This is a genomic window from Paenibacillus sp. FSL H7-0326, from assembly GCF_001955535.1.
Lineage (GTDB): Bacteria > Bacillota > Bacilli > Paenibacillales > Paenibacillaceae > Paenibacillus > Paenibacillus shunpengii.
On record NZ_MPVN01000001.1, the window covers coordinates 1,612,873 to 1,670,543 of the forward strand.

The 57,671-nt window shown below is 47.0% G+C and carries 53 protein-coding genes and 1 riboswitch (2 of these 54 only partly in view); of the genes, 22 read left to right on the forward strand and 31 right to left on the reverse strand.

The window, feature by feature from the left end; all coding sequences use genetic code 11:
* The 3 genes from gltB to BK126_RS07950 form a co-directional block, all read right to left on the reverse strand.
* On the reverse strand, positions 1-133 hold the beginning of the coding sequence (gene gltB / locus BK126_RS07940) for a glutamate synthase large subunit (RefSeq protein WP_076312037.1). 4,463 nt of this gene lie to the left of the window's left edge; the window shows 133 of its 4,596 coding nt (coding positions 1-133); the start codon lies at positions 131-133; the stop codon falls past the left edge of the window.
* Between the two features lie 586 nt (positions 134-719).
* Entirely contained in the window at positions 720-3,011 is a 2,292-nt protein-coding gene (locus BK126_RS07945; RefSeq protein WP_076312038.1) for a YhgE/Pip domain-containing protein, read from the reverse strand.
* Between the two features lie 170 nt (positions 3,012-3,181).
* On the reverse strand, positions 3,182-3,772 hold the full coding sequence (locus tag BK126_RS07950; protein ID WP_076312039.1) for a TetR/AcrR family transcriptional regulator: 591 nt from the start codon (positions 3,770-3,772) through the stop codon (positions 3,182-3,184).
* A 239-nt stretch (positions 3,773-4,011) separates the two neighbouring features.
* On the opposite strand from BK126_RS07950, the gene BK126_RS07955 reads away from it, so the two are divergent.
* Positions 4,012-5,169, forward strand: coding sequence for an MGDG synthase family glycosyltransferase (locus BK126_RS07955; RefSeq protein ID WP_076312040.1), 1,158 nt, complete (start codon positions 4,012-4,014; stop codon positions 5,167-5,169).
* Between the two features lie 123 nt (positions 5,170-5,292).
* On the opposite strand, the gene BK126_RS07960 is transcribed toward BK126_RS07955, so the two are convergent.
* The 3 genes from BK126_RS07960 to thpR form a co-directional block, all read right to left on the reverse strand.
* Positions 5,293-5,985 carry a metal-dependent hydrolase gene (locus BK126_RS07960; protein ID WP_076312041.1) on the reverse strand — a complete coding sequence of 231 codons (693 nt, stop codon included), beginning with the start codon at positions 5,983-5,985 and terminating at the stop codon, positions 5,293-5,295.
* Between the two features lie 120 nt (positions 5,986-6,105).
* Complete coding sequence (locus tag BK126_RS07965) at positions 6,106-6,999, reverse strand: cell wall hydrolase (protein ID WP_076312042.1); 894 nt, start codon at positions 6,997-6,999, stop codon at positions 6,106-6,108.
* A gap of 314 nt (positions 7,000-7,313) precedes the next feature.
* Entirely contained in the window at positions 7,314-7,868 is a 555-nt protein-coding gene (thpR, locus tag BK126_RS07970) for an RNA 2',3'-cyclic phosphodiesterase (protein ID WP_076312043.1), read from the reverse strand.
* Between the two features lie 612 nt (positions 7,869-8,480).
* Between thpR and BK126_RS07975 the strand changes: the two genes are divergently transcribed.
* A complete protein-coding gene (locus BK126_RS07975; protein WP_076312044.1) occupies positions 8,481-9,437 on the forward strand; it encodes a D-2-hydroxyacid dehydrogenase in 957 nt (318 codons plus the stop codon).
* 151 nt (positions 9,438-9,588) lie between these two features.
* Here BK126_RS07975 and BK126_RS07980 read toward each other — a convergent pair whose 3' ends face one another.
* Positions 9,589-10,623: a TRM11 family SAM-dependent methyltransferase gene (locus tag BK126_RS07980; RefSeq protein WP_256702740.1), complete on the reverse strand. Its 1,035-nt coding sequence runs from the start codon at positions 10,621-10,623 to the stop codon at positions 9,589-9,591.
* A 21-nt stretch (positions 10,624-10,644) separates the two neighbouring features.
* On the reverse strand, positions 10,645-12,357 hold the full coding sequence (locus BK126_RS07985) for a methyl-accepting chemotaxis protein (protein ID WP_076312045.1): 1,713 nt from the start codon (positions 12,355-12,357) through the stop codon (positions 10,645-10,647).
* A 258-nt stretch (positions 12,358-12,615) separates the two neighbouring features.
* Here BK126_RS07985 and BK126_RS07990 point away from each other — a divergent pair, with 258 nt between their 5' ends.
* Together BK126_RS07990 and BK126_RS07995 are read left to right on the forward strand one after the other, a co-directional pair.
* Entirely contained in the window at positions 12,616-13,881 is a 1,266-nt protein-coding gene (locus BK126_RS07990; RefSeq protein WP_083655770.1) for a glycosyltransferase family protein, read from the forward strand.
* Positions 13,882-13,947: 66 nt separating this feature from the next.
* Positions 13,948-15,003: a glycosyltransferase WbsX family protein gene (locus BK126_RS07995; RefSeq protein ID WP_076312047.1), complete on the forward strand. Its 1,056-nt coding sequence runs from the start codon at positions 13,948-13,950 to the stop codon at positions 15,001-15,003.
* On the opposite strand, the gene BK126_RS08000 is transcribed toward BK126_RS07995, so the two are convergent.
* The 9 genes from BK126_RS08000 to BK126_RS29340 all read right to left on the reverse strand — a co-directional run bounded on the left by BK126_RS08000 (position 14,991) and on the right by BK126_RS29340 (position 24,562).
* Positions 14,991-15,389, reverse strand: a complete 399-nt coding sequence (locus BK126_RS08000; RefSeq protein WP_076312048.1) for a hypothetical protein — start codon at positions 15,387-15,389, stop codon at positions 14,991-14,993. The genes BK126_RS07995 and BK126_RS08000 overlap by 13 nt on opposite strands.
* 113 nt (positions 15,390-15,502) lie before the next feature.
* Positions 15,503-16,447: an MsnO8 family LLM class oxidoreductase gene (locus BK126_RS08005; RefSeq protein WP_076312049.1), complete on the reverse strand. Its 945-nt coding sequence runs from the start codon at positions 16,445-16,447 to the stop codon at positions 15,503-15,505.
* Between the two features lie 20 nt (positions 16,448-16,467).
* Positions 16,468-17,880 carry a deoxyguanosinetriphosphate triphosphohydrolase family protein gene (locus tag BK126_RS08010; protein WP_047912221.1) on the reverse strand — a complete coding sequence of 471 codons (1,413 nt, stop codon included), beginning with the start codon at positions 17,878-17,880 and terminating at the stop codon, positions 16,468-16,470.
* A 325-nt stretch (positions 17,881-18,205) separates the two neighbouring features.
* Entirely contained in the window at positions 18,206-19,102 is an 897-nt protein-coding gene (gene nikC / locus BK126_RS08015; RefSeq protein WP_076312050.1) for a nickel transporter permease, read from the reverse strand.
* An 11-nt stretch (positions 19,103-19,113) separates the two neighbouring features.
* On the reverse strand, positions 19,114-20,118 hold the full coding sequence (locus BK126_RS08020) for an ABC transporter permease (RefSeq protein WP_090726386.1): 1,005 nt from the start codon (positions 20,116-20,118) through the stop codon (positions 19,114-19,116).
* A 137-nt stretch (positions 20,119-20,255) separates the two neighbouring features.
* Positions 20,256-21,911, reverse strand: coding sequence for an ABC transporter substrate-binding protein (locus BK126_RS08025; RefSeq protein ID WP_076312051.1), 1,656 nt, complete (start codon positions 21,909-21,911; stop codon positions 20,256-20,258).
* 13 nt (positions 21,912-21,924) lie between these two features.
* On the reverse strand, positions 21,925-22,923 hold the full coding sequence (locus tag BK126_RS08030; RefSeq protein WP_076312052.1) for an ABC transporter ATP-binding protein: 999 nt from the start codon (positions 22,921-22,923) through the stop codon (positions 21,925-21,927).
* On the reverse strand, positions 22,920-23,909 hold the full coding sequence (locus BK126_RS08035; protein ID WP_076312053.1) for an ABC transporter ATP-binding protein: 990 nt from the start codon (positions 23,907-23,909) through the stop codon (positions 22,920-22,922). The genes BK126_RS08030 and BK126_RS08035 overlap by 4 nt, the downstream gene beginning before the upstream one ends.
* A gap of 479 nt (positions 23,910-24,388) precedes the next feature.
* Entirely contained in the window at positions 24,389-24,562 is a 174-nt protein-coding gene (locus BK126_RS29340; protein WP_179085524.1) for a hypothetical protein, read from the reverse strand.
* A 360-nt stretch (positions 24,563-24,922) separates the two neighbouring features.
* Between BK126_RS29340 and BK126_RS08040 the strand changes: the two genes are divergently transcribed.
* Entirely contained in the window at positions 24,923-26,752 is a 1,830-nt protein-coding gene (locus tag BK126_RS08040) for a 5'-nucleotidase C-terminal domain-containing protein (protein ID WP_076312054.1), read from the forward strand.
* A 441-nt stretch (positions 26,753-27,193) separates the two neighbouring features.
* Here the strand turns inward: BK126_RS08040 and BK126_RS08045 are convergent, their stop codons facing one another.
* Positions 27,194-28,945: a proline--tRNA ligase gene (locus tag BK126_RS08045; RefSeq protein ID WP_076312055.1), complete on the reverse strand. Its 1,752-nt coding sequence runs from the start codon at positions 28,943-28,945 to the stop codon at positions 27,194-27,196.
* Positions 28,946-29,430: 485 nt separating this feature from the next.
* Between BK126_RS08045 and BK126_RS08055 the strand changes: the two genes are divergently transcribed.
* Positions 29,431-30,105, forward strand: a complete 675-nt coding sequence (locus tag BK126_RS08055) for a 3'-5' exonuclease (RefSeq protein ID WP_076312057.1) — start codon at positions 29,431-29,433, stop codon at positions 30,103-30,105.
* 11 nt (positions 30,106-30,116) lie between these two features.
* Here the strand turns inward: BK126_RS08055 and BK126_RS08060 are convergent, their stop codons facing one another.
* From BK126_RS08060 to BK126_RS29345, 3 genes are all read right to left on the reverse strand, one after another.
* Entirely contained in the window at positions 30,117-31,121 is a 1,005-nt protein-coding gene (locus tag BK126_RS08060; RefSeq protein ID WP_076312058.1) for a helix-turn-helix transcriptional regulator, read from the reverse strand.
* A gap of 231 nt (positions 31,122-31,352) precedes the next feature.
* The gene (locus BK126_RS08065) at positions 31,353-32,117 is read right to left on the reverse strand and encodes a hypothetical protein (protein WP_143757693.1); all 765 of its coding nucleotides are present in this window, start codon (positions 32,115-32,117) and stop codon (positions 31,353-31,355) included.
* A gap of 198 nt (positions 32,118-32,315) precedes the next feature.
* Positions 32,316-32,471 (reverse strand): hypothetical protein, encoded by a 156-nt coding sequence (locus tag BK126_RS29345; protein ID WP_177178792.1) that lies wholly within the window; start codon positions 32,469-32,471, stop codon positions 32,316-32,318.
* A 297-nt stretch (positions 32,472-32,768) separates the two neighbouring features.
* Between BK126_RS29345 and BK126_RS08070 the strand changes: the two genes are divergently transcribed.
* From BK126_RS08070 to BK126_RS08100, 7 genes are all read left to right on the forward strand, one after another.
* Positions 32,769-33,209, forward strand: coding sequence for an MreC domain-containing protein (locus BK126_RS08070; RefSeq protein ID WP_076312060.1), 441 nt, complete (start codon positions 32,769-32,771; stop codon positions 33,207-33,209).
* Positions 33,210-33,272: 63 nt separating this feature from the next.
* Entirely contained in the window at positions 33,273-33,977 is a 705-nt protein-coding gene (locus BK126_RS08075) for an AIM24 family protein (protein WP_047912227.1), read from the forward strand.
* Between the two features lie 118 nt (positions 33,978-34,095).
* A riboswitch (PreQ1 riboswitch) is annotated at positions 34,096-34,139 on the forward strand.
* Between the two features lie 250 nt (positions 34,140-34,389).
* Positions 34,390-35,052 (forward strand): 7-cyano-7-deazaguanine synthase QueC, encoded by a 663-nt coding sequence (gene queC / locus BK126_RS08080; RefSeq protein WP_076312061.1) that lies wholly within the window; start codon positions 34,390-34,392, stop codon positions 35,050-35,052.
* The gene (queD, locus tag BK126_RS08085; RefSeq protein WP_047912229.1) at positions 35,052-35,546 is read left to right on the forward strand and encodes a 6-carboxytetrahydropterin synthase QueD; all 495 of its coding nucleotides are present in this window, start codon (positions 35,052-35,054) and stop codon (positions 35,544-35,546) included. Before queC ends, queD begins: the two co-directional genes overlap by 1 nt.
* Positions 35,539-36,318 carry a 7-carboxy-7-deazaguanine synthase QueE gene (queE, locus tag BK126_RS08090; RefSeq protein ID WP_076312062.1) on the forward strand — a complete coding sequence of 260 codons (780 nt, stop codon included), beginning with the start codon at positions 35,539-35,541 and terminating at the stop codon, positions 36,316-36,318. Before queD ends, queE begins: the two co-directional genes overlap by 8 nt.
* Positions 36,319-36,605: 287 nt before the next feature.
* On the forward strand, positions 36,606-37,103 hold the full coding sequence (gene queF, locus BK126_RS08095; protein WP_047912231.1) for a preQ(1) synthase: 498 nt from the start codon (positions 36,606-36,608) through the stop codon (positions 37,101-37,103).
* A gap of 219 nt (positions 37,104-37,322) precedes the next feature.
* Positions 37,323-38,591 (forward strand): MFS transporter, encoded by a 1,269-nt coding sequence (locus tag BK126_RS08100; RefSeq protein WP_047912232.1) that lies wholly within the window; start codon positions 37,323-37,325, stop codon positions 38,589-38,591.
* A 361-nt stretch (positions 38,592-38,952) separates the two neighbouring features.
* On the opposite strand, the gene BK126_RS08105 is transcribed toward BK126_RS08100, so the two are convergent.
* A complete protein-coding gene (locus tag BK126_RS08105; protein ID WP_083655771.1) occupies positions 38,953-40,020 on the reverse strand; it encodes an AraC family transcriptional regulator in 1,068 nt (355 codons plus the stop codon).
* Positions 40,021-40,096: 76 nt separating this feature from the next.
* On the opposite strand from BK126_RS08105, the gene BK126_RS08110 reads away from it, so the two are divergent.
* Positions 40,097-40,690 (forward strand): NAD(P)H-dependent oxidoreductase, encoded by a 594-nt coding sequence (locus BK126_RS08110; protein ID WP_076312063.1) that lies wholly within the window; start codon positions 40,097-40,099, stop codon positions 40,688-40,690.
* A 112-nt stretch (positions 40,691-40,802) separates the two neighbouring features.
* Here BK126_RS08110 and BK126_RS08115 read toward each other — a convergent pair whose 3' ends face one another.
* Positions 40,803-41,762, reverse strand: a complete 960-nt coding sequence (locus BK126_RS08115) for an EcsC family protein (protein WP_090726388.1) — start codon at positions 41,760-41,762, stop codon at positions 40,803-40,805.
* 187 nt (positions 41,763-41,949) lie between these two features.
* Here BK126_RS08115 and hmpA point away from each other — a divergent pair, with 187 nt between their 5' ends.
* On the forward strand, positions 41,950-43,155 hold the full coding sequence (gene hmpA / locus BK126_RS08120) for an NO-inducible flavohemoprotein (protein WP_076312065.1): 1,206 nt from the start codon (positions 41,950-41,952) through the stop codon (positions 43,153-43,155).
* Here the strand turns inward: hmpA and BK126_RS08125 are convergent.
* Both BK126_RS08125 and BK126_RS08130 read right to left on the reverse strand, forming a co-directional pair.
* Positions 43,150-43,671: a Crp/Fnr family transcriptional regulator gene (locus BK126_RS08125; protein ID WP_076312066.1), complete on the reverse strand. Its 522-nt coding sequence runs from the start codon at positions 43,669-43,671 to the stop codon at positions 43,150-43,152. The genes hmpA and BK126_RS08125 overlap by 6 nt on opposite strands.
* A 112-nt stretch (positions 43,672-43,783) precedes the next feature.
* On the reverse strand, positions 43,784-44,686 hold the full coding sequence (locus BK126_RS08130; protein ID WP_076312067.1) for an S-layer homology domain-containing protein: 903 nt from the start codon (positions 44,684-44,686) through the stop codon (positions 43,784-43,786).
* Positions 44,687-45,062: 376 nt separating this feature from the next.
* Between BK126_RS08130 and BK126_RS08135 the strand changes: the two genes are divergently transcribed.
* The 7 genes from BK126_RS08135 (at position 45,063) to BK126_RS29055 (ending at position 52,276) form a co-directional block, all read left to right on the forward strand.
* Positions 45,063-46,808 carry an ABC transporter ATP-binding protein gene (locus BK126_RS08135; RefSeq protein ID WP_076312068.1) on the forward strand — a complete coding sequence of 582 codons (1,746 nt, stop codon included), beginning with the start codon at positions 45,063-45,065 and terminating at the stop codon, positions 46,806-46,808.
* The gene (locus BK126_RS08140; RefSeq protein WP_076312069.1) at positions 46,798-48,594 is read left to right on the forward strand and encodes an ABC transporter ATP-binding protein; all 1,797 of its coding nucleotides are present in this window, start codon (positions 46,798-46,800) and stop codon (positions 48,592-48,594) included. The genes BK126_RS08135 and BK126_RS08140 overlap by 11 nt, the downstream gene beginning before the upstream one ends.
* A gap of 242 nt (positions 48,595-48,836) precedes the next feature.
* Positions 48,837-49,904: a WXG100 family type VII secretion target gene (locus tag BK126_RS08145; RefSeq protein WP_076312070.1), complete on the forward strand. Its 1,068-nt coding sequence runs from the start codon at positions 48,837-48,839 to the stop codon at positions 49,902-49,904.
* Between the two features lie 15 nt (positions 49,905-49,919).
* A complete protein-coding gene (locus tag BK126_RS08150) occupies positions 49,920-50,387 on the forward strand; it encodes a DUF5381 family protein (RefSeq protein ID WP_076312071.1) in 468 nt (155 codons plus the stop codon).
* A 123-nt stretch (positions 50,388-50,510) separates the two neighbouring features.
* On the forward strand, positions 50,511-50,975 hold the full coding sequence (locus BK126_RS08155; RefSeq protein WP_076312072.1) for a DUF5381 family protein: 465 nt from the start codon (positions 50,511-50,513) through the stop codon (positions 50,973-50,975).
* A gap of 192 nt (positions 50,976-51,167) precedes the next feature.
* A complete protein-coding gene (locus BK126_RS08160) occupies positions 51,168-51,995 on the forward strand; it encodes a hypothetical protein (RefSeq protein ID WP_076312073.1) in 828 nt (275 codons plus the stop codon).
* A gap of 107 nt (positions 51,996-52,102) precedes the next feature.
* Entirely contained in the window at positions 52,103-52,276 is a 174-nt protein-coding gene (locus BK126_RS29055) for a hypothetical protein (protein WP_170862328.1), read from the forward strand.
* A gap of 75 nt (positions 52,277-52,351) precedes the next feature.
* Here BK126_RS29055 and BK126_RS08170 read toward each other — a convergent pair whose 3' ends face one another.
* The 6 genes from BK126_RS08170 to BK126_RS08195 all read right to left on the reverse strand — a co-directional run.
* Positions 52,352-53,125 (reverse strand): ABC transporter permease, encoded by a 774-nt coding sequence (locus BK126_RS08170; RefSeq protein ID WP_076312075.1) that lies wholly within the window; start codon positions 53,123-53,125, stop codon positions 52,352-52,354.
* Between the two features lie 27 nt (positions 53,126-53,152).
* On the reverse strand, positions 53,153-53,929 hold the full coding sequence (locus BK126_RS08175; protein ID WP_047912244.1) for an ABC transporter ATP-binding protein: 777 nt from the start codon (positions 53,927-53,929) through the stop codon (positions 53,153-53,155).
* A gap of 13 nt (positions 53,930-53,942) precedes the next feature.
* Positions 53,943-54,950: an ABC transporter substrate-binding protein gene (locus tag BK126_RS08180; RefSeq protein ID WP_083655772.1), complete on the reverse strand. Its 1,008-nt coding sequence runs from the start codon at positions 54,948-54,950 to the stop codon at positions 53,943-53,945.
* Positions 54,943-56,400, reverse strand: a complete 1,458-nt coding sequence (locus tag BK126_RS08185; RefSeq protein ID WP_076312077.1) for an aryl-sulfate sulfotransferase — start codon at positions 56,398-56,400, stop codon at positions 54,943-54,945. The genes BK126_RS08180 and BK126_RS08185 overlap by 8 nt, the downstream gene beginning before the upstream one ends.
* Before the next feature lie 71 nt (positions 56,401-56,471).
* Positions 56,472-57,029: a MarR family winged helix-turn-helix transcriptional regulator gene (locus BK126_RS08190; RefSeq protein WP_076312078.1), complete on the reverse strand. Its 558-nt coding sequence runs from the start codon at positions 57,027-57,029 to the stop codon at positions 56,472-56,474.
* Between the two features lie 468 nt (positions 57,030-57,497).
* Positions 57,498-57,671, reverse strand: the 3' portion of a protein-coding gene (locus tag BK126_RS08195; protein ID WP_076312079.1) for a hypothetical protein. Its footprint extends 75 nt past the window's final position; 174 of the gene's 249 nt are visible here — the last part of the coding sequence; its start codon lies off the right edge, out of view; it ends in the stop codon at positions 57,498-57,500.

A 57,671-nucleotide genomic window follows, 5' to 3' on the forward strand; every position in this document is an offset into this window, starting at 1 on the left:
TCGTTAGGGATTGACTAACAATATCATGGGAAGGTACGCCTTTGATGTTAGCTACAAAGCCCATACCGCAAGCGTCTTTTTCGAACTGAGGGTCGTATAGACCCTGTTTAGGAGGTAATCCAGTCTGTCTCATGGAACGCAACCTTTCTATTACGAAAAATTTGGTGAACATCCGTGACAAAAGTGACCAACGAAGGGACAAGCAACACATGGATGACAGCGCCGTAACAAACTTGTTTAAGATCCGCTCAGGCTCTCGCTGCCAGCTGATTCTGCATAAATAAAACACAGGGTAGAACCGATTTATAAGTATAGTTCTATCATTTTAACATCGACCTTACATCAGCGCAATTCAAAATTTCTATAGGTTCGATAATTTATCTTTTGCATTACAGCTTTAGTGCATCAACGTTTATTTCCGGCATTTTTTTGGATATTTATTCATACCCGAGTCCACTTCAGAACACTCATTAGGCCCCTCATGTTTTTGATTGTTCTTTATTATTTGCTCTCGCCTGTCACATTTGAATGGAGCAATTATCTAAAAATTTGTACAATCCTTCTTTGTAAGCCCTGCCATTTTTCGTCTGCTTCTATCATTCCTAGATTCCTATGTAATGATGGCAATGTCAGTATCACTTCAATAACAAAAAAAACAAAGCTGCATCCTATGTTAATTAGGACACAGCTTCGCTTGTAAATCATGCTTATAGTTAGAGCTAGATCGTCACCGTATCTCCGCTGGTATGCTGCGCATCCTCTGCAGCGGAGCTCTGTTTTCTTCGGCGTCCGCTCCACAAGAAATAGAACAGTGTCAGCAGCAGAGAGATGCCGGCATATATTCCGAGCGTAGCCGCCTTATCCCACATGAGATTGAAGTTGCCGCTCATAATGACAGCTTTGTACCCGATCACGCTATGATACATCGGCAGCAGGGAGCTGATCGGCTTCATCCATTCAGGCAGCAGCTCGAGCGGGAACGTTCCGCCGCTTGTTGCCAGCTGGAATACTAGAAGTACGATGACAAGATAGCGGCCGACCAGATCAAGCCAGGTCACCAGTGCCTGAACAATCATCATGGAAGTAAAGCCAACAATAATCGAAAATACGTAGAACAGCGGTACACTCGCGACTTCAAGCTTCAAGCCGTACAGCATGAAGGTTGCCAGAATCACCGACTGCAGCACACTCATTCCCCCAAAGGCAAGGAAGCGGCTTACAAACCGGCTCCACGGCCCCGCATCCGGTACGCTTGTTTCTCGCAAGTTCATAATAATGGTCGTAATCAGTGCCCCGACAAACAAGCCGATGGACATAAAATACGGAGTGAGGCCTGTGCCGTAATTGGCTACACTTCGGGTCTCATCCTCGATCGTTTGGACAGGCTCAGCAAACATGCTGACCACTTCATCCGTCTGTTGCAGCTCAGAGGTATCTGATGCTGCATCCTTCAATTTGGTTGACAGCTCGCTTGAGCCATCCTTAATATCACTCAGCCCGTTGTGAAGCTTACCGGCGCCATCTGTCAGCTGAGCCGAGCCATCTGCCAGCGTCGTCACGCCTCCTGTCAATTCACCAATGCTGCTAAGCAGCGTGCCGGTTCCGGTATACAGCTCTGATGCTCCCGCACTCAGAGTTTCTCCGCCGCTGGCTGCTTCAGACAGCTTCTCACCAAACAAGGCCAGGTTGGAATTCAGCTCTCCTTGACCTTGTGCCAGCGTATCTGCACCCGCATGCAGCTGCTCCTGACCGGCTGCCAAGGCAGACGCTCCTGCGGCAAGCTCCTTGTGCCCCGAGAGAAGCTGCTGCGCGCCCGCCGCAAGCTTCTCATTCCCTTGGTCCAAGGCCTGGGCTCCGCTGAGCAGCTGCTGATCTGCCGCATGAAGCTGCCCCGCTCCTTCGGCCAATGACTGGCTTGCAGCAAGGAGCTTCTGCACTTCTGAACTTGCGGCAAGCTCCGGGTTCGACTCGGCCAATTGCTGAAGTCCTGCCGCAAGTGTCTCTGCCCCGGCTGCGAGCTGACCGCTTGCTTCCTCTGCAGCAGAGAGTCCGCTGCTCAGCTGCGCACTTCCCTGCTTCGCGCCTTGCAAACCTTCGTCTAGTGCGCTGGCTCCCTGCTCCGCAGAAGCAAGACCTTCGCTCAGCGCCGCTGCGCCATCTCGTGATGAAGCAATGCCATCCTTCAGTTCCACAGCGCCGCTCTGTAATTTGCCGGTTCCTGCTTCCAGCTGACCTTCTGCCGTGACAAGCTGGTTCAAACCGGTCGACAGCTCATTAGCTCCCGTATGAAGCTGTCCTGCTCCGTCATTTAATGTCTTCACCCCGTCTGCCAGAGGATCCATTCCTTGCTGCAGCTCCAAGGTTCCCTCCGTCAGCTTCTTCAGATTATCCTGAAGGGTCACAGCACCGTCATCGAGCTTAACAGCTCCTTCGTTAATATCCTTTGCTCCATCCCCTGCTTCGCCAAATCCATCGGATGCTTCAGAGAACTTATCCAGTAATGTTTCTGTATAGGATTCGGTTACAGCAGAGGATACCTGCTTGCTGATCTCCTTGATCGCCGTATTTCCAATCTGAGCCCCGACAAAGTTATAGCTTCCGTTCGGTTCATAGATCAGTTCGGCCGGACTTGGCTTGTCATCAAGCAGTGTTGTCGCCCGGGCCGAGAAATCCTCAGGAATGGTAATCTTCATGTAAAACTTATTGTTATCTATGCCCTCCTGAGCTTCCTCATTATTGACGAACTGCCAGTCAAACTCGGGGTCCTCCTTCAGCTCCTCTATTAGATCCTCACCGATCGTAAGACTCTCGCCTTCAAATTCAGCTCCCTTATCCTCATTAACCACCGCAATGGGCAGCCGTTCCAGATGGTTGTACGGATCCCAGAAGGCTGTCAAATAGATCCCTGTATACAGAATCGGAATACAAATTACCGCAATGATGGGAATCAGTATTTTGGGATTCTTGACTGCCCTGAGTAAATCTTTAGAAAAAACAGATAATGATTTCATTTCTCCTTACTCCTTCTCCATTATACGATTTGACCAGAATCCCCATTCGGTCATTTCAATCGAAAAAAATAAACATTTCTGCACGAGAGATGTTTGGTCTTTAATAAGCTGAATATGAATAAGCCGGCTTCCACTTCCTGCTGCGTGAATACCGGCCCTGACTGCTAACGCTATCCCATCACTTCCTGCGACAGACCGTTTACAAGAAACAGCTGCAGATATTGCTTAATCTCTTCCTTGCTTAGCGGTTCATTGATCCGATTCCAGTCGGAGGTGAGCGCAATATACAGCTTGAACATAATAAATGCGACAACCTTCGGATCACACGGCTTGATTTCACCCTTGTCCATTGCGGTCGTCAGCTGCTTCTCCAGATAGCCCGTTATAACAGCTTCTACCTTCTCATGGCCTGCCTTCGCCTGCGCTGTACCGAATTCTCTGACTTCTTGAGACAGCTTGATGAGCAGCTCATGCTGCTTCCTGAACTCAAGCAGGGCATCAAGAATGCGATACAAATTCGTGACAAAGGTCTGTTCCGAATCAAGCTCCCGTTCTGCAAGCTCCTTCATCTCCAGAATGACGTCATGCAGAATCTCATCGAACAACTCTTCTTTATTCGTAAAAAAAGTATAGATCGTGCCTTTCCCCACATTTGCGATCTTCGCTACCTGATCCATCGTCGTCGCTTTATATCCAAATAGAGCAAAGGACTGGGCTGCGGCCTGAACTATAAGCTTGCGGCGATCTACCTGTGCCAACATGTCTCCTCCCTCTGTGATCTATTCATTAATGACCAAAAATCATTTTTAGTCATTCGGTCAAAAACCACTTTATCACTTTTATTTCTTTTTAGCAAGAAAAATCACATTAATTGAGACTTCTTACATGCCAAATTCGTTTAATGTATTGCAGGGTTTTATTATTGCCGTTTCGTCATATGATTTAGAGATCTTTATACATACCGAACAGCCAAATCTCATTTTATGAAATAGGTGAATTTATGAAGAAGAAGAGAGTGCTCTTGCTGTCAGAAGGTTTTGGTACCGGACATACACAAGCAGCACATGCCATTGAGAAGGGGCTCAAAATTTTGTATCCGCATGTGAATGCACGTGTCATTGAGCTTGGCAAAATTTTAAATCCTACGGTAGCCCCCTTCATTCTGGGTGCCTATCGCAGAACGATTACGATGAGCCCCAAGCTGATTGGGCTGATCTATCGAACCAATTATAACCGAAGCTTGACCGGATTTAGAAGACTCGCGCTTCACCGGCTATTCTATAACCACGCCAAGAAGGTGCTGACCCAGCTGAACCCGGATGTCATTATTTGCACACATCCTTTTCCGAATGCGGTGATTTCCAGATTGAAGCGTCTTGGACTCGACATCCCGCTGTACACCTTAATAACGGACTACGATGCTCATGGTACCTGGATTAGTCCGGAGGTCAATCAGTACCTCGTTTCTTCTCCCAAGGTTGAGAGAATGCTGCTTGAGAGAAACGTAGATTCGCAGCGAATTCGGATTACCGGCATACCGGTTCATCCTGACTTCTGGAACAAGCAGCCGAAGGATGCGGTCCGAGAGGAGCTTGGTCTGAGGAATATTCCTACGGTCATGATCATGGGGGGAGGCTGGGGGCTGCCGCTTCAGGATCAGCTCATGGAAAACATCGCTTCCTGGAAGGGCAAGATTCAGCTCGTCTTCTGCGTCGGCAACAATGAGAAGCTGGCCGAGCGATTAAGAGAATCCACCATGTTCCAGCATCCTGATATTCATATCATAGGCTACACACGCAAGGTTAGCAAATTAATGGATGCTTCAGACCTTCTCGTGACGAAGCCGGGCGGCATGACTTGTACTGAAGGTCTGGCCAAAGGTCTTCCTATGCTGTTTGCTCCCCCGCTGCCCGGGCAGGAGGAAGAGAACTGTGATTATTTTGTTAAATCCGGATATGGTACTGTTCTTCAGAACTCGTATGTACTTCATCAGCAATTCTCAAGATTACACCATCTGTATGCTAACGGCATTGCAGCAAGCGGTGCTGACGCCCGGCTGAATGAGTATGAGCCAGAGGCCTGCACAAGAACCGTGCATGAACTGCTGATGCAGAGCTCGACCCGCCGTACTCCGGTTATGCAATATGCTTCCCGCTAATACGTCATCCCATTCTATACCATATCCAAAAAAGAGCTGCATGCCCATTCGTCCACGGTCGGCGAATTAGGCAAATGCAGCTCTTATTATATCTTCAGATCTGTTCATAATCTGTATTACAAGTTACAGTGTTGTGCTCGCTCCCGGCTCCAGTGTTACGGTCTCAATCTCTTCCTGGCTCTTCTGGCTCAGAAGCTGGCGGAATTGATTCGGATCCTGCTCAAGCGCAGGGAAGGTATTGTAGTGAATTGGAATGACTTGCTTCGTGCGAATCCAGGTGGCTGCAATCGCTGCATCCTCTGGTCCCATCGTCAAACCATCGCCGATCGGAAGCGCAGCAATATCAATATGGTTCAGTTCTCCGATGATACGCATGTCGCCAAATAAAGCCGTGTCTCCAGCATGATATAGAGTCTTGCCGCCCATACTCAGCAAAATACCTGCAGGTTGTCCCAAATAAACGGGCTTGCCGTCGATATCAAGGGACGAGCTGTGGAAGGCCAGTGTAAACTTCACTTTGAAGCCGTCAAACTGATGGCTTCCTCCTGTATTCATATGATGCGCCTTCACGCCTTGATTCTTACAATAATCAGCCAGCTCGTATACGGCTACGACCGGGCAGTCATTTGCTCTGGCAATAGCAAGGGTATCACCAAAATGATCGGCGTGTGCATGAGTCAACAGCACCGCATCCACTTTGACCTCTTCCGGGGCAATCGTTGCCTTCGGATTCCCGGATAGAAAGGGATCGATTATAACCCGTTTGCCTTCAGCTTCAACTAACAAACAAGAATGACCATAGTACGTAATTTTCATTGATTATTACCTCCTATGCATAGGTTATATCCCGTGTAATAACGGACATATCACATCCATTATATCACTTGTCGAATCCATTTCATAAATCATGAAGAAGGTATTATGAAATGATTCTGCCTATTTATAAAAGGTATGGTGACCTATTGTTTTCACCTTTTCTTGAGAATGGTGTACGGTAAGGTCGTCAGCCAGGGTAATAGATAAGAAGAAGAGCGTATCATCCGGTACTTCCTTGCGTCCGTGCATGGCTTCGTTTACAGCTTGAATAGCGTCCTCGTTAGGCGTCACACGGTCCATACGGCCGTTCGCAACAGGACTGAACTGATATTTCTGGTATATAACATCCTTAATGGTATCGGGATAATTGGCTGACCGCAGCCGGTTTAAGACAACGTTAGCTACAGCTACTTTGCCTTCGTACGGTTCGCCTTCTGCTTCTGCCATCACAATTTTTTGCAGCATAAGCAGTTCCTTATCCGTCACGGGGTAGTCCCAGGTTGATTTGTCTTTATCTGCCTGAGTTAATAATTCCGTACGGGTAAAGAATAAAGTTTCGGGGGGAGTGGTCTTCATTTTTTCAGCGGTTAATTGAGCAAGTGCTTTTTGCTTCTCCAGCTTCTGTTGCTTCTCAAGAGCCGCCAGCTTCTTCGCTTTCTTGGCTTGCTGTTCTTTGAGAGCTTCTGCTTCCAAATGTTCAGCTGCCTTGATCGAAATATAGTCCGTGGCAATACGCGGTGTGCCAACCGCAGTCACCGTTTGATTCATCATTTCATGACTTGCAGATGTTTGTGTCATAGATTTCACAGCAGTGGCTCCGTCCCCTTCAGAGCTTGTCCTGTGAATACGATCTGCCGCATCATCATGAGCGTTCTGAGCCGTCTCCGGCATTTCTTTCGTTGCACTATCCCCATATACTTCAACAGCCTTTACAATAAGGCTGGCCCCCAATATAAACACCAGCAGCACGATCATTAGAGGTGCTACCCAGCGAATCTCTCTATTTGTATTCATAATGACCTCCTGTTATATCGGCACAATTCTACTTAACTGTAACCAAAAATGCAAGGTTTGAATAACAGAGAATACACCAATTACAGTCTCTACAACAGGGAAAAGTGCTCCATGCGGGTGCTTGTCCACATCAAAAATTCCGTTGATCTATCAAGCTTTTTCGCACCCGAACACTTGATCCCAAAAAATACTAAATAAAAAAATATAATTTTTTTGTGCTTTATTTTTTTCGACTCAAATTATATCTTTTTTCTGGTTGTAAAAGCTATAAATGGTTATAGATTACCATATTAAGGAGTCTATGAATTTATGCATTATAATTCGTATTTTTCTATCAATTCATACATCGGCTTTTGACCCATATTTGTCTTATATAACACAAATTCTTCCACCAGCCAAGTGTCATCCCATACACCACTCATAAGCTCATTCAAATTAAAAGAGCCATGATTGAATTTGCGTGCCGTTGTAATATGGGGACGATAGGGGCGATCCTCAGGTACAAAACCTAAGGGTATCGTTGATTGCACGATCGACTGCTGTAGTGAAAATAGGCTGTCCAGCTCACCTTCCAGCCCTCTCCATAATACTCTCGGTGCCTGATCGGAACCAAAAATGCCCGGTTCCCCAATCTTAAGCGGAAAAGGCTGCACGTGATTCGCCGCTTCCTGCAAAGCTTCATGCAGCTTGTCCATGACCGCTGGTTCCGTATCACCCAAGAATTGCAAAGTGATATGATAATCCTCTTGATGAGTCCGATTTCGAAAAGGAAGCTGATCCTTGTGATGCTCCATCCATTGATGCAGCTTATTTTTTATTTCATCTGGTATTCGGACAGCGGTAAAGAGTCTTACCTTATGATCTGACATATGCATTTATCCTCACTTTATGTTTTTTAGCAAAATGAATTCAATAAGTTATCGTCATACGCCTTCCACATACAACCATTATTCACCATAATATATTAACAATATCCTAGTACTAGTACCAGGTTCTAATTGAGGTGTATTAGGTATATTTTCCATAGAAACATATGACTTACAGCCTATTTCACACCAAAATAATTGGTTTAAATTATCTGCCTTACCTCTAATTCATCATTTCCTTATCCATCTGATCCTATGTAAAGAAACAAGCAGTTTACCGCACCAAATAGAAGATAAGAACCATGATCCGCTTCTCTATTTCATCGTTAAAATTTTTTTCTTACTATATAATATGTATCCAATGTCATAGTAGGTTCAATGTTACCGTTCATGTCATATAAGCATACAGAACTTACCACCTCACTCACAGCAATACCAATATATAACATTTAAACATAAATTTATATTTATCTAGAAACAGCTTTACTATTTAGCATCACCGAATGAACTTCTTCTATTATATATACCCACCGTTTATCGAACTGCGTTATAATTGCCCGCTTGGTGCAACACTGCTACACTAGAGCTATTATGGTAGCAGGAGGAGATCTCGATATGAGCAGTATTGTAAGCTTACACGCATTTACAGAGTCACAGCAACAACTGGTTCAAGAAATAGCCCCTGATTACAAACTCACAATAGGTAAAGCCAAGGAGCTGGATCCTTCCATCCTGAAGAACGCCGAAATCCTGGTGGGCTGGGCTCGAAACCATGCAGATACGCTGCTTGATCCAGACAGTAAATTAAAATGGGTTCAAACTTGGTCTGCCGGAGTGGATTATCTGCCTCAGGCCGAGCTGAGTGATCGAAATATTCTGCTGACGAATACAAGTGGAATTCATGCCATACCGATCTCTGAGATGGTCTTCGGTATGCTGCTGTCTATGTCCCGCATGCTGAAGCAAGCCATTCTCAATCAAGCAAGTCGGAATTGGGACTCAACCGATACTGCGATGAGCGAGCTTCATGGCAAGACCATTGTCATCACGGGTGTAGGGGAGATTGGGACCGCAACAGCCAGACTGGCAGAAGCCTTCGGTATGAACGTGGTCGGTGTACGCAGATCCGGCAAGCCTGCCCCTCATGTAAGCAAGATGGTGAAGATGGAGCAGCTGGAGGAAGCATTATCTGAAGGCGACTACATCATTAACATTCTCCCTCTTACAGAGGATACGAAGCATTTGTTCAACGAACAGACTTTTAGTGCAATGAAGACGGGTGCTTGCTTCGTCAATGTAGGGCGAGGAGCAACCGTTCAGACATCTGCTTTGGTTAAAGCATTAGAAGAGAAGAAGCTCTCCGCTGCAGCACTCGATGTATTCGAGGAAGAGCCGCTGCCAGCCGATCATCCACTGTGGGGAATGGACAATGTTCTGATCACTCCGCATTTTGCCGGCAGCACACCGCATTATTCTGAACGCGCATTCGAGGTCTTCCTTGAGAATCTAAAGGCCTATGTCAAAAATGAGGATCTGCCACGTAACCTGGTAGATTACAGCCGATCCTATTAACCTGCCTGAGGATGGTCAATCGTCCATCACTTGTGCTTCATTCATTAGCTCAATCTGAACAATAAAATAAGGTCTGATGCTCTCTGCGGTGAACTGCAGACTCGTATCAGACCTTATTTGCCTTTTACTTCAATTTTGAATAGATCACTGCTTATCCTTGATGTTCACACAACCATATATCTCGAGTAAATGACCCCTTCGTAACCTGGATATGATGCTGGATCCTCCATCCTGACCTGTTTAATTGCTCCTCCAATGGTTCTGTGCTTATGATGACCGCTTCATCCGCAAGTCTCCCCAGACTCCGCAGCATTCCTAGCTGCTCCTCCATAGACAATACGGAACACAGATTGTAGGGAAGATCAAGAACAGCACGGTCAGCATGACCCGTCAGTTCATTCATGTCCCCCAAGGTAACAAGACTTGCGTCATAACCATAATGCTCGAGATTGACTCTCGCCCCCCGAATTGCCAGCGGATTCAGATCGTTGCCTCTAATCTTAATTCCCATCGAGAGGGCTTCGATTAATACATTCCCCATACCGCAGCAAGGATCCATCATTGAGACCTTCTCCCCTTCAGGAGCTGCCACATTGACGATTGCTCTTGCGATGCGTGAGCTGAGGCCGGTCGAATAATTATAAGGCTTATTCTTATGCTGCAGCCATATGGGCTCCGCATACCGGACGATGCCGAATACCCATGTGTTCTCCAATTGCATTAATCCATAGGTTATGTCAGGGTCCTTCATTCTAGCCGTTCCTGTAATGCATTCCCCTGCTCTGCGTTCAAGCTTCCGTTGTTCATCATACGGACAGTGGACCCCTTCTTTGATATATACAACTTTAAACGTGCGATCCTGCGGCACCTGAATTGCATGCGAATCGATGTCTGCAAGCAGCCCGTCATACTCCTTATTCTCAGCGATGACCTCAAGACGCAGCTTCATGAAGGGACTTCGTGACGGGTCAATGAGGCGACTGGAACGAAGATAAGCTTGCTCTGGGGGGACACTCGTGCCCAGAAGCCGCTGCAGCTCCAAATGACAAAGAGCCTGTTCACTCTCGTGACAGGCATAAATGTATATTAAATCTGTAGGATGATGTTCTTTATTGTGTGCATGTGTCATTAGCAATCTCAGCAATTCCCTTCTGAATGGTGAATGCAGCAGCCAGGGGCTGCTCATTCACTGTTACTTACGCTCCTATTATACTCGAAGCGCCGATACCGAAGCGAGCAGTTCTTCTGACAGCTTCTTAAGCTGCTGGATATTCTCTGCCACCCCTTCAAGGGAACCCGACTGTTCTTCTGCAGAAGCAGACACTTCCTCCACACTGGCTGCGGATTGCTGAGATATCGCAGAGATCAGCTGGCTGAAATCGTTCATTTGTCCACTGAGATCTTCCATTTCAGACAGGCCATTAGAAATCTCTTGAATGACCTCCACCATCTGATGCACTGAGCTCGTAATCTGGTTGAAGGCTTCATTTACGGCTTCCATCTGTGCCGTTCCTCTTCTCGTCTCTTCTACACCGCTTTGCAGCGATTGAACGACCGACTTAGATTCCTGCTGAATCGTTTCCGTCAGCTCATTGATTTGACCTACTGCCTGTGAAACATCATCCGAGAGTGTGCGTACCTCTTCAGCTACGACAGCAAAGCCTTTCCCATGTTCACCCGCTCTCGCGGCCTCAATCGAAGCATTCAAGGACAGAAGGTTCGTCTGTTTGGCAATATCACGAATGACATGCAGCAGCTGGTAAATGTTCTCGTTAGATTGATCCAGCTTATTCACCTGCTCCATGGAGATGGATACCCGACTTGCAATTTGTCTCATCTGTGCAATAGACTGACTCATTGTTTCTTTACCCAGTATGCCTTGTTCAAGTACCTGCTCCGACATCCCTCTAAGCTGTTCTCCTTTGGCTGCATGGTCCTGAATATGCTCATTCAACCGCTCAACGGTTCTTGCAGAAGACTGCGCTGTTTCTGCCTGACTTTCCACCGCTTTGGCTGATTCCTCCATCGATAAGGCAATCTGCTGACTGCCAATCTTCACCTCTTCGGATGTGGCTGCCAGATGAGTGCTCTGCTCACCAATGATCTCTGAAGAGCTCTTAATTCGATTCACAATCTGAACTAGACTCGACTTCATTTGGTTAATTCCTTGTCCAAGTGTAGTCAGCTCATCCTCCATATCACGTTGGATATCCTCCACAGACAGATTACCTGCGGCTATCTCTTTGACATTGTTCTCAATCTGCTTGATCGGCTTAACCAATGTCTTGATCAGCGCAAAAGTACTGATGATCGTCATCACCACAATAAAGGCAATCCCGATAAAGAGTACAATTTCTGACGTTCTCGCACTATCCTCAAGCTCTTGGGCCGACCGATCTGCTTCTTCTTGAATAAAAGCGGATAAAGACATCAGCTCGCTTTGCATTTTGTCGAATGAAGCCTTGCCCTTCATGAGCACTTCATAAGCCAGCTCAATATCATTCGCATCACTTTGATTCATCGCTGAAGTGTTGATCTTGAAGTATTCCTCCCAAGCTGCAGAGAAGGCGTTATAATATTGCCTTTCTGTATCTGTTGCAATCAGCGAGTCGTATGCCTGACGAACAGCGGTCAGCTGTCGTATGTAATCCGTACGTTCCTTGGCAATAGCCGCTTTGCTCTCCTGATCGGAGACGGACGCCAAGAAGTAACTGTAGCTTAAGGATTGAATATGTTCAGTCGTGAAGATCAGATCGTCGATCTTGCTAATGGACGGCATCCAGTTTCTCGTAATGCTCGTCGTGTTCTTTTCCATCGTTCCGAGCAGTGTTAAAGTAATGATCCCAATTGCGACGACATAGATAAGCAGCGGTACCATGACAACCGATATTCTTTGCCTGATACTCTTTAATTTAAACACCTGTTCTCCCCCTGTGCAGCTATACCAAGCTCTTTGTATTGTAGTCTGAGGCCATTCCATAAGACACTTAAACGATGAAATGGATTCTCTCCTACTATTATTTCGGTAATCAGCTTACAAATGATAAGATTTGACCACTATGTATATTTCAAATTGTTTCGAACGCCCTTTTTATCAACACTTAGGTAATTGTCCTGAAACAAACGGGGCTGACATCATAGACTAGAATAAATCTGACGATTAAGGATCGGGTCAACTATGAGAAAAAAAGAAAAAAAATCGGAAATCCGAAGCACTACTACTGGGCGTAATCAGATCCCTTCTAATAAGAGACAGAGTAAATCTTTAAGTAAGCCACTAAGTAAATCCCAGAGTAAGTCTCCAGGCAGATTCAAAAATAAAACCCAGGAGAGCGCTCAAGACAAACTTCAGAGTACACTTCACGACAAACTCCAACACAAATCCAAATTCAGAGCCTCAGCCAATGCCACACCGGCAGCCCCAATAGTCATGCGTCCTTCCCGGATGGAAACTGCTCAAGAGGATTTATCACTACAGCCAAACCGAAGTTGGTTATCGCATCAGCGTCAGCCTGTGCCAGACGTCCAGACCCATGATCCCAGAAACGCCAAATCCATGCGGCTCGCACTCCTGATTCCGTTGACAGAACAGTTTACTCCGTCAATGGAAAGCCAGATTGCAGACTCGCTGCGCATGCTGGTCAAAGAAGTCATCATTCTCAAGATCAATGAGAATCTTCAAGATAGTCTGTCGACTTATAAGCCAGATCTCTTACTATGTATCGGCAATCAAGCTGCACAATTCATTACGCCTGAACTCCTATCACAATCGATTCATACAAAAACAGCCGTCTGGTTGAATGATCCTTATGAGCCTTGCGAGAATATCGCTTTTGCATACCATGACTGGGACCTTGTCATCACACAGAACATGCTGCATCTTCCTGTATATGAGAAATACGGTTATAAACACATTGTCGTTATGCCATATAGTGCGGATCCGTTAGTTTACAAGCCTCATCAGCCACAGCCCGATTTCCATTCCGATCTCCTCATTGTTGGAGATTATTCAGAGGAACGTCTCCTCTATGTTCATGTCATCCGCCAGCGATTTGCGGGAAAGAAGATCCGAGCGTTAGGTCGAAACTGGGAGTCTGTGGATCAGATTGAGATTTGGCAGCCGAGCAGCGAGACGATGCTCAGTGCGTACTATAACGGGGCGAACATGATTGTTCATTGGGATGCTGCACCTCGTCCACTATATGAGATCGCGGCGTGCGGGGTATTTCAATTGGTGGAAAACTCTCCGGAAATTCACGAGCTGATGAAGCCTGGTGAGGATGTGGTCATCTTCAGCAACCCCGAACAACTTGGCTCCAAGCTCCAATACTACAGCGAGAACACGGATCGAAAAAGAATGGTTGCTTCAAGAGCTCTCTATAGCAGTAAATACGACTATTCCTTTCTCCAATCTGCTATGAAACTAATCTACAGTCTGATATGAACTAATCCCACAGTTATAAACAATCTATTAGCTCTAACCATAATCAGGATTAGGTGGTGTCTCTGCATGAAGCTGATTGCCTATTATTTACCTCAATTTCATCAAATCCCTGAGAATGATCTGTGGTGGGGAGAAGGCTTTACCGAATGGACAAATACACAAAAAGCACAGCCGCTGTATTCGAATCATCGACAGCCAAAAGAGCCGCTAAAGGATTACTACTATAATTTGTTAGACCCCTCGGTAAGAGAATGGCAGGCGAGCTTGGCCCGATTTTATGGCATTTATGGGTTTTGCTATTACCACTATTGGTTCAAAGGAAAACGGCTGCTCGAAAAGCCCCTTGAAGCCTTGCTTCAGTCGGATACTCCTGACTTCCCCTTCTGTCTCTCCTGGGCCAATGAGCCGTGGACACGAAGATGGGATGGCAGTGAGGATGAAATTCTCATGCCACAGGATTATGGAGATGAAGCCGATTGGGCTGAACACTTCCATGAGCTGCTTAAAGCATTTAATGACAAGAGGTATATTCGTATTGAGAATAAGCCCTTATTCGTAATCTATCGTCCGGGTCTGATTCCAAGGTGTGAGGAAATGCTCGAATACTGGAACAAGCTTGCGGTTCAGCATGGACTTCCGGGGATCTATTTTGTCAGGACGCTCGGCGGGTTTGATATTCCGAATCAAGCCGGATTTGAGGCGAGTGTTGAATTTGAGCCGCATTATACCTTCGCGCATGCACATACGCAGAGCCTATGGAGCAAGATAAAGAAGAAGGAGAACGAGCACCTGGTATTTGACTATGATGGTGCCTGGGAGATGATCTTGTCCCGTTCTCCTCATCGAAGCGGAGAGCAAATTATACCTGGTGCTTATGTGAATTGGGATAATACCCCGCGCAGAGGATACCACGGGCAGAGCTGCATCGGATCCAGTCCGGAGAAATTTGCTTACTATCTGACTAGACAAATAGAGCGGGCAGCTCAGGTATACAACTCTTCATTTCTGTTTGTCAATGCGTGGAATGAATGGGCGGAGGGGACCTATCTAGAGCCAGACAAAGATCACGGCTTCGCCTATTTGGAGGCGGTCAGAACCGCGCTTCTGAATTATGCGCCATGAATCGCAAGTGTAGGGAGACCACTGCTGGTATCCACAATAATCATATAGTTGAGGCCGTCCGTACCCTTAAGCATGAGGCCGGGCTGCGTCGGTAAGGTTGCAGGATAAAACCGCGTTGAGACAGTACTAGCTGCTACCGGAGGAACCGTAGGTGTTCCTACGGACATAAGCCGGGATCCAGCCACCACATTTTGGCCTGCGCTCAGATTTAGACCTGCACCCAAATTCCCTTGGATTGTTGCATTATCATCTACAAACATGCCGCCGCCCCATATACTCATACTGCCGGCGATATCCAAATTTCCAATTGTAGAGTTTCCGACAACCTGAAGCTGACCAAGAATCGTTTGATTTCCCGTTACAAGTACCTGATCAAAAGTCGGCATAATTCTATCACTCCTTCCTTTTTACTATCCATTCTATGTAATTACTTCTCTTTTGCTATATAGCAAAAGTACAATTCAATGGCTATTTCAATAGAGAATGATAGTCTGCCTAATCAGGAGAGCTGCATTGCTTCCGCCAGCAATTGATATGTCACCAGCCTCTGCTCGTAACGGGCGGCACGGGTTGCGATCAGCAGGCTGCTGGAGCCTGTACGCTCACTCAGCTTGATAAGTTCTTCCCTTACCTTCTCCGGGTTCCCGGCAATGACGGGATATTCAGCTGCAGGGAGACCTGGAGACGACTTCTCCTGATGCTTGACGGAAGCTTGTTCCTTCCAGGAATGGGCTTCTTCCGTCGTTGGAGCACAGATTACACTGACTGCGATAAAGGCCTGAGGTCTAACCATGCTTTTTGAAGGAACAAAATTTGCCGTATATCTCTCAATCATCTCCGCCCCGTCGTGCTCACTCATAAATTGGCCAAAAACATAACCTGTTCCTAAACTTGCAGCATAGTCTGCACTCTTTACATTCGTGCCAAGCATCCACAGACTGGGGCCCCTGACCGGGACTGGCTTCGCAGCCACTACTTCCCCTTCATAGGTATACTCCCCTTGAAGGAGCTGCTGAAGCTCCTTGACCCGATCCGGATAATCCACCACCTTCTGCAGAAAATTGCCCGCCAGAGCCATCGATAGATGGGCAGATCCGCCGGGAGCACGGCCAATGCCAAGCTCGATTCGTCCAGGGTACAGGGTAGAGAGCAGGTTATATCTTTCTGCCACTAGAATTGGATGATGATAGGGCAGGAGTACTGCTCCTGAACCAAGCTTAATCTGGCGGGTTCGGGCCCCGATATGGGATAGCAGCACTTCCGGGCTTGCCGATTCAACGCCTGGCAGATTGTGATGCTCAGAGGTCCAATACCTTGCATACCCGAGACGATCCCCTTCCATTGCCAGCTCTACCGATCTGCGGATTGCTTCTTCCGGCGGGCTGTCCATGAGACTTGGCACAAGATCCAGTATGCCGAGCTCTATTCGCTTCGTTTCCATCATGATGTAATCTCCTTATCTGCTTAGTCCAGGTCATATATAGAGCCGACCTTCAGTCCATAGAGCTCGTTATATATCTTCTCGGCAAAAGCATCCGTCATCCCCGCAATGTAATCAATAATCATATGCTCCCAGGTCCATATCGGGCTCAGACGAGCCTGATCCTTCTCATAACGCTGCAGCCAGTCGGTTGGAATAATGGCCTTCGAAGTAACCGGATCATTGAAGGCATGCCAGAGTCTGCGGATGATCCACTCGCTTCTTTTTTGCAGGCGCTGGACTCTCAGATCCTTGATCATCGTCACCCACGCGAAGCTCTTCAGCACACTAACGGTACGAAGCATGTCGAGGTCTTCCTTTCCTTCCTTTATAAAGGTAACCTTCTTCCAGTCGCCTGTATCAATAATTCCCAGAGCCGCTACGAATAAGCTGACCCAATACGCTTTGACCTCCCGCCGAGTACGGGAATAGTCATGATCGCAGCCCGGTAGCTTCTCATTCCAGATCCGCAGGAATTCGTTCAGTACCTCATCTACTTTGGGCTCAATCTTCTCAGGCATCCATCCCATCCAGAACGGGTCATCCAAGGTCATAATCTTGTCTACGATCAGTCTTTTGACATAAGGATCGTGCAGGAAGTGCTCATGCACCTCAATCTTTCCAGCCTTGATTCCATCCTCCAGATCATGCGCGGAATACGCAATGTCATCACATAGATCCATCAGCTGCGCTTCCAAAGTCTTCTGGCCTGCGGGTATGCCCCATTCGCTGCGTATCTCCTTAATGTAGCTCCATTCATGATGGTACATGCCCTTCCTGTTCTCCGTGCCGGGATAAGGATATTTATTGATGCCCAGGAGCACCGCATCCGATAGATTAAGGCCGTCTATATTCTCACGCTTCTCCAGAAACATGATCAGCCTGAAATTATGGGCATTCCCTTCAAAGTGCTCGTATTTCCGGCGCATCGTCTCTTCTACGGTCCGATACTGATGGTTCGAGGATTTCCCTGTTCCGCTCGGATCTACGATTGACAAGGTCTTGTCCTCAATCAAGTCGTTCAGAATGCTCCCCAGCACTTCCTCCCCTTTATGACCGAACGGAGGATGTCCAAAATCATGGGCGATCGAGGCGCATTCGACGACCTCCGGATCGATAACAAGTCCCGGATTGTCGGCACGAAGCTCTTCAACATCGGGGTAGCGTCTTAAGAGACTCTTGGCTGCTTCGCGCGCAATCTGGGCCACCTCAAGTGAATGTGTCAGCCGTGTCCGATAATAGTCACCTGTTCCGGCTCCAAACACCTGAGATTTGCCCTGCAGTCTTCTAAAGGTTGGGGAATGAATCAAACGGGAATAGTCGCGTTCATACGTCGCCCTTGATCCTTCCGATTTATTAAGTTCAGCATATTGTCTATGTTCTCTCAGCTTCTCCATATAACTCCTCCAATGATTTGAACGTTCCACTTGTATAAGAATGAATCCTATCTCTTCATTCTATTTATTACCCTAAATCATTTCATAATGCCTTTAGCTGCTGTAATCAATGCCAAGAATTCTACAATTGAACATTATTCGATGTGCAGAATTCTTATTGTGAAATTGTATCCAGTATAACCCCAATGCGTATCATTTCACTAGTTACACTTCTTCCACTATATTATTACAAGAATAAGCCGCATCTCTATATGAGAGGCGACTTATCTCAGCTACCTATATTAGAAGTATCATAGCCACTTTCTTCCCGCTGTACCCTCACCCTCTATCTCCGCATCTTCGGATCGAGAATATCTCGCATCCCGTCACCCAATAGATTAAATCCAAGTACCGTCAGCATGATCGATACGCCAGGAAAAATGAGAGTCCACGGTGCGGTCTGGATAAATTGTCTCGAATCCGACAGCATCTTCCCCCACTCCGGAGAAGGAGGCTGGGCTCCCATTCCCAGAAATCCAAGTGCGGCAGCTTCCAGAATCCCCGTCCCAATCCCGAGCGTGCCTTGCACGATGATGGGAGTGAGACTGTTTGGAAGGACATGACTTAAGAGGATGCTGCCATTTTTCATACCAATCGACTTCGCTGCAGTAATGTACTCCTCCTGCTTCAAAGAGAGCACTCTCGCCCTGACCAGTCTTCCATAGGTCGGAATGTTGACGATGGCGATCGCTACCAGTGCATTGAATAAGGAAGGCCCCAGAATGGCAACGATGGCGATCGCGAGCAGAATACCTGGAAAGGCAAGCAGGATATCAAACAGCCGGGAGATCAGCATATCCAGCCATCTTCCATAGTATCCTGCAATGATGCCGAGCATCGTCCCAACTACAATCGAGCCTACAACTGACGCAAAGCCCACCCATAAGGAAATGCGTGCCCCGTACACCACACGGGTAAATACATCACGACCCAGATCATCCGTACCAAACCAATGCTCAGCAGATGGAGGCTTGAGCCGATCAGCGAGCACCTGCTCTTTATAATCATAGGGAGTAAGCAGAGGGGCCAATACCGCTACGCCGATAAAGAACACTAGGATAATGAGCCCTGCTACTGCCAACTTATGATGAAGAATTCCCCGAATAGCCTCACGCCATGGACCGGATACTTCTTCTGCTGCATCAACTCCGGCTTTACCGCTGCCTAGACTGACTTGTCCCATATCCGTCCCTCCTATTTGTACTGAATTCGAGGATCAATCGCCGCATACAAGAGATCAACGATCAGATTGATTAGAACGTAGATAAAAGCGATGATCAGAATGCCGGATTGTATGACAGGATAATCCCGGAAGCTTATCGCATCATAGATGTATCTCCCGACACCGGGCCAGGCAAAGATCGTCTCTGTCAGCACAGCTCCGCCCAGCAGCATTCCCATTTGCAGGCCAATAACTGTCAGGACAGGAATGAAGGCATTCTTTAATGCATGCTTGTAAACGACAAAAAATTGTCGCATGCCCTTCGCTCTCGCAGTTCGAATATAATCGGAGCTCATAACCTCAAGCATGCTGGAACGTGTCATTCGGGCAATAACCGCCATCGGAATCGTTCCGAGTGCGATACTTGGCAGGATCAGATGCTTCACTGCTGTCCATATTTGATCAGAACGTCCGGCGATGATCGCATCAACGACATTTAGACCGGTAACGGATTCGATGGGATCCCGTACATTCATGCGGCCGCTTGAAGGCAGCCATTTCAATTCGTTAGCGAATAACCACTGTTCCATCAGACCAAGCCAGAAGATTGGCATGGATACCCCTACTAATGCAATGACCATACAGATATAGTCAAACCAAGAATTATGCCGCCAAGCACTTATAATTCCTGCGTTCACTCCAATAACGACGGCGAAGATCATACTTGCCAGAGCAAGCTCCAGCGTCGCCATTAGATAAGGGACAATTTCCTGGGCAATAGGAATTTTGGTGCGGATGGATTCCCCAAGGTCACCTCGTACCAGTTCACTCAAGTACGTAAAATATTGCTCTAACCATGGTTTATCGAGCCCCAGTTGATCACGCAGCGCCTGCTTGGATTCTTCTGTCGCTTTCTCACCGAGGATTGTCTCCGCAGGGTCTCCAGGGATCGCGTGAATAATCGAGAATACGATAATCGTCATCCCCAGCAGCACAGGAATAAGAACTAAGAGTCTTTTGACAATATATGTACCGATTTCTCTCACCTGCCTGTAGTCAATTTAAATGTTGTATAAAGAGAGAAGAAGAACAAGCCGCAGTAAACTGCGGCCGTCAGCTATGCTATTTTTGAACTTCTTCGAGCTGTAAAAATCTCATCGTGTCAGGCGATATCTCATTCAAAATAGATCGATTCATACGACTCATTGCCTGTCGGCGCAAGTACGAGTCCCTTAAGATTGGCTGTGGCTGCAAGCAGCGGTGTCGTATGCACGAGAGGAACCCATGGCGCATCCTCCTTGATGATAACCTGAGCCTGCTTGTACAGCTCTTCACGTTTGGTCTGATCTGTCTCCTGCTGTGCTTCGACCAGGATGGTATGCAGCTCGTCACTTGAATAGTAGGTATAGTTATTGCTTGGAATGGCGTCCTTGTCCAGAAGCGTGTAGATGAAGTTATCCGGATCACCGTTATCTCCAGTCCAGCCCAGCATGAAGATATCCTCCTTCTCTCCTGCCTGCAGGTCATCAAGATAAGTCGCCCATTCTGGTGACTCAATATTTACCTTTACGCCAATCTGTTCAAAGTCCGCCTGGATTACTTCCGCCACTTTTCTACCATCCGGCATGTACGGACGCGGAACAGGCATCGCATAGAAGGTGTATTCGCCTGGCAGCCCATCAGGATAACCGGCTTCAGCAAGCAGCTGCTTTGCTTTTTCCAGATCATATTCGTAATCCTGAATCTCGTCATTATAGCCCCACAGGGTCGGCGGCATCGGATTCACGGCCGGTACCGCTTGTCCGGAGAAGAAGGCATCGATAATTCCCTGCTTGTTCACCGCATGGCTCAGCGCTATTCTTACCTTCGGATCGTTAAACGGCTCGTTGTTAAAGTTAAAGCCCAGATAAGCTACGTTAAAGGGCGGGCGTTCAATCTTCTGCAGCTCACTGTTGCTCTCAAGCGTTGTCAGGTGATCTGGACTCAAGTCCTCCATCAGATCGATCTCACCGTTCTGTAAGGCATTGAATCTCGCCGTGTTATCAGGTATGGAGCGCACAATGACTCTTTCAAGCTTAGGAAGGCCCTCCTTCCAATACTCGGCATTCTTCTCCAGGGTGATGGAATCGTTACGTTTCCACTCCTTGAAGACGAAGGGTCCGGTTCCGACCGGCTCACTCTTGAAGTTCTCCTTCTTCTCCTGAATCGCTGCCGGGCTGGCCATCCCGAAGGAAGGCATCGCAATATTTTGCAGGAATGGTGCTTGTGGATTATTTAATGTGAATTCAACGGTCAGATTGTCTACAGCCTTCACTTCCTTGATGATCCGGCTTCCTTCCGGCCCAAACATAGAGTCATAGTAATCAAACGAATCACCTTCGAATTTGAACTCACTATCCGGATCGTTCCAGCGGGTGAAGTTGAAGACAACAGCCTCTGCATTAAACTCTGTACCGTCATGGAATTTAATATTCGGTCTCAGGTTGAACACATATTTGAGTCCATCTGTAGATACTTCCCAGCTCTCGGCAAGCTCACCTTCCACCTCTGTCGTCCCCGGTTTATACCCGAGCAGTGTGTCGAATATCTGCTGCGTAATCTTCAGTGATTCGCCATCCGTGACAATCGATGGATCGAGCGCTACTGAATCGCCGCCTCTTCCCATCACGAGCTCCGTCTGCACTTCAGCAGCCGGTGTTTCTTCGGATGCTTCCGGCTCTGTTGAATTGCCTGGATCTGCGGTGCCCCCTCCCCCTCCGCTGCAGCCTGCAAGCATGATCATGACCGCAAATACAAACCCTAATACTCGCTGATGCTTACGTCTTCTCATCTACGAATTCCCCCTATGTATCTGATTGAATGGATTCAACATATAAGTGGCAGGCCGTAAAATGCCGGCTGTCCGTCTCAAGCAAAGCCGGTCGTTCTTCTCGGCATACGGGTACAGCATAGGAACAACGGGTATGGAACGCACAGCCTTGAGGTGCATTCGAAGGGCTCGGCACTTCCCCGGTGAGCACAATCCGTTCCTTCTTCACGAATGGGTCGGGCTCCGGAACAGATGACAGAAGCGCCTTCGTGTAAGGATGCTGAGGATTGTCAAACAGCTCCTTCTTATCTGCAAGTTCCACGATCCGCCCCAAGTACATCACAGCCACTCTGTCGCAGATATGCTTCACTACACTAAGATCATGAGCTATAAAAATGTAGGTCAGCGCAAACTGCTCCTGCAAATCCTGCAGCAGGTTGATGACCTGTGATTGAATCGAGACATCAAGGGCGGATACAGGTTCATCGAGCAAAATAAGCTTCGGCTGCAGGGCAAGTGCTCTCGCGATGCCGATTCGCTGCCGCTGGCCGCCTGAGAATTGATGAGGATAGCGCTGAATATGAGACGGGTTCAGCCCCACGACATCTATAAGCTCTTGCACACGTTCTTTTCGCTCGGCAGCTTGTCCAATCCCATGCACCTTGAGCGGCTCCTCCAGAATTCGGCCCACCGGATGACGCGGATCAAGCGAAGAATACGGATCCTGAAATACGATCTGCATCTCTCTCCTCTTCTTCCGCATCGCTTCCTCGCCCAGCTCTGTCAGCTCGACTCCGTCAAAACGAACGCTGCCTTCCGTAGGTTCGATGAGACGCAGCAGCGAGCGCCCGGCCGTCGATTTGCCACAGCCGCTTTCTCCTACAATGCCAAAGGTTTCTCCCCGGTTCACATCAAAGGAAAGGCCATCTACAGCTCGCACGACCTCCTGATGCTTGCTGAATCTTCCGAGCACGCCTCTGCGGATAGGATAGTACTTCTTCAAGCTGGTGACATTCAGCAAAGGCTCCTTCATATGGCATCCTCCCGTGGAAGCTCCTCCAGCCAGCAGCGGCTGTAATGACCTGTGCTTCGTTCCGTAAGCTCAGGCAGCTGTTCCGTACAGATTCCCATGACATACGAACATCGAGAAGCGAACCGACACCCCTTCATCTGACTGCTCATGACAGGAACTTGTCCAGGGATGGAATATAAACGGTCGCGGGAATCAGCAAGCCGCGGAACCGAGCGAATCAGGCCTTGCGTGTACGGGTGCTGAGGCCGGCTGAAAATGTCCCTTACAGTCCCTTGCTCAACCACCTTGCCTGCATACATGACCGCAACCCGATCACACATTTCAGCCACGACGCCGAGATCGTGAGTAATCATCAGCACAGCCGTACCGTGCTTCTTGTTCCTCGCTCGAAGCAAATCGAGAATTTGGGCCTGGATCGTCACGTCAAGAGCTGTAGTCGGTTCATCTGCGATCAGCACTTCCGGGTTGCAGGAGATGGCCATCGCAATCATGACCCGCTGTCGCATACCGCCGGATAATTCATGCGGATACTGGCTGATAACCTTGTCAGGCCGGGAGATTCCGACATCGGCCAGCAGACTGACCGCCTTACGCATCGACTCCTTGCGGCTGATACGCTCATGAAGACGAAGGGTTTCCATCATCTGCTGCCCAATGGTAAAGAGTGGATTCAAGGATGTCATCGGCTCTTGAAAAATCATGGAGATGGTCTTGCCGCGAATACGGCACATCTCCTTTTCCTTCAGCGGAACAAGATCCCGCCCCTTGAGATAGATCGCTCCTTCCACAATTTTTCCAGGAGGGCTTGGCACAAGCCGGAGGACCGATAAGGAGGTGATGCTCTTCCCGCAGCCGGACTCTCCGACGAGACCAACAACTTCACCGGGATAGAGAGCAAGATCAACGCCATCTACAGCAGGCACTTCCCCCTTGCTTGTCATAAAGCATGTCTTCAAATTCTCAATTCGAAGTACAGGTTCACTCATGCTGATCCCCTCTTTTTTTTGAATGTAAGTATGAATATGGCAGTTAATCTATGTGAGCGGCAAATAGCCGAAATCACCTATACAAGTGTGAAATTTAACGGTGAGTGTGACAGCTGCAATAATCGAACTTAGGTCAAATAATAGTCTGGTGAACCCATTTCGCAGCTCATTACAGAGAAGTGGAATTTGATGATGGTCTAGTTGATTAAGATCGGAGTATGTCTATTTGTTTGACATAGTGAGGTTTAAATTTAAGAAATAACATGAAGCAGGGTGTTTTTGTGATAAGTTGTCCATACTTTACAGTAAATATTGGTAAATTTCAATAGGTTATCTGTCATGGTTTTCAATATTATATATATAATGTAATATATTCTAACTTCAAATTAACGTATAAAAGGCGAACGATCCCAGTTATCGGGAAGATTCGCCTCCACATGAACTATTATGTCGCCTGTACCCCTGCAACCCCCTGCTCCTTACCCTCTTCCGAACAGGCTTGAGATCGCAATTAACAATCTTGTCTTTAATGTCTTATTTACAACAGACTTCTCTGACCCATTATTATAGAACGAAGGCTGCCGCTCATGTCCTAGATAATGCAGCTTCAGTTCTTCCACACGTACCATGTTTACCATCAATTCATCTCTCATCCGTAACCCTCTCCCTGTTCCTCTATTTGAACTCATTGTACCGGTAATCCAGCTGTTCAGCGTCGGCTTAGGGTCTGAACTGCAAGTATGAAAATGAATCGGTCTCGAGACGGAGTCATCCTAACCCTGCCTGCTTCATTATTCAGATGCGCGTACATCGCACAGGAACAGATCAGGCCCTGGAATAGAAACTTACCGCAAAGGGATAATATGGTATACTTCGAGCTATTTTGTAACAATTTGTGAAAAAAAGACCCTCACGTCAAGTTGGCGGCAGATATTTTACATAAATGATGAAGATTATATTTAATTTTTTTGATAGAATGTGCTTAAGTTAAAATTTGGGAGGGTTGGCCATCTATGTTTAAATGGAAAACAGCAATTTCTTCAGCTGCGGCTGCTGCACTATTATTTAGTTCTTTAGGACTTGCCAGCGCCGCTTCAGAAACAACAGGTTCTGTTTCTACTCCGAACAACAGCGGGACACACATTACACTATTACATACGAATGATTCACACGCCCGCGCAGTCGAGTCTTCACCGAATATGGGCTACGCCAAGGTAGCAGGGATTTTTGACAAATACCGTGCGGAGAACCCGAACACCCTGTTTCTCGATGCAGGGGACGCTGTACACGGGACGACCTTTGCTACACTGGTAAATGGAGAGAGTATTATAAAAGTCATGAACGAGATGGGCTATGATGCCTTCGTTCCCGGCAATCATGAATTCAATTATGGCTGGGAGCATCTCGTTACACTGACTGACAAGCTTAATTTCCCAACGATCAGTGCTAACGTAAGACTCAAAAGCGATGGGACAAGCCTGTACGAGCCTTATATTATTAAAGAAGTAGATGGAGTTAAGATCGGTATCATTGGATTAACAACGCCAGAGACAGCTTATAAGACGAACCCTAAGAACGTAGATGACATCGATTTTACCGATCCTTCGGATGAAGCTCAAAAATATGTAGATGAAATCCGCGATGAAGTAGATGTTGTCGTTATGCTCGCCCATATCGGTCAAGATGATTCAGATATGGACAACACCTTTGACATTCTGGACGAAGTCGACGGCATTGATATCTATATCGACGGACACAGCCATACGGTGCTGGAGGACGGATTCGTTGCTGACAATGGTACACTCGTTGCAAGCGCCGGCGAATATACGAATTATGTCGGTGTGGTTGATCTATGGGTAGATGAAGGCAAAGTCGTCTCCAAGAAAGCAACCTTGATTGATGAGACCGAAGCTGCAGGCATCGCTCCTAACGAGAAAGTAGCTGCTCTTGTGGCTTCTGTTACAGAAGAACAAGCGCCAATTCTGGATGAAGTCGTTGCTACGATCTCCACAGATCTGGAAGGTACACGCGAGAAGGTTCGTGCAGGCGAGACGAATCTGGGTGATCTGATCGCAGATGCACTTCGTGAAGTATCTGGTGCTGATATTGCCCTTACCAATGGCGGTGGAATTCGTGCTTCGATTGAGAAGGGTGAGGTAACCAAAGGAGAGGTTATCACGGTTCTTCCATTTGGTAATCAGATCGTTACTTTGAATGTTAAAGGTGAAGACGTCATTGCTGCCTTAGAGAACGGAGTAAAAAGCTATCCTGAAGCGAGCGGCGGATTCCCGCAAATCTCCGGTTTCAGCTTTAAGATTGATCCAGCCAAGGAGCCAGGAAGCCGCGTGCATTCCGTAATGGTAGGCAACGAGCCTATTGATCCTGAAGCTACTTACACACTGGCAACGAATGATTTCACTGCTATCGGCGGTGACGAATATGAAATGTTTACCAAGTATGCTCAAGCCGGTATGTACGGCTCCCTAGACGAAGCATTGATTACACATCTGCAGAAGCTGGGAAGTGCGGCTGTAACGACAGACGGACGTATCGCAGAAGCCGCAGCTCCTACAGTAACCACTCCTGTAGAAGAGACACCGGCTCCAGAAGCACCAGTGGAAGAAGAACAACCAGATACAACGACCAAACCAACGAAACCAACGAAACCAACAACACCTTCTGTCGAGAAACCAAAGGTATATGTCGTTAAATCTGGTGATACACTCTACTCGATCTCGAAGAAACACGGTACAACCTGGCAAACGATCCAAAAGCTCAACAAGATTAAAAATGCTCACTGGATTTATCCAGGTCAAACATTAAAATTACCTTCTGCTTCTTAAAAACGCACTATCTATAGATCAAAAGTCGTATGATATGGACTGGGCTTCTAAATAAATTCTAAAAATATTCAAAAAACTATTAATATCCTTAACAAGAATCCGATATTATAGTTATATAGTAATTATTTAGGAGTGAATTGAGTGTGACATATGTAATAATTTACGTACCGAATAGGTACTAAGTCACACTAACCTATGAATGATCTTTATAGCAAACCCACGAGATAAGTAAGACGAAGAATATCATATGACGACATTAGATTTTGATCTAAGCTTGATGCCATTCAAGAAAAGTCCTGAACTCAAGGTTCAGGACTTTTCTCTGTTTCCAGCCATTTAATGTCAGCTATCAGAAAATGATAGATTGCCTCTATACCAAGGTTAGGATATATGGCAGGGTCAAATCTTGCAGAATCGAATATATTATATTATCCATTTTGACTATCTCAAATAGGGTATAAGATGCAGCTTCGCCAGATCAATAATTTCCGCTAGAGAACAGCTGGACGCAAGACTTCCTTCAGGCTTCGCTTCGGTATACAGCTTGCATTCCACTCGCCCGTCGGCAGCCTCTCTTCCTACAATAATTCTCAGCGGTATCCCGAACAAATCAGCATCCTTGAATTTGACTCCCGGCCGTTCATCACGATCATCGACCAGGATTTCGAGTCCCAGCTGAGACAAGGCTTTCTCCATCTCGTTAGCAAGCTCCATCTGAACCGAATCCTTGCTTGATACAGGAATAATATGCACATGATACGGGGCAATCGATGCAGGCCAGTGCATCATACCGTCCTCGGCATATTGCTCTGCCACAGCTCCCACTAAACGCGACACTCCAATTCCGTAGCATCCCATGATCGGCACCTGCGGCTGCCCTTGCTGATCGAGGACAGAAGCTCCCATTGCATCGCTATATTTTGTACCCAATTTGAATATATGCCCTACTTCGATCCCTCGCTCGAAGGACAGCGCTGTACCGCATGAGGGACAAGTATCACCGCTGGCTGCATTTCTCACATCATGAACTTCATCCCAAGTGAAATCCAGTCCAGGCACGGACTGAACGTAATGATAGTCCTGCTCTCCAGCGCCAGTAACACTCGTCGTCATCTTCGCGACCGCGTGGTCAGCAATGACTGTCATCGAAAGATCATATGGACCCAGATATCCAACAGGCAGATTTAGCTCTCTGCTCATTTCTTCCGGCATGAGTTCAAGGGTGTGTGCTCCAAGCACCTTCTGCAGTTTAATCTCATTGACCTCATGATCGCCGCGAATAAGCACGGCTATAGGTCTGCCATCAGCCACATATAGCAAGGTCTTGATTACATCTTGAGCTGCCATTTTTAAAAAAAGTGTTAATTCGCTAATGGTCTTCACACCCGGTGTGTGTACCTTCACCTTAGCCGTAGTTCTATGCTGCTCCTGCGCGGCATCCAGAGCTTTGCTGTTATCCTGATTCGGACCGATTCCATACCGCGCCTTCTCCAGATTAGCAGCATAGTCGCAGTGGGTACAGAAAACAATGGTATCTTCACCGATGTCCGCAAGTGCCATATACTCATGGGTCTCACCACTGCCTCCAATCGTTCCGGCATCGGCTTCGACCTGCTTGAATCTCAGACCCAGGCGTGTGAATATGCGGGAGTAAGCTTCACTCATTGCTGTATAGGTCGTATCCAAATCCTCATATGTCGATGAGAACGAGTATGCATCCTTCATTATAAATTCCCGGCCGCGAAGCACACCAAATCGAGGTCTTCGCTCGTCCCGATATTTGGTACTGATCTGATAGAGTGTCACAGGCAGCTGGCGGTAGCTCTGCACATTATCACGTACAAGAGATGTAATGACTTCTTCGTGAGTTGGCCCCAGCGCAAAAGGACGTTCATGCCGATCTTGTAATCTCATCAGCTCTGGTCCATAATCGTCTGATCTCCCGGATTCGTCCCATAGCTCAAGCGGCTGCAAGGAAGGCAGCAAGGTCTCTTGTGCACCAATACGGTCCATTTCTTCACGAATAATTCGCTCAATCTTAAGAAGCACTCTTCTCCCCAGTGGTAAGAAGCTGTACACTCCAGAAGCCGTTTGTCGAATCATGCCTGAACGCAGCAGCAGTTTGTGACTACTGATCTCCGCTTCTGCAGGCGCTTCTCTTAAGGTTGGGGCGAGCAGCTGACTTTGTTTCATACTGGTAATCCTCCTTGTGTGTGTGCTAAAACGCAAAAAAGACACTCTCGTCAGGGACGAAAGTGTCGTGGTACCACCCTAATTTTAATCTTGCTCGAACAGGCCGGGCATGCCCTTGCTTCAAAGCGAGATCCTCTGTTTTCGGCTTAACGTGCCGAGCTTCCGGCAAATGGATACAAACAAATAACCTATCCACATGCAGCTCCAAGGTAGGAGTATAAGAAGCTTGCCTGGAGATCTCTCAGCACTAACGGATCTCTTCTCTGACAGGAAGCTATTACCATATACCATGTCCTTGTTCATTGCTGTTCACATTTTACAGAGCAGAATAATAGATTTACTGATTATTGTCAATCCTTTTCCATATAACGTGCTCACTTCTATCATTCTAAACACCAAGTGGAAAGAAAATACGCTGACAGTCTTGCAGCTACCAGGTAATATAGTATACAGGCCTCATCTCAAGCAGAAAGGAGTTATTAATCATGTTAGATTATATTATTTATGATTTGGAATTTACCGTTAGTCGAAGCACACGCTACACTTCTGAAATTATTGATATCGGTGCAGTCAGGGTAGCTCCCGTGGGCGAAGAAGGCACACTGGCTGTAATGGATACATTCCACACGTATGTAAGACCATCTAATAAATCGGTGCTCTCTGCGGACACCATCCAGTTTACAGGCATTACACAAAAGGATATCGACGCAGCTCCGCTGTTCCCTGAAGCAGTAAAAGAGCTCATTAACTGGCTTCCTGAGTCCTACTATCTATGCTCATGGGGTCCGGATGATAAGAGCAAATTCGTCTCCCATTGCCGTACACACCAAATGAAGGTCAACTGGATCATGAATCATAACGATGTACAGAAACAAATCTCGCGAATCCTTCGCAAAGAAGGCGGTCCACGTCAGCTTGGCCTTAGTCAGGCCCTAATGCTATGCGGCATCGAGTTTGATGGAACCCAGCACCGTGCACTGGATGACGCTCTGAATACAGCCAAAGTATTTATCCATCATTTCAACCAACTCAAGCTGGAGCAGAATAATGCAGCCGAAGAGGAAGGAACCAAATCCAAGCTCGTATATTCCAGCGGAGATGAAGACAAGCACAATCCATTTGGAGATCTGGCAAAATTGCTGGGATCGTCCGATTCGTGATATTCGTAATATTAAGCCTCTATACCACCCTCATTCTCATACAACGCCAGCCAAGTCTTGAGCCTCGCTCGCAACTCATTTCGGTACTGCGGGGGCTCGAGAATTTCCGCATCTGATCCAAATTGGACAAGCCAGTCCATGAACTCCTTATGATCATTCAAGGTTACCTCAAGAAGCAGGCTTCCTCCTGGCTCCTCTATTAACACGGGTTGTACCAGCATCTCACTTCTTCTAACCCGATCTGCAGCATGCGCCTTAAATCGAACCTTGTATGTAGTGTGCTCGTGACCTTTATGTACAGACCATGTTTCTTTAAAGAACGATTGCAGCTCCGCTGTTTCGCGTCGAAATGTCTGTGTCATGATTTCTACCTCTCTGATACAGCTCATCCGGAGAGCTTCAACACGATTCGTTTGATGACAATGACCAATTACATAGAAATGATGCTCCTTCGGAAGCAGATAATAGGGATCAATTCTTAACCGATCGCCAGCTCCTCCATCCATATATCCCTCTGTTCCTTCAGCTGGTGAAGAGTACGCCACTTCCATCGTATTCTGATAGACAGAAGCTTGGATAATGGATACGAGTACTTTCTCATCCTGCTCAGTGTCATAACCAGCTCCCAGCTTCATAACCGCTGCAAATTGCTCTGCCCATTCTACTCGCTCATTGTTCTTCTTAAGGCTTGCAGCCATGACCTTCTCATAAGCACTTTCAAAAGCAGAGGGCAGGATCGGCTTAATCTGATCCATCTCCTCTGCTACTTTTGCAAAGGCTGCATCTTCTTCCTCTGTCCAGTTCAGCGGATAAAGTGCAAATCGGCTAATAAATTGATAGCCCCGGCCATGTCCCATATTCACAACCGGAATATGCATCGCACTTAGGGCATCCATATCTCTGTAAATTGTACGCTCCGTCGTCTCACAGCGTTCAGCAAGCTCTCTCGCCAAGATACCAGGCTTCGCTTGTACCAAGGTAATAATGCGCATTAATCGAATAAGTCGCTCTGTCATGCGTATCCTCCTGCAACGATAAACTCAACATATTAAAATGAACTCATGTTCTATAGCTATCTATCCATATAGTCCATTCTATCTAGTAAAATTCTTATCGTCATCCTTTCACATAGTACTTTAGACTTATATCGGTTATTACCCTTTATTTCATTATGTATAACTTCATACGATAATAAACGCTGCAGACAACGGATGATATCGTTCTAGACTGTTCGTCATCAAATCTCATTATTTGGCCTGCTTCTCCATAAAATCTTCCTCATCTTCTTCAAGATAATAGGTACCGGATGATTCTCTGACGGTGTCGCTAAGCTCATCATTTAATTTCTCGTATGTCATTTGATAATATTCGCCTAACTGGATCAGGATCTGAGCTTCGCGGTAATATTCTAGATCTCCGGATCTTACAGCCATAATCAGCAGTTCATCCGTATGCCGCTTAATGATTTCGCAGCCTTCCTCTGTTCTTCCTCTTTCAAAAGCACGAAGTGCCTGCTTCATGATCCCCGTCGTCTCGCTCAGCTTTACATGTTTCTGAACTCTCAGATCGGGCTGCTTGTTCATAAGCCCCAAGTGAGCCGATATTTGTAAATAGATCTGCTCCCTTCGCAAGAGAACGCGCTGTTCCTGTTTCGTCTTGAAGGCACTCCAGTAGGCGGAGCACACTGACTTCTTACCGGCAGATTGTGAAGATACTGCCAGCTCAAGCAGTAATGTTTTGGTTTTTCCTTTATAAGCGCTTCCCATTTGCAAGACCCAGCCGGCATCCGTTTCCTTGGCTCTGGCTCCGTGTACTGCTTTAATAACAACTCCGTCTTCGGGCTTAAGCAGCAGCTCTACATCACGATATAAGAGCTTGGGCATGAGCTTGGATTGTCTCTTGGCAGGAGGACCGCTGCGCCACTCCATCAGCAGATATAGTGAGTTTTCTCCAGAGACAGAAATTACTTCACGATTCCAGGTACAAAATACGTCCAATATCGAACTCATCATTTCTCCTCCCCTGTAAGGCTTTTCTTAATACTAACAGTTCAAATCGACAACTGATTGTCACGGAACATATGTTCGGTACAAAATATTGCAAAAAAATGTGACTTTACGCGTTCCAGCTTTGCTCATTCGACTTAAAACGACAAAAAACCACCGATCTCAAAGGATCAGTGGTTATCGTGAGTGACTTCATATATGCGTTTAAACTGTTACTACATTATCCTCGGTATTCAATCGCTCGTTATCTATTGGAGCCAATGTATAGCCGTCGAATACATATCCGCTTCCTACCGGTTTTCCGTTTACTGTAATCATAATCGTCTTGTGTACTTCTTTTTCCATTTGATTGTTCATCATTGTTATCGTTCTCCTTCTATTATCCTTGCGTTCTCATTTGTTATATATGTTGTTTCGCTTCGTATCCTAGGCAATTATGAAATGGACGGTGATGAGCTCTAAGTTCGTGTCGTTCCTTCTTCTACTTACCCTCTTATCCACAAGATTAAACAAGAACATTACAAACTTTTCATTAGCAAACAATGGTGAAATATGAAACAATTAATAAAATAATCTCGTATAAAAATAACAGATTTCGCTGAACTCACAACGGGTAACAACCACTTGTATGTATTCTCAAGATAAGGTGGTGATGGAATGAAAAATTCAGGAATCAAGCTGTCACTTCTCACTATGGTCCTATACAGTATCACTCTATTCATATCCGACGCCCGAACACATGCGGGATTCTGGGAGAATCTATATAACGGTTACGAGCAGTACTCTAAGCTCCCTGAGGAAGTCAATCAATTGCAGCAAAGCTATGAGCAAACGATGAATGAGCTGAACAGCGCCAAGCAAAACATGGAGGCCTTCCAGGAGAGAAACGAAGACCTGATTCAGCAGAATGAGGAGCTCATGAAGCAGAATGCCAATCTGAATCAGCTTGTTTCACAGATGCAGCAGGCCGAGGCTGACCGTAAGGCTGCGCAGCAGAAAGTTATCAATACGGCGATTGTTGGCGTACTGCTCATTATCGGGTATTTTGTGCTCATCCGAGTAATTCGGTTCCGAATGCGCAGAGCTTCAAGACACTAGATCCCGCCAGGATTACAGTGCACACAATGACAATCAATCGATTAGAGGAGATTATCTCGATCAATGCAAATCTCACAAAGTATGGATGCGCCGGGTATGTCCGGACAAGCAGCAACCTTTTCACTGACGGAGCAGGACAAGATTCATATCCTCCATCCTCAGCAAATCGTTGCCTATCGGGGGCCCTCAAGCGGTCGGAACGATCGTTTGACAAACATCCAGGGCATGTACCGCAAAAGAAAGCTGATCCGCTCTGAAATGAGCGGGCCTTGCCAGTTTGTATGTGCCCTCCCGCCTGGTATTACGATGAAAAGAATCGACCTGGATGAGCACAGCGATCTGCTGTACGATTTTCGTCATTTACTATTTTATAGCGATGGAATTGAAATGCAGACCCGAATTCTCAAGCTGAAGAACATGCTCATTACCCGGGATGCGATCAAGATGAAATTTTCCGGAAAAGGTACGATCGGGATCCTGACCCAAGGACAGGTCTGTGAACAAGAGCTTCATCCAACCGCTCCATTATATGTGGATGCAGGCAGCATCATTGCCTATCCGGAGAATGCGAAGCTAGAGCTTACTGTGTACGGCAATCACCTTGCCAGTCAGCATATGAACTACCACTGGAAGATGACCGGTCACGGAACCGTTCTGTTCCAGGCCGGCCGGGAGAATCAGAAGCTGGAGAACGATATTAATGATGAAGGCTTCTTTAAGCGCTTGATGCGTGAAATGCTGCCCTTTGGCAATGTGTGGATCAAGTAAAATGTGGATAATGAAAAATAGCTTCTAATGTTCGGTTTTTCTGATATAATACTTACTGGAACTTTTGTTATGATTAGCTTATATGACAACTGAAAATTGAAATCCATGGATGAGATCCATGGGAGAGGTTCGCGAACTCCCTCTATAAAAAACTATACAGATTGTCAAAGATGAACTTTAAATTTACTGTCTGGGCCTGTAACCTGACTATGGCTGTAATACAGCTTGGTTAGAGTTACCTGGATTGTTTTTTTCTTATGCCTGTCATCTTGAAACGTCAATCTATATATGAGCCCTGCCCGTAGAGCAGAGGCCTGTTTTTTGTTGAACGAGTTAGGGAACCTCTCTTTTCTTCCTTTGAAGCGTACTGTATTTACGGCACGCAAATTCTAGAAGATGGAGAGGTTTTTTTATGTTTAAAAATGAAAAAGCAATCGTCGTATTCAGCGGCGGTCAAGATAGCACGACCTGCCTGTTCTGGGCGAAGAAGCATTTTGCTGAAGTGGAGGTCGTTACCTTTGACTACGGACAGCGGCACAAGCTGGAGATTGAAGTAGCTGCCGATATCGCCCGCGATCTTGATGTAGAGCAAACCGTTCTTGATATGAGCCTGTTGAACCAGCTCTCGCCGAACGCACTTACACGCAGCGACATTGAGATCACACAGGAAGAGGGACAGCTGCCGAGTACTTTTGTAGACGGCCGAAATCATCTCTTTCTAAGCTTCGCAGCAGTAATGGCCAAGCAAAAAGGCGCACGGCATATCATTACAGGCGTGTGCGAAACAGATTTCAGCGGATATCCGGATTGCCGTGATGTGTTCGTCAAATCGCTGAACGTCACGCTCAATCTGGCGATGGACTATGAGTTTGTCATTCATACGCCGCTCATGTGGCTGAACAAAGCCGAAACATGGGCGCTCTCGGATGAGCTGGGTGCATTTGATTATGTACGCGAGCGTACATTGACCTGCTACAACGGCATTAAAGGTGACGGCTGTGGAGAGTGTCCTGCCTGCAAGCTGCGCAAAGCAGGGCTTGATGAATATTTGACTGAACGAGGCGGTGCAAAGTGATGAGACCAGAACCCGGCACATTTCGGATTGTAGAACGGCTGCAGCGTATAGGTGAGGACATTCAGCAGGAGCAGCTCCGCTATCACCGGAAGCGGGTCCTTGTCAGCAAGGAGTTTACCTTTGACGCGGCGCATCATCTGCACTGCTATGAGGGTAAATGCAAGAATCTGCACGGCCATACCTACAAAGTCGTCTTCGGTATCAGTGGTATTCCTGGTGAGACGGGGATCACCGTGGACTTTGGAGATGTCAAAGAAATTTGGAAGACACAAATTGAAGGCTATCTCGATCATCAATATTTGAATGAAACACTGCCAGCGATGAATACAACGGCGGAAAATATGGTGGTCTGGATCTATGAACAAATGGAGGCTGCGCTGCAGAGTGAGCCTTATAAGACACAAATCGAAGGTGGACGGACCGAATTTGTGAGACTGTTTGAGACTCCAACCAGCTATGCGGAAGTCAGACGGGAGTGGATGCTTGATGAATAGCACAGATCTATCGACTGCTCCGTCCGAGCGAAAATCTCCCGCTCATCGTCCCATCCCTGTGCTCGAAATCTTTGGCCCTACCGTTCAAGGAGAAGGGATGGTCATTGGGCAGAAAACGATGTTCGTCAGAACGGCTGGCTGTGATTACCGCTGCTCATGGTGTGACTCGGCGTTTACCTGGGATGGCAGTGCCAAGGATCAGATTCGTCTGCTGAGCAGCGAGGACATCTGGAGTGAGCTTACCTCAATTGGCGGTGACCGTTTCTCCCACGTTACGATCTCCGGAGGGAATCCGGCCTTACTGCCTCAGATGGGAGAGCTCGTGAAGCTGCTGCAGGCTAGAGGCATTCGTACGGCCGTCGAGACTCAAGGCTCCAAATGGCAGGACTGGCTGATGGATATCAGTGAAGTCACACTATCTCCGAAGCCGCCAAGCTCAGGAATGACAACGGACTGGCAGAAGCTTGATGAGATCGTTCAGCGTCTGGCTAACCGGGCGAGTGACACAGCTTACAGCCTGAAAGTCGTCATTTTTGATGAGAAGGATCTGGAGTATGCACGTAAGGTGCATAAGCGCTACCCGGAAGTATCCATGTACTTGCAAACAGGCAACCCAGATGTTACCACTGGTGATGTGGAGAACCACGCCTCTTCCCTGCTGCATCGATATGAATGGCTGATCGACCGAACGATGGAGCTGCCTGATATGAATGAGGTGAGGGTGCTTCCACAGCTGCACACGCTAGTGTGGGGCAATAAGCGCGGAGTGTAGCGGAGCAATGTTCAGTATATGCAGTGAGGTTTTTGGATGAAGAACGACTTTTGACGTAGTCAACCGGAGTGATTCACCATTGACCGAACGCTTTTACATCGGGCCTGCGAGCCGAATATCAGCGAGCAGTGCCCACCAGCACACAATAATAATGCGGAAGCAATTTTCAGTATATGCAGTGAGGTTTTTGGATGAAGAACGACTTTTGACGAAGTCAACCGGAGTGATTCAGCCAAAAACCGAACGCTTTTACACAAATTGTTCCGCATCCAAGGAGAATGATGACAATGGCCGGACGCCAATCCGATGAACTGCAGGATATTACCCTGCTTGGCAATCAAGGAACGAAATACAATTTTGAATATGACCCTGACATCCTGGAGACCTTCGATAACAAGCATCCTTACAGAGATTACTTCGTGAAATTCAACAGCCCGGAGTTCACAAGCTTGTGCCCGATTACCGGACAGCCTGACTTCGCGACCATCTATATCAGCTACATTCCAGACATCAAAATGGTCGAGAGCAAATCGCTGAAGCTGTATCTGTTCAGCTTCCGCAATCATGGAGATTTCCACGAGGACGTAGTCAACATTATCATGAATGATCTCATCAAGCTGATGGACCCGCGTTACATTGAAGTATGGGGTAAATTTACGCCAAGAGGCGGAATTTCCATTGATCCTTACTGCAACTATGGCCGTCCAGGATCCAAATATGAAGAGCTTGCTACACAGCGCTTGTTCCAGCATGATATGTACCCGGAGAAAATCGATAACCGTTAATCGAGATTCCAAGCTAACAGGTGTATGGAGCCGTTTCACTTTGCAGTGAAGGGGCTCCTTTTGCTATTTACCGTTATTCCGCCATTGCAGGTTAAGTAATTTTTGCCATATGATGAGAGAATCTTCGTTGCTTACGGTTGTTCACTTAACTATGCAGGGGATGATTGGCATCGATTACACCTTATCTTTTCTTCCCTGTACTTCAAAGGAGACCATCACATGTCACTCAATTCGTTAACAAAAGCCGGCGGTTCTGGCGCCCGGCTGCTGCCGCGTCCGGGCAGTGATCCGCAGACTACAATCTTCCCCATTCTGATTGCCATTGGTCTTGTGCATCTGCTCAATGATTCGGTGCAATCCGTCATTCCCGCGATCTTTCCGGTGCTGCAGGATAACATGGGGATCAGCTACAGTCAGATGGGGTGGATCGCATTCGCCCTGAATATCACCGCTTCGATCATGCAGCCGGTCGTAGGTTATTTCTCCGATAAACGGCCAACGCCCGCGCTGCTTCCGATCGGTATGGCGTTTACCTGCTCAGGGATGATCTTCCTCGCCTTTGCCAATAGTTATATGGCGATTCTGCTTGCGGTAATTATGGTCGGATTAGGCTCGGCCGCCTTCCATCCCGAAGGCTCCAAAGTGTCCCATATGGCGGCAGGCAATCGCCGCGGTTTGGCTCAATCTATCTTTCAGGTTGGAGGTAACGCGGGCCAGTCGCTGGCACCGCTTCTAACCCGCTGGGTGTTCATTCCTTTTGGACTTATGGGCTCACTCGGCTTCGCAGCCCTGGCAATGGTCGGAATTGCTGTTCAAATCTACATCGCGAGATGGTACGGAAGAACCCTTCGAAGCGCAGGGTACGCCAAGAAAAAAGCAAACGCAGGTGTCATGAATCCAGCAGTGAAAAACAAAATTATGTATGCCTTTGTCGTACTCGTTCTGCTCGTATTTGTACGGTCCTGGTATATTTCATCGATCGGCAGCTACTATGCCTTCTTCCTGAAGGATGCCTTTGCGCTTTCGACGGAAGATGCACAGATTTTTATTTTCTTGTTCCTGGGAGCAGGTGCAGTGGGTACCTTCCTGGGCGGACCGCTGGCTGACCGTTTTGGTAAGCGCAATGTCATTTTGGCGTCAATGGCACTGGCCTCTCCGCTTGCACTGATTCTGCCTTATGCGAATCTGTTCTGGACAGGAGTACTGCTGACCATCATCGGATTCATCATGCTGTCCAGCTTCTCCGTAACCGTCGTCTATGCCCAAATGCTCGTGCCCGGCAAGATCGGTACCGTATCCGGCATGATCACAGGTCTTGCCTTTGGACTCGGGGGCCTTGGCTCATTGGTGCTTGGCAACTGGATCGACGCAGCAGGAATTAATACAGTGATGTTCGTCTGCAGCTTCATGCCGCTGCTGGGTGTACTCACCTTCCTATTGCCAACCGATAAACGTCTCGCCTCCTGGACGGATCATACCGCTTCCTAAGGAAATACTAGAATTGTATAGGTAACGTAGAAAAGCGCTCGGGAATCATCCCGGGCGCTTTATTTCTGTCTGCAGCAACCCTGCTGCAATAGAAGAGGCTTGTTTATTGCTTAGGCCGCTTCTTTACTAGTAGTGATATAAGCAATTGCACGACGATATATATAATACCTATGATAATGAATGGAGCAGGGATACCTGCCGTCATCATAAAAAACACAATCACCAGTCCAATCAACGTATAAAAGAGACGTTTCCCCGTCCTTCGCCTAGTATTCTTCACTTCTGCACTCCCTTCACTTAAAAAGCGATATTACGTTAAGCCTTATAACGCTAATTGATCGCAAAGGTTGCACGAAAAAAATTACTTCGCGCCAATTGTACGATATTGTCCTGGAGCGAGCCCTGTCCATTTTTTAAAAGCATGCTGAAACGCACTGTCCTCCGAAAAATGAAGCAAATAAGCAATGTCCGCAATGGACTGCTCCGGCTCCTTAAGATATCTAAGCGCAAGCTCCTTGCGAATATCATTGAGCAGCCTTGTGTATGTCGTATTCTCCTGCTGAAGCTTAGCCTGGAGCGTTCTCGTGCTCATATGAAAATACGCTGCAGCATCCGATATACTTGGCAGGCTGACCCTGAGCTGCTCCATGATCCACCTTGTGAGCTCATCCGTAAAATGACGGCCGGCCTTCAGCTTAAGGAGTACATCTGAAGTCCGTTCTTCAAACCATCCGGCAAGCCGGACATCGGCATAAAGCACCGGATACTCCAGTACTTTCTGAGGAAAATACAGACTTGTATGCTCCTTATTAAACTCGGGCTGCACACCCAGCACTTTCCTGTACTCATCTCCGCTGTCCGGTTCCGGATGCATGAGCGTTATCCTGCTGAACTCGATAGCTCTGCCGCTAAGCCGAATCATGATATGAACAAGCGAGCTCACCATATCGTCTACACAATGTCTTGATGGCGGATAAGACAGCTCTTCCAGCGATAAAGTGAGTACCGCCTCTGAACCCTGCCTAGAGAGCCGTATATCATAGCCGCTGCAGACCGTTGCATAATATCTTTGATAGGCGTGAATACATTCCCCAATGGTCCCCGAATGCACCATCGTATACCCCAGCACTCCAAGATCCGCCATCTCCATCTGAGAACCCTGGTGAAGTCCAAAATGCTCATCCTCCAGAAGCTCTGCCGCCGCACAAGCCAGCTTCACATGCTGCTCTGCCCCAATGCGGGCTTCCGGATCCTGCAGCAATCTGGGGTCCAGACCATTGTCCCGGCAAAAGGTGTCCACATCATAACCGGATAAAGAAACGCTCCTGATCATGGTATATAGCATCGTAATGGATATGCCGTAATCGACGATCTCCCCCACCTCCCTTAAAAAAGCAGAACAGAACATGAATTCTGCGTGATAGATCATAAGTATAAATTCAAACTTCCTATATGATGAGTAACGAAGAACATTTCACACGCATCCATTAGGAGGATTAAATGATATGAGTAAATCTCAACTACCCGTAATTACGATTATACTAGGACATCCTGATCGTGACAGCTACTGCACCGCACTCGCTCAAGCTTATATGAAGGGAGCTAGAGAGCAAGGAGCAACCGTTCACTTGCTTGAGCTCGGCGAGCTGAGCTTCAACCCCAACCTCAAATACGGATACAGACAACGGACTGAGCTGGAGCCGGACCTGCTGTATGCTCAGGAGATGATCAAGCAATCGGATCACATTGTCCTGATCTATCCCCTCTGGTGGGGAAGCATGCCAGCGCTTCTCAAAGGCTTCTTTGATCGGATTCTTCTTCCCCACTATGCTTATCTGCAGCGTCCGAGCAGTCTGCTCTGGGATAAGCTTCTTACCGGCAAGACAGCCCACCTTATTGTCACGATGGACACTCCATCCTTGTATTATCGGCTCATATATGGAAGGGCAGGACACCGAGTGGTCACACAAGGTATATTCGGTTACTGCGGAATCAAGACACGAAAAATTACCGAAATCGGTCCGGTTAAAACATCGACAGACGTTAAGAAACAGCAGTGGCTGAGTAAAATCCACAAGCTTGGAGCCAAGCTGGCCTGACGTTACAGAAAAGTTATGCATCAAGCGATAGGATTGATTCGTATCCTGCTGTGGTTCCCATGCCGTTATCCACATGCCCATGCGGGGTTGCTGTATGACTGAGCGTAAGTCTCTACGCAAGCTCTGCCAATCGTTTGAGCAAGCGGCGTTTCTTATACAGCATTTTCCCTGCTTCAGACACATCGGACAGCGTTCCTTTGTTGCTGATGGACCCGAATATAATCCCTGCGATGGGAATCATCTGAAACAGCTGCTTCCAGCCAAGACTGTCCCGATACGTATTGACCACCTCGCGCCAGCCCTGGATCTGGGATATGACCTCAGCATTCGTATGCTCTTCATCGAAGGTAGCGAGTTCGGTTAGGATCGCTTTCTTTCCGACGATGTCGGCGGAAGAGAACTGAAGACATTTGAGTACAAATACTCGCTCCATGGGATCATTCGGATCATAGCCGTAACAGATGGCGATCTCTTGGAGCGTCTTGAGTGAATTGCCGAGAACCAGCGTCATGTCTGCAGCCATCGTAATAAATCCGCCGACCCCGGTAGCTGCACCGCTTGCCGCTGCAAATTTCACGCGCTCCGAGATAATGTCATCTGCTACCTGGTCCATTACCAAGACAGGCAGGTGTGATACCTGTTCAAGTGAAATGGCAGAGGCCTCTTCATGGTCAGCATCCTTCTGCTTCTGGCCTTTGCCTGTTACACTCGCAGTGACGCTTGAAGCGGCTGTGCTCAGCTGTTTGAACAGCGTCTTCATACTGCCTTTCTTGTCTTCTTCCTTAGTGGAACCTTCCTTAGTGGAACCTTCCTGAGCTTCACCTTGCAGTATGTTATTAATCCGGCGAAGCACCGTTTTTGGGTTAACCAGAAATTTACCGCCATTCTGAATAAAAGCACCCATTTCATTCAGGACATCTCCCAGCTTGTCGCGAACAATCTTCGGCGTCAGCTTATCCAGCATCACAAAGGGCAGCCGGCCAAGCTTTTCCCAAAAAAAGATATCCTTCTGCTCGTTCTCCCATTTCTCTATGTCAGCCAGCTGGCTCTTCAATTCATCGGCATGTTCCATCTTCATTATAATAACGTTCTCCTTCTATTCATTTCTCTTAAATTTCACAACATGTATACGATTTAGAATGGAGAAAAGATGCATTTCTATTCTTCATTTCCTGTTCACATTAGGTGTGATCCAAATCACAATTCGTCCCTTATGTCTCTTCTATACTTGAACTAATTCAACAGAGGGGGCTTTATTTATGTTAAGTACTCAAGATATCAAAATCATTCAATCCACGGTTCCTGTGCTCGAAGTGCACGGCAATGAGATTACACGGCGGTTCTATAAGCTGATGTTTGAACATCATCCTGAGCTGCTCCATATTTTCAATCATACCAATCAGAGCCAAGGCAAGCAGCAAGCAGCACTAGCCGCGATGGTATATGCTGCTGCCAAATATATTGATCGACTTGAAACTGTACTGCCAGCTGTTACCCAAGTCGCCCATAAGCACCGCAGCCTCGGGGTAAAGCCGGAGCACTATCCCATCGTTGGCAAGTATTTGCTGATGGCGATCAAGGATGTACTGGGTGAAGCCGCTACAGATGAGATTATTGAGGCGTGGGGGAATGCTTACCAGGTCATTGCCGACGTATTTATCCAAATGGAGGCCAAAATGTATGAGGAGGCTTCCGATCAGCCTGGAGGCTGGGAAGGCTTCCGTGCATTTGAGGTCGTAAAAACCGTGGACGAAAGTGACATTATCCGTTCCTTCTACTTACAGCCTGCAGATCAATCGCCGCTCGCTCCGTTCGATCCTGGGCAATACATTAGTGTGAAAGTTGAAATTCCAGGTGATTCATATACCCATATTCGTCAGTACAGCTTGTCGGGCGCTCCCGGTCTGCCGCATTACCGAATCAGTGTCAAGAAAGAGACAGCCAGAGGGGATTCACCTGCGGGCAGAGTATCCAGCTATCTCCATGATCAGATTCACGCAGGCGACACCCTATGGCTGTCAGCACCTGCAGGAGACTTCAAGCTTGAGATGCAGGATGATCGTCCGCTTGTGCTCATCGGAGGAGGCATCGGCATCACTCCCCTCATCAGCATGCTTCAGTCTGAACTGGCCAGCGGCGCAGAACGTGACATTACGTTCATTCATGCAGCTCAGCACATGAAGGTCCAAGCCATGGGACCACAGATCCGGCAACTGGAACAGGAGCATGACCGTCTGTCTGCTTACTTCTGTTACAGCGATCCTCAATCCGAAGATGAGGGCTACGACAGAGCAGGGAGAATCGATTCAGCCTGGCTTGCAGAGGTCGTTCAGACGACAGATGCTCATTTTTACTTCTGCGGACCGACCTTGTTCATGAAGAGTCTTCGGGGCATACTGCTGGACTGGGGTGTACGGGAGCAGGATTTGCATTATGAATTTTTCGGACCCAAAGAGCAGCTATAAATCCGGCTCCTGCACTTCCGATGTACCTGCTCTCAGCAAACGGTTAACTGTCTCTCTTCGGAGACCAATCAGCTGTCCGATCTCGGATTGGGTGAGCACATCGGTCATTTTCTCTGGAGCGAGGTAACCTTCCAGCCATCCCTGAAGCCGGCGAAGTCGTTCTGCGGGATGGGTCTCTGTCATTTGATCCATTCTCTCCTGCATCATTCTAACCTTATTTTGCAGCAGAAGTGCGATATCCCGATACTTCGCGGGCTGCTCCGATAAAGCATGATACCATGCTGTGGAAGGGATCACTTCAATCTCACATTTAGTTAGAGCTATAGCCGTTCCGAAACAAGGACCCGGACTGATCAGGCTATGATGAGGAATGGTTTCTCCGGGTACGATGAGATTAACGAGATAAGCATTGCCATCCTCCTGAATTCGGACGATTTTTAGCAAGCCTTTATGAAGATGATACAGCGGCCCAGTATCTCCCTGACGAAAAAGAATCTCGCCTTTATGTAAAATCATGTTTTTCCTCCAGCTTTCTATAATACATTTGAGTGATGATACTGATTCATCTTAACAAAAAAGAAGCCCGGAATACATTCCGAGGCTTCCTTTATATTCAGGAACATTTTTATTAAAAAGGCTCTACGAGCGGCGTATATCCGGATGGAATATTGGTTTCCGCTGTACGCTCCGTAATGACCTGTGGATACATCTTGTCCGGGTCTGGCTGGATAATCTGATATTTAATTATCGCTTTGCCATCCTTCCCAAGCTCTACCTTCTTGATCTCAAGTCCATAGCCCGGATTAGGCAGCTCCAAGCTGAGCTTGACCTTAATCGTCTTCTCATCTACGGTTTGGGAAGTCACTTCAGGTACATAAGCCTGCTGGCCGCTCCCCGGAATATCCGTACCTGGTTTTTCCTCAGAACCCCCGCCGTTTCCATAACGATCTACAACCTCGAGTGCGTTAAATACCATTTCCGCTGCCTCCATTCGGGTCAGCTCTTCATCCGGTCTGAATTCATCCTTATCGTTCAAACTGACGATATTCATGTTCAGCAAGGTTTGAATTGAGCTCTCATATTCCTTGTTGATCTTGTCACCATCGGCAATGAAGTTGTAACGAAGAATCGAAGGATAGGTTCCTGTCGTATTGAGCCCTTCATACAGCAGCTGGGCAAACACTTCTCGCGTCAAGCTGTTACTCGCATCGAATTGTTCAGGAACGGACAGACCGTGTGCTTTGGCAGCATTCACTGCTCCATCATACCAGCGTACGGCTTCAGCATTTGCTTCATCTTTCAGGTCATAAGCATTTACGATCATTTGAATACCCTGCGCCTCAGTCAACCGCTGCTCTGGATGAAACAGCTGGCTCGTCACTCCGCTCACAATCCCTTTGCTTCTCAGTGAATCCAACAGACTTAGCTGCTCCTTCGAGCTGACATCATCAAAGGCATAAGCGGACGCTCCGCCCAGTGCCATCGCAATACTCATTGCAGCTACAGATGCTTTAATCGTTCTACGCTTCATTAGTAACCAGCCTCCATCTTTAGTCAATCTATATTTTCCATCTCGATTTACACTCTAAACGAGCTCCGGCTCCAAAATGTTTCACTTGCCCCAGGTTCTCCGCTCCATATCCTTAATTAACCTTAGATTGAAGTCTCTCCATCCGTCTCTTAAATTATTTCCACTGATATTTACATATTTGATGGTTTGACAACGAAGGTATTATGCATAAGAATTAAATGTATGTTGTTTACCGATGAATCTTCTAGCTTTCGGTTAGGAATGCGAACAAAACGTTTATGTATGTGAAGGGGCATGCATGCTTTTTTTTGATAAAAAAGGCATCTGCCCTTTTCTTGCCGTGTCTAACTAAAAAAATAAGGAGATGACTTGCCTTATGCAAGATCGAAGTATGCTTCGCCATTATGTCGGTTCTCACTGGCCTTCCTACCTCGCTGCCATCCTGCTGATTATCATCTCTAATATTGATCAGGCTTTACTCCCCCGTGTGGTTGGTAATTTTACAGATGAACTCCAGCTTCAAACACTCACCATGGAAAAAATTATTTATTACAGCCTGCAGCTGCTCCTCATTGCCATCTCTTATAATGCGCTGTTTGGCCTGGGTCAATTTATGATAATGCGGCTCGGACGCAGATTTGAGTACGTCACTCGTGAGAAGCTGTTCGGTAAATTTTCTGAGCTGAGTGAGAAATATTTTGCCAAGCAAGGTACGGGAAAACTGCTCAGCTATGTGATGAACGATGTAACCTCGGTACGTGAAGCGATTTCAAATGGAATTAACCAGACAACGAACGCTGTCTTCCTGCTCCTGTCCTGCATTGTCATGATGATGATTGACGGAATCCCCCTAACTCTGATTGCAATCAGCGTCGGTCCACTGCTTGCCATTCCGGTGCTCGTTGTCTATTTCGGACCACGGATCCGCGAGAGATCCAAGCATGTGCAGGAAGCACTTGCATCCATGACCGAGTCTGCTGAAGAGCAGCTAGGCGGGATTCGAGTAACCAAGACCTTTGCCATAGAGGAGACCCAGCAGAACCGATTCGGTGCCTCTGTTGATGCCATCCGGGATAAGCAGCTGCGGCTCGTAAGGCTGTCCTCTTTGTTTCAAGCCCTTCTGCCCCTGCTCGGGGCCGTGTCTCTAGTCATCTCCATTGTCATCGGCGGTTATATGACGATACAGAATACGATCAGCCTGGGAAGCTTCGTCGCGCTAACTCTGTATCTGCGCATGATTATGGGTCCCCTTCAGCAGATTGGGAATGTGATCAATATGATGCAGCGGTCCAGCGCATCGCTCGACCGGGTAAATAACCTGCTGGCTGAAATTCCGGATGTCCAAGAAGTGCCGGATGCTGTTCCTCTAAGCAAGGTGGAGGATATTACGATTCGTAATCTATCCTTCAAATATCCTGGAAGCAAGGAACATGCCCTGCATAACATCAATCTTACCCTTCCCGCTGGCAAAACCATCGGCATTGTGGGCCGCACAGGCAGCGGCAAGAGTACACTCGTCAAGCTGCTGCTGCGAGTCTACGAGCCGCCTGCTAACACCGTTTTTATCAGCGGTCTTGATATCAGGCAATTAACGCTTGAGAGTCTCCGTTCCAAATTGTCCTATGTTCCGCAGGACGGGTTCCTGTTCAGTACGACGATTCGGGATAATATTGCCTTCAGCGACCGCAGTGCATCCCAGACTGAAGTAGAAGCTCCGGCGAAGCAGGCGATGATCTTTGATAATATCATCCAGTTTCCGAAGCGATTCGATACCCCTCTCGGGGAACGCGGAGTCACCTTATCTGGAGGACAACGTCAGCGGACCAGTCTCGCAAGAGGACTGATGAAGAAGGCACCCTTGCTGATTCTTGATGATAGTATGAGTGCTGTCGATGCCGTAACCGAAACCGGAATATTGAACAGCTTGAAGAAGGAACGAAAAAACAAATCCACACTCATCATTTCTCACCGCATCAGCGCGGTCAAGCATGCCGATCTCATCGTCGTTCTGGAGGAAGGACGGATCGTGGAGCAAGGCAGCCATCGGCAGCTCATGTCACTGGGCGGACAATATGCATCCCTTGCCCGCATTCAGGAGGAGGGGTTAAATCATGGCATCTAAACCGAATCGGAGTGCATTTCGTGAAATATTAAGCTATGGCCGGCCGCACCGGATGAAGTTTGTACTCATCTTCTTCTGTTCGCTGCTCGGTATAGCCGCTGAGCTGTCACAGCCATATCTGATCAAGATCGCAATCGATGATCATCTTGCTATCGGAAATACAGAGCTTCGTTTTCTCATCTACATTGCTGTTCTTTACTTGGTTCTATCCATAATTAGCTTCATATTTACGTATATCCAGAACAATCTGCTCCAATTCACCGGGCAGAGCATTGTCGCATCGCTGCGCAGGGATCTATTCAAGCACATCACACGAATGTCCATGTCCTTCTTTGACCGCAGACACAGCGGCAGCCTGGTCACGAACGTATCCAGTGATACCGAAACGATCAGCCAGTTCTTTACTCAGGTGCTGCTCAGTCTGATTCGTGACGGCATGATGCTCATTATGATTCTCTTTTTTATGTTCCAGCTGGATGTTACCCTTGCAGCTTACTCCTTGGCTGTACTTCCGGTCATTGCGATCGTCGCCGTCCTGTTCCGTAATTATTTAAAGGAGACCTATCAACAAGCAAGAACCCGGCTGTCCAGACTTGTCGCCTTTATTGCAGAGAACCTGTCAGGAATGTTCTTGATTCAGGCTTTTCATCAGGAGAAGGAGCAGCTGAAGCAATTCAACAAGCAGAATGAAAGCTACTATTCGGCCAATATTCGTCAGGTCCGCTCCAACGTTATATTTAACCGGACCTTTGATATACTGGGCAACATCGCTCTTGTATTGATGGTCTGGCTAGGGGGGCAGGCTGTGCTCGGCAAATCTCTTGAAGTCGGTGTGCTGTACGCCTTTATCAGCTATATCCGTCAGTTTTTTCAGCCGATTAACCAAATTACGATGCAATGGAATACATTCCAGTCCACCACCGTTTCCATGGAAAGAATATGGAGCATTCTCAGTACTGAGCCCGAAATTCCAGATCCGAAGGATGTGGATACCGTAAAATTGAACGCGGATCAAGTGAAGGGCAAGATCACATTCGACGATGTGTCCTTTGGTTATTCAGCGGACCAGCCTATCATTCATCAACTGAATCTTACGATACGGCCTGGAGAAATGATTGGTGTCGTAGGCACGACTGGTGCGGGCAAGAGTACGGTGATCTCTCTGCTGAACCGTTTCTATGATGTAACAGAGGGCAGCATTCTAATCGATGATATCGATATTCGGCGGCTGCCACAGCAGAGCCTTCACCGGATGGTCGGTCTCATTCAACAGGAGCCCTTCCTCTTCTCAGGCTCAATCATTGATAATGTACGGATGTTCCGTGAGGAGATCAGCCGTGAAGAAGTCATCGAGGCGTGCAGCTATGTGGGTGCAGATCTGATGATCTCCAGATTGCCGGAGGGCTATGATACGCATCTGTCAGAGCGAGGAAGCGGACTATCTGCGGGAGAACGGCAGCTCATATCCTTTGCCAGGATTGTTGTCTTCAAGCCCCGCATTCTCATATTGGATGAAGCAACAGCAAATCTTGATTCCCATACCGAGCAGCTGGTTCAGTCTGCACTTGATTCGGTTTCCGCCGGAAGGACGACGATCGTCATTGCGCACCGGCTGTCCACCGTGATGCATGCAGACCGTATTCTGGTCATGAAGGATGGTTCCATTGTCGAGTCTGGTACGCATCCGGAGCTTATGCGGCTTGGCGGCTATTATAGAGAACTATACGATCATGCCCTGGAATCCGGTACGGCTTCCAAGGAACATACGCATAATGATGCAGGATAGACCTGCTGTCCACTAGAGCCGACTCGCGATTTTTCTGCCGAGTCGGCTATTGGTTCATGACGCAAAAGCTGGACTTTGGATGCAGTTCTCCATTACGAGCCTCTTACAAAAGTCCTGTTTTATCCGACTTTCGTTGCCAATGCAGCGTTTCTGACCTTACAATTAATGGGTATATATACCAAGTTGATGACTTCACAGCTTCTATATAAGTAAGAACCCACTATACAAACGAGGTGAACAAGGTGACTAGAATTGTTGTCCCTCCTGAACGAATCCAGGAAATATCACAGCAATTTGCTCAAGCTTCTACGCTCACTAGCAGTATGATCTCTAACCTGAACGGACAGATTCTGTCTTTGCAGAGCAGATGGGCAGGCATTACGCAAGAACGTTTCTTTCAAGAATTCCAGGTTGCTCGCGGACAAATGGAGAGCTTCACCACTTCTGTTGCCTCCATTGGAACTGAGCTTCGCTCCATTGCTGTTAAATTTGCCGAAACCGATCAGACGGCAGGCAACGGAATACATACGGACGGTAATTCTCAAGGACAAAATCCGAAGGAAACCCTGTCGAACTTATTTAATCAAGGGGAAAATGCTTGGAGTACTGCTAACGGCATTCGCGGGAACTTGGCACTCGCAGGAACAGGCATGTACAGCCTTTTGGCAAGCACGCTTGTGCTGACCAAAACCGTTGAATTCAAGCGCAGTCCAAAGAATCCTACCCGTGCAGTTGTCCATAATGCCAAGTGGGTCAATGGCAAGGGTCCGAATACTTTTCTTAGAAACATGGCACGTCGAATGGATAAACAGTTCCGCAATCCTGGACTTGTCATGAAGGGACTTAAAGGTTTCGATAAGCTGGCAGGGACATTGAAAATGGGGAAGCTTGGGCTCGGCTTCAGTAAAGCGAACAGTTTCCCTCAGTGGACTCGTAATGTTGTAGCTGGTGTACCCAAAGGACAATACGGAATGAAAATATCTGCCATTCCCAAGATGATCGGGAAGAGACTGTTTCCGATTAACGTCGGACTTAATGTATTCGATGAAGGAGTTAAAACCGTCTCAAAAATTAAAGCGGGAACCCTTACCGGTACGGATATCGCCGTATCTGCTTCCAATGTCGTAATAAAATCTGCTGCTGCGGGGGCTGGTGCTGTTGCTGGAGGAGCCTTGGGTGGGCTTTTATTTGGACCAGTGGGTGCAGCTGTAGGAGCTTACGCAGGAGGGACTATTGGGGCAACAGTCGGGGGTGATATCGCTAGAATAGCAGAAAAAGGTATAAAGTGGGTTAGTGGACTATTCAAATAATTTTTGGAGGCATCTATGATTTATGTAACCTATCCTCGCAAAACAGCTATACTTTTTACATTTGCAGGGTTGCTGTTTGTACTCGGCGGTATTTATATTGTTTGGTCCCTCATATATAGAGACAATGGTGTTCTGACTCAGTTATATTATTTATCTGGAGCGTTTCTTTGTTTCTGGTTTATGGGACCTCTTTTTTATTGGAACCTACTTAACTCAATTAGTAGAAGTACCACTCTGTTCTCTTATAATGAAGAGGGTATTCAGCTGAACAATGGGAAGAAAATAACCTGGAGCAATATTAAAAAGATTGAGCATATTGACGGCAAAATGAGTCGATTTATTCTGCCCGTCCCTTCTCACTTCCTGCTTACTACAAGTCATGGAGAAATCAAAATAACTACTCATAACCTGCTGAGAACAAGGGAAAGCATTGTGCTCAAAGAGCTCCGTACCACCTGGAATCAAAATAAAAACAAAACCTAATCTATAAGCTACTCTGCTTAGGAAGTGCATTCGAGTTTTATGCCGAAGGGCATGTCGCATATAGCTCTGCAAAAAAGAATGTAACCGAGCTGGGCTACTTCCTTTTGGAGGCAGTATACTATCATGACTTCTGTTACCTTTGAACGCAAAACCGCAATACGTAATACTCTTATCTGCTTCGTTTTTATTATTGTCGGTTTATTTCTTACCTGGGAAGTCATTAATGGCAGGCATAGTATGATCTTTAGATTTTATTATGCTTCTGGCGCTTTCCTAGCTTTTTGGTTTATGGGCCCTCATTTTTATTGGAGCGCTGTCAGGACGGTCGGCAGTAATATTTTGTTTTCCTATAATAAAGAAGGTATTGTACTAAACGACAATCAGACCATCCCTTGGCATCAGATCAAGAAGCTTGAGAGCATTGAGGGGAAAATGAATAAATTCCTGCTTCCCGTACCCTCTCACTTTCTTGTTGTACTGAACGACCAGTCCGAAAAAAGGATTTATACTTACAGTCTGCTGAAAGACAAGGACACAGAGGTACTTAAGGTACTACGTTCAGCCTGGAATCAAAATAGAAAATCATGACCACTCCAAAAGTTTGAACCCATTCAAAACTGTCCTATATTTTATGGAGGCAGATCATGACTAAAGTGACTTATCATCGTAAAAATGCTATTATTCACACCTTGATATGTCTCCTCTTTTTTCTTATCCAGAGCCTTTCTTGCAAAAATCATCTATTAATCAGCCAAAATATCGTTAGCAAAAGGAGATCTTATGGACAAATCATTAATTACGTTATCCATCGAAGAGTTTGGTTTTGCACTGGCTTCCTTGGGCGCAGATGATGTCGCAGCCGGCCTGCTGAAACCGATGTACGGTGAACTTAAAGAAAATGAATGGGAGCTAGTGCTGAGAGCAGCATCTCATAGTCTTCTATCCAAAGGCCTCATCGTACGTATGGAAGAAAATGAAATTGAATTCGTCCCTGAGCTTCTGGATATGCTTGTTCATTTTGCGAAGAGCCGGAGCATGCTGAGAGGCTACACCGATTGGGACGGCCAGGAGAAAGTTCTGACAATTCATAAAGGAACCGAATCAGGAGATCCGTACCTCTATCACTTATCTATTGATCAGCGCATTCACCTATTTACTTGGACAGAGCCGAGTGAATGGGAAGAGGAATTATATCGCCTATACGTGGGACAAGCACGCACTCTCCCGCTTGACACCTCCTCCCGTTTCCAGCTGCCTGAATCACAGTGGAGCCAATTGACAGAGAACCCTTCTCTTGAAAATGCCGATCGTTTAATCAACGAATGGTCTGTCAATGCCGCGGATAAGGATCTGATTGTATCCTGGTGCACCGATTTTCAAGCATCCGGACGAAGCCTGGATAACCTCAGCATTATGAATTATTCACAGGAAGAGCTGCCGGCTGCAGAGAGTATTTTGCTCCTGCTCCATACAGACAATCATTTCTGGAGCGTATATGATACACCACAGGAATCAGATGCCGAAACGCTCATCACTATTGAACGTACTGGTGAGAACAGCCTCCGGAATCAGCTTCAGGGCATGATCAAGCAATTTGCCAATCAGTAATACCTAATTGTATAGCTCACCTCCTTATCCTGCATGAACAGGTATAAAATTCAGGTTTGCTTGAAAAAATACTTGAGTATGCGAAGATGGGAGGAGGTGTGTTACTGATGAGCAAGTCTAAGAACCAAGCTACAAAAGCCGAGGTCAACTCCACGAAGCTGAACAAGCTGCCGGTACCTGGGGAGAATGACACTGAATTTTCTGCTGAAGAAGCAGCTCATGTGTTTGAGAAGCAGCCTTCATCCCAAAATAACAATCTGGAGCAGGATCCAAATCTGTAGTTCAACAGAGCTGAACCTCTCTATACCAAAATAAAAGCTTCACGGCCACCTTATGCCGTGAAGCTTTTTTTCACATTACCTGCGCAGCGCATTGGAGCTGACTACCCCATAACGGGACAGAAGTTTTCGTCCGATCAGTCCTACGATTCGATCCGTGAGAAATCCCATGAGCCCCAGGCACAAGAGTCCAACAAAGATCCAGTCGGTGCGGAAGAAGAGGCGTGAGTTCCAGATCAGGTAACCCACTCCCTCATTGGAAGCAATCATCTCTGCTCCAATAATCGCCATGAAGGAGGTCCCCATAGCTAACCGAATGCCTGTGAACATATAAGGCACGGTCGCTGGAACAATGACATGAAGAACAATTTGCCACTCTGACGCCCCCATGCTTCTGGCTGAACGAATCTTATCCTCTTCCACAGACAGAACACCCGTGAGCGTATTCAGTGTGACGATAAAAAAGGTTGCGTACAGAATGAGCATAATTTTGGACGTCTCCCCGATGCCAAACCAGACAAGGAACAGTGTAATGAAGGCAATCGGCGGAATGAACCGGATAAAATTCAGAAACGGCTCGGCGAATAGCCGGATCGCATTCACCTTCCCAATGGTAATGCCTACGGGTATAGCCAGGAGACTGCCAAGAGTCCAGCCCAGAAGCACCCGGTACGAGCTGATTCCTATATATTGGAGCAGTGTACCATCCATGAACAGCTCATAACCGCCTTGCAGTGTATAGATTGGTCCCGGTAGAATTTCTGGTTCATATACAAGTGACAGCAGATGCCACAGGATGATAAGTGCGAACCAGAAGGTGATATGCAGTGCAGCTTTTTTATACTTGTTCATAAAAATCTCCGCCTTCCGATATCCGCTTTATTCATCAAAATGGGATTGAATTTGGTTATAGACTTCATGAAACTCAGGTGCAGACAGATCTCTAGGATAGGCAAAAGGGACATCATACACATCCGTAATTTTGGAGGAGGGACCTGCAGACATAATACCAATTCGCTGCCCAAGAAGCAGCGCTTCCTGAATATCATGTGTTACAAAAATCACCGTCTTGTCTGTCTCCTGCCAGATCTTCACGAGCTCTCGCTGCATCGTTCGTCTCGTCATCGCATCCAGCGCACCAAAGGGTTCATCCATCAGTAAAATAGCGGGGTCATTGGATAGAACTCTGGCCAGCTGAACTCTCTGCTTCATGCCGCCTGACAGCTCCCTGGGGAACTTGTGCTCATGGCCCGCAAGACCTACCATGGATATATATTGATCCGAAATTTGCTTGCGTGCTGCAGCCGGTATCCGCTTCATTCGAAGACCAAACTCCACATTCTCCCTCACCGTAAGCCAGGGGAACAGGGAAGAGTCCGCCTGCTGAAATACAACCGCACGATCCTGTCCCGGTCGTTCAACCTCTTTCTCCCCAACCTTGACCTGCCCTGATGTCTTGGACACGAATCCTGCGATCAGACTGAGCAAAGTAGATTTACCGCAGCCGCTTGGACCAAGCAGGATAAAGAATTCTCCTCCTTTGACGGTCAAATTAACGTCCTGAATGATGTAATGGAGCTCCCCTTGAGCCTGTTGAGTAAAACTCTTATTAAGCTGCTCGATATAGATCTCATTGGCGCTTGCTGCTGCTCTCATACGTATCCCCTCCTTATTCCACTTCAACCCGATCCGGAAAAGCGGTGCGAATCAGATCCAGATTTATCTTCTCTTTCAGATCAAAATCCGTTTCAATCGTACCCGAACCTATCATGTATTCCTTCTGTCCGACCAGTCCTTCATAGGCCTTCTCGCTAAACCCAACGTTCCATGGATTATTGGGCAGGTCCTTCAGCGTAGCTTCTCTCGGCTGCTTGACTTGCTCATACAGAATATCAGCCGTTTCATCGGGATTAGCTTGGGCGTATTTAGAAGCTTCGTCCAGCGCTTTTAGAAAAGCAACCATGCCTTCTTTGTTATTTTCCAGCACTTCATTGGATGCAATTAATCCCGTACCCAGCCGCACAGGCGTCTGTGACATATCTGTCAATACATGAGCTTCCTCCAGTGCGCTGAATTTCTCATTCAGCACAGCCCCGTATATCCAGGTTGCGTCAATTTCTCCTTTTTGAAGAGCTACATAAGCTTCGTCAAATGCCCCTTGGCCTATGAGCTCAACCTCGGATAAGGACACTCCATTCTCGGATAGATACACATCCCATAAGTAAGGAATAAAGGTACCTCTGGAGAAGCTCAGCTTCTTCCCCTTCAAATCCTCCGCACTCTTGATCTCATTGCGCACATAGAGCTTCCACTCCTTGGCGCCTTGATCGGTAGCGCTGCCTGAAGAAGCGAAGATGGAGTAGTCTCCCTTGCTCACTGCATTAATAAGCGGATAATCCGCTCCAAAAGCAACATCTACCTGTTTAATGAAGAGCGAGTTAATTCCTTCTGCAGGTGTTGCAAAAGTGATAAGCTCTGCGTCAATCCCGTGTTTGTCGAAGATCCCCTTGCTCTTGGCCACACGAAATATCGGATTTGTTGAAATATCTGCAATTCGGAGCTTAAGCTTACTGCCTTGCCCTTCTGCAGAAGTTCCGCAGCCGCTAAGCAGTGAGACCGTAAGAACAAGGGCAGCAAGAAGGCTTACATAACGGATGATCGCTCTCGATTTACTCATTTTGATCCCCGTCCTTTCGCTGCGTGACTTCGTCCTGAGTCGCTACGCAGAAGGCTCCCTCACCATAGGATTCCGTTCCCAGTATTTCAACGGCACTGACCGCTCCTCTTGGAGCTGCACCAGGCAATCGGAAATCCGCGACATCCAGTGGAGCAATTTCCACTTCAACAGGCTGTTCGAGCTGGGGAACCCAGTGATAAGGAACTCGGTAAGCGCGATAAACCATATTGGCATTTATTTTATTTTTGTATGGAGAGATGTACTCCCACACAATCTCATGCTCTCGTGTGACTTCAAAGATTCGGCCATCTGCTCCTTCGGTAATAAGCGTATTTCCATTCGGAAGGCGCTGGGCGGAGCTGATATAGGGGCTGTAGAACCGGTAAGCATCAAGAGGTACAATATATCCTGCCTCTGCCGGTGTATACTGCCATTCAATTTCGAGCGTAAGCGGGTTGATCTCAAGAATTCGGGAGTAGTCACGACGTGCTACCTTTACGCCGTCCGGTGCTTCCGGGTTCGGAGCTCCGAAGCCGGCCCAGCCCCCGTTATCGAACACAAGAATATTTCCTTCTCCAGGCAATCCTTGAGGTATCAGATGAGCATGGTGCTGTCCAATGATCCATCCGATCTGCTTAAGCTCCTCTGTCCCATAGTCAGGTCCCAGCTTCCATACGATGCTGCCTGTCTTCTTATCCGTAATGGCGATAATATTCGTCTCCCGCGCATCCCATATAATATTATCCGGATGGAATCGTTCATCGCCCGCATCGTAGTGCTTATTAGGTCCTAGAACCGATGCTGAATTGATATGCATCCAGTCTCCGGCATGACTACCAAAGCCTCGGGAGTTCGGATCGCGGTAAAGTGATCTTTTGGCATCCTCATCGAATCCGAGCTCTTCAAAGTGGTCGCTCACTGACCATTCCCATACGATGTTTCCTTCCCAGTCCACTTCAATAATGATGTCATCCAGCAGCTCCTTATCAGATATTTCTGGGCGGTGTACGTTCTTGTGAGCGAGAATGATCGTATTGCCGGAGTCTATCTTCGGCTCCTGACCAGGGACATAATAGCCTACCGGATTCCCTTCGCGCTGGTAATCATGATGCTGGCGAGCCATCCACTCTCCTTCATGACCTGGATCCTCAATCCACTCCTGCCGATCAAACTTCCAGACAATATTGCCATCCCAGTCGACCTGGACCAGATTTGCTTCATCCTGAAATCCGTATTTTGGATCTCTTTCCTTCGTGCTTCCCAGCACATATCCGCCTGGAAAAAGCTTGTTCGGAAATCCTCTTAATCCCTTCCACAGCCGCACTTCTCTGCCGTTCATATCAATAAGCATTGCTCCCGTATCTGCTGCTTGAAAAATCGTGTACCCGCCCCATGCCTTCTCTGGCAAATATACCGTTGCCCCTGTTGGATAAATCGTTGGATGTCCCATATTCATTTCTCCCCTCATATTTGTGGTTTAACTAGCAAAGGATCATATAATTGCAGCAATTCTTATTATTTTTAGTAGGATATAAATCGGTTGGGTCTGTCTAATTCACTGTCTGATTGACTCTCTGACTCATTCACTGATTTAGCGGTTGTCTGATTCACGGACGCTTCTATCCGTTTAATCACATTGTCTGACAACCCCTCTACCTGTACATTCAGTCGGTTCAGAAAAGTGACAGCAGACTTAAGCTCCTCGTTTGTAAAGCATCCAAAAATCTCATCAATGATAATGGAGCCGCTATCCTTGTTCCGCATGATCATTTCCCTACCCGATGGAGTAATTCCGAGAACTACAGATCTCCGGTCGGTATCACTCCGCTTGCGTATGGCAAAGCCACTTGCCTCCAGCTTGTCACATAAGGCAGTCACCGCTCCTGAGGTAAAATCAAGCTGCTCTGCAAGTTCTCCAAGCCGCTGATCACCTTCACGCAAGACCGTATTCAGGATAAGAATACCTGGGAGGGATATGCCTTCCACCGATACCTTGTCTCTCTCCTTCACAAATCTTCGTACCACTTTGCGGAACAAATAATCGACTTCTTCCAGCAGAATCCAATCCTTCTCCTGCATATCGCTCCTTTCAGGTGCATACCATGGAATGCAAAAAGGCCCCTAGCACCTCTTCACGCATGCATTCGCATCACGAAGAAAGAGATGGTTAGGAGCCTTTGGTTGGTCCAATCGGCTGACCGTTATGTATTCAGTTAATTAGGCATATGGTATGAATCAAATGTTGATCTTTCGCTTCATACCAAATGCTTCAGTATTAAAATAACGATTGCTTAATTAATGAACATTTACTTAATGACCTCTCATTTAATGAGTTGTGGTGTAAATGTCTTGTTGCAAGATTAAACCAATTAATCCAACCTGTCAAGTATGTTTTTATATAAAAAAGCCTTGAACTCAGAATTGCGGTAGAATTCGTTTGAATTTGAGAAAGAAGCAATCAACATCATAAATGAATATACGAATGGGCCTAGGATCCGCCGAGTGTTTCGTGCGCTCGGTCTTACGGCAGCTTCTTTCTATTTTCAGCTACTGCTTAATATTTTTTAACTGCTTTTGTAAATCAAAATTATCGGGCTTAGGAAGATAAGCCCACTTTTCTCCATTTTGAATCCATTCTTTTAGATAACCCTCGTAGGTATATCCTTGATCATCATCGTGAAAGCCAAACTCAAATCCACAGCATGGGCAAACGATGAATGA

Excerpts from the sequence above, each read along its gene's own strand:
- BK126_RS07945 (WP_076312038.1), bottom strand. The coding sequence starts at position 3,011 with ATGAAATCATTATCTGTTTTTTCTAAAGATTTACTCAGGGCAGTCAAG.
- BK126_RS07950 (WP_076312039.1), bottom strand. The coding sequence starts at position 3,772 with ATGTTGGCACAGGTAGATCGCCGCAAGCTTATAGTTCAGGCCGCAGCC.
- BK126_RS07955 (WP_076312040.1), top strand. The coding sequence starts at position 4,012 with ATGAAGAAGAAGAGAGTGCTCTTGCTGTCAGAAGGTTTTGGTACCGGA.
- BK126_RS07960 (WP_076312041.1), bottom strand. The coding sequence starts at position 5,985 with ATGAAAATTACGTACTATGGTCATTCTTGTTTGTTAGTTGAAGCTGAA.
- BK126_RS07965 (WP_076312042.1), bottom strand. The coding sequence starts at position 6,999 with ATGAATACAAATAGAGAGATTCGCTGGGTAGCACCTCTAATGATCGTG.
- thpR (WP_076312043.1), bottom strand. The coding sequence starts at position 7,868 with ATGTCAGATCATAAGGTAAGACTCTTTACCGCTGTCCGAATACCAGAT.
- BK126_RS07975 (WP_076312044.1), top strand. The coding sequence starts at position 8,481 with ATGAGCAGTATTGTAAGCTTACACGCATTTACAGAGTCACAGCAACAA.
- BK126_RS07980 (WP_256702740.1), bottom strand. The coding sequence starts at position 10,623 with ATGAGCAGCCCCTGGCTGCTGCATTCACCATTCAGAAGGGAATTGCTG.
- BK126_RS07990 (WP_083655770.1), top strand. The coding sequence starts at position 12,616 with ATGAGAAAAAAAGAAAAAAAATCGGAAATCCGAAGCACTACTACTGGG.
- BK126_RS07995 (WP_076312047.1), top strand. The coding sequence starts at position 13,948 with ATGAAGCTGATTGCCTATTATTTACCTCAATTTCATCAAATCCCTGAG.
- BK126_RS08000 (WP_076312048.1), bottom strand. The coding sequence starts at position 15,389 with ATGCCGACTTTTGATCAGGTACTTGTAACGGGAAATCAAACGATTCTT.
- BK126_RS08005 (WP_076312049.1), bottom strand. The coding sequence starts at position 16,447 with ATGATGGAAACGAAGCGAATAGAGCTCGGCATACTGGATCTTGTGCCA.
- BK126_RS08010 (WP_047912221.1), bottom strand. The coding sequence starts at position 17,880 with ATGGAGAAGCTGAGAGAACATAGACAATATGCTGAACTTAATAAATCG.
- nikC (WP_076312050.1), bottom strand. The coding sequence starts at position 19,102 with ATGGGACAAGTCAGTCTAGGCAGCGGTAAAGCCGGAGTTGATGCAGCA.
- BK126_RS08025 (WP_076312051.1), bottom strand. The coding sequence starts at position 21,911 with ATGAGAAGACGTAAGCATCAGCGAGTATTAGGGTTTGTATTTGCGGTC.
- BK126_RS08030 (WP_076312052.1), bottom strand. The coding sequence starts at position 22,923 with ATGAAGGAGCCTTTGCTGAATGTCACCAGCTTGAAGAAGTACTATCCT.
- BK126_RS08035 (WP_076312053.1), bottom strand. The coding sequence starts at position 23,909 with ATGAGTGAACCTGTACTTCGAATTGAGAATTTGAAGACATGCTTTATG.
- BK126_RS29340 (WP_179085524.1), bottom strand. The coding sequence starts at position 24,562 with ATGAGAGATGAATTGATGGTAAACATGGTACGTGTGGAAGAACTGAAG.
- BK126_RS08040 (WP_076312054.1), top strand. The coding sequence starts at position 24,923 with ATGTTTAAATGGAAAACAGCAATTTCTTCAGCTGCGGCTGCTGCACTA.
- BK126_RS08045 (WP_076312055.1), bottom strand. The coding sequence starts at position 28,945 with ATGAAACAAAGTCAGCTGCTCGCCCCAACCTTAAGAGAAGCGCCTGCA.
- BK126_RS08055 (WP_076312057.1), top strand. The coding sequence starts at position 29,431 with ATGTTAGATTATATTATTTATGATTTGGAATTTACCGTTAGTCGAAGC.
- BK126_RS08060 (WP_076312058.1), bottom strand. The coding sequence starts at position 31,121 with ATGACAGAGCGACTTATTCGATTAATGCGCATTATTACCTTGGTACAA.
- BK126_RS08065 (WP_143757693.1), bottom strand. The coding sequence starts at position 32,117 with ATGATGAGTTCGATATTGGACGTATTTTGTACCTGGAATCGTGAAGTA.
- BK126_RS29345 (WP_177178792.1), bottom strand. The coding sequence starts at position 32,471 with ATGATGAACAATCAAATGGAAAAAGAAGTACACAAGACGATTATGATT.
- BK126_RS08070 (WP_076312060.1), top strand. The coding sequence starts at position 32,769 with ATGAAAAATTCAGGAATCAAGCTGTCACTTCTCACTATGGTCCTATAC.
- BK126_RS08075 (WP_047912227.1), top strand. The coding sequence starts at position 33,273 with ATGCAAATCTCACAAAGTATGGATGCGCCGGGTATGTCCGGACAAGCA.
- queC (WP_076312061.1), top strand. The coding sequence starts at position 34,390 with ATGTTTAAAAATGAAAAAGCAATCGTCGTATTCAGCGGCGGTCAAGAT.
- queD (WP_047912229.1), top strand. The coding sequence starts at position 35,052 with ATGAGACCAGAACCCGGCACATTTCGGATTGTAGAACGGCTGCAGCGT.
- queE (WP_076312062.1), top strand. The coding sequence starts at position 35,539 with ATGAATAGCACAGATCTATCGACTGCTCCGTCCGAGCGAAAATCTCCC.
- queF (WP_047912231.1), top strand. The coding sequence starts at position 36,606 with ATGGCCGGACGCCAATCCGATGAACTGCAGGATATTACCCTGCTTGGC.
- BK126_RS08100 (WP_047912232.1), top strand. The coding sequence starts at position 37,323 with ATGTCACTCAATTCGTTAACAAAAGCCGGCGGTTCTGGCGCCCGGCTG.
- BK126_RS08105 (WP_083655771.1), bottom strand. The coding sequence starts at position 40,020 with ATGATCTATCACGCAGAATTCATGTTCTGTTCTGCTTTTTTAAGGGAG.
- BK126_RS08110 (WP_076312063.1), top strand. The coding sequence starts at position 40,097 with ATGAGTAAATCTCAACTACCCGTAATTACGATTATACTAGGACATCCT.
- BK126_RS08115 (WP_090726388.1), bottom strand. The coding sequence starts at position 41,762 with ATGGAACATGCCGATGAATTGAAGAGCCAGCTGGCTGACATAGAGAAA.
- hmpA (WP_076312065.1), top strand. The coding sequence starts at position 41,950 with ATGTTAAGTACTCAAGATATCAAAATCATTCAATCCACGGTTCCTGTG.
- BK126_RS08125 (WP_076312066.1), bottom strand. The coding sequence starts at position 43,671 with ATGATTTTACATAAAGGCGAGATTCTTTTTCGTCAGGGAGATACTGGG.
- BK126_RS08130 (WP_076312067.1), bottom strand. The coding sequence starts at position 44,686 with ATGAAGCGTAGAACGATTAAAGCATCTGTAGCTGCAATGAGTATTGCG.
- BK126_RS08135 (WP_076312068.1), top strand. The coding sequence starts at position 45,063 with ATGCAAGATCGAAGTATGCTTCGCCATTATGTCGGTTCTCACTGGCCT.
- BK126_RS08140 (WP_076312069.1), top strand. The coding sequence starts at position 46,798 with ATGGCATCTAAACCGAATCGGAGTGCATTTCGTGAAATATTAAGCTAT.
- BK126_RS08150 (WP_076312071.1), top strand. The coding sequence starts at position 49,920 with ATGATTTATGTAACCTATCCTCGCAAAACAGCTATACTTTTTACATTT.
- BK126_RS08155 (WP_076312072.1), top strand. The coding sequence starts at position 50,511 with ATGACTTCTGTTACCTTTGAACGCAAAACCGCAATACGTAATACTCTT.
- BK126_RS08160 (WP_076312073.1), top strand. The coding sequence starts at position 51,168 with ATGGACAAATCATTAATTACGTTATCCATCGAAGAGTTTGGTTTTGCA.
- BK126_RS29055 (WP_170862328.1), top strand. The coding sequence starts at position 52,103 with ATGAGCAAGTCTAAGAACCAAGCTACAAAAGCCGAGGTCAACTCCACG.
- BK126_RS08170 (WP_076312075.1), bottom strand. The coding sequence starts at position 53,125 with ATGAACAAGTATAAAAAAGCTGCACTGCATATCACCTTCTGGTTCGCA.
- BK126_RS08175 (WP_047912244.1), bottom strand. The coding sequence starts at position 53,929 with ATGAGAGCAGCAGCAAGCGCCAATGAGATCTATATCGAGCAGCTTAAT.
- BK126_RS08180 (WP_083655772.1), bottom strand. The coding sequence starts at position 54,950 with ATGAGTAAATCGAGAGCGATCATCCGTTATGTAAGCCTTCTTGCTGCC.
- BK126_RS08185 (WP_076312077.1), bottom strand. The coding sequence starts at position 56,400 with ATGGGACATCCAACGATTTATCCAACAGGGGCAACGGTATATTTGCCA.
- BK126_RS08190 (WP_076312078.1), bottom strand. The coding sequence starts at position 57,029 with ATGCAGGAGAAGGATTGGATTCTGCTGGAAGAAGTCGATTATTTGTTC.